Raw genomic sequence first — 55,862 nt, 5'->3', positions numbered from 1 at the left:
TTCTGCCTCGGCGCGGTCGGGATTGTGTGCCGGCCGGTGTGGCGCGGTGGCGGCCGGTCGGTGGGGGCCGGATCGCCGTGCCGGCCCGCAGGGAGGCCCGGCGCGGTCGGGTTCGAGCGGCGGCCGGCCTGGTCAGGCGGGATTCCGGGGCGCGACCGGGTCGGAGCCGGCGAGCTCGGCGGGGTCGAGGTCGTCCAGGGGCTGCCAGCGGAACACGCCCGCACCCTGGGCGTAGGCGAGGTGCCCGCCGAGTGCGCCGCCCACGCTCGTCGCGGCCAGGCCCAGCGCGCCGAGGAGCCGTCCGCTGCCGCCCCGGCGGCGGGCCAGGTAGGAAGCGCCGAAGAGGGCGGCCGTCGCCACGTTGGCCGCGGCGTGCACCAGGCCGACGCGGCGTTGCCGCACGTCGAGGCCCGCGTAGTCCGCCAAGCCGAGCGCCATGGCCGCCGGGGCGGTCAGGAGGCCGGTGGCGACCAGGCGGCGGGCCGGGTCGCGGCCGTCCGGGAGCAGGTCGAACACCGCCGAGCACACCCACGCGCCGATGGGCAGCGTCACGGCGAGCGGGTGCAGCGGATGCCCCAGCGCGTGCCCCCGCAACTGCCGGCCGACGCCACCCTCGGCCACCTTGCCCACCACCCGCTGGAGCCCGGCGGCGGGGCCGTCGAGGGCCTCGGCTCCCTCGGCCTTCCGCAGGACACGGTGGGCCAAGGCGGGCTTCGTACGGGGGTGACCATCGCGCATCGGATCCATAGCGCCCGGCTACCCCGCCGCACGCCGGTCAACCGTCGCCCGCCGCGCCCCGAGCCCGCGGGACCGCCAACCGTGCCGATCCCGTACGGGCCCCGCTACCTCGCCGCCTGTCACCCGCGCGCTGACTTCGCGGGTCCCACCTACCCCGCCGCACCCTGTCAACCGTCGCTCTCCACACCCCGACCCCGCGGGATAACCGACCCCCACCCGGGGTACCCACCACCAGTGCCCATCCCTGCCGGAATCGCTGCCTTCGTCCCCGGTACGGCCGTTGCCGCCGGGGCGGCCGTCATGTTCGCCGTCGGGTCCGTTCTGCAGCACGAGGCCGCCTCCAGCAGCTCCAGCCCGGACGGTCTCGAACTGCGCCGCCTCGTCACCCGTCCGAAGTGGATGGTCGGGCAGGGTGCCACCGTGGTGGGGACCCTCCTGCAGGTCGTCGCCCTGGCGCTCGCTCCGGTGGCCATCGTGCAGCCCGTGCTGGCCGGTGGGCTCGTCGTCGCCCTCGGGATCCGGTCCGTCCGTGATCGGTGCCTGCCCTCGCGGCTGGACGGGATCGGGGCCGTCTGCACGTGTGGTGGCCTCGCCGTCTTCCTCGTGGCCGCGCGGCCCGCCGCCGGGACCGGGGACCGCCTTCCGCCTTGGCTTCCCGTCGTCGTGGCCGTGCTCGTGGCCGTCGGGCTCGTCGCCGTGGCCAGCCGGTCCGGGCGGGGGCCGTGGGGTGCGCTCGCCTGCGGGGCGGCGGCCGGGGTGGCCGCCGGTGTCGCGGCCGTGCTGATCTCCGCGGCGATCAAGACCTTCGGGGAACGCGGTCCCCTCGCCACCCTGGGCGGCAGCGCGCTGTGGGCCGCCCTCGTCGTGGCCGTGATCGCGCAGCTCGGCAGCCAGCAGGCCTACGCCCGGGGTGCGCTGTCGTGGTCCATGCCCGCGCTCGTGCTGCTCGACCCGCTCGCCGCCGTTCCCGCCGCCCGGCTGCTCACCGGGGAACGGCTCGAACCGGGTCACGCTTTCGTGTGGGTTCCGGCCGCCGCGGTGGCCGTGGTGGGCGTGGTCCTGCTGGCCCGCACCGGCGAAGGCTGCCGGCGGCCGCTGCGTGTTTCGACGCGGTCCCAGCGGGAAGCCCGGGGGACACCGGACTAAGGAGCCCGATGACCGAACCGAACCAGAGCTACGACCCGCCCCAGGACACCGGCGAGCCCGACTCCGTCGAGACCGACCCGGCCGCGCTCAACAGCGCCGAGGACCTCGACGAAGACCGGATCAAGGCCGACCCGCTGGAGGCGGGCATGGACCCGCCGGAGAACTGGTCGGGCGTCACGAAGTACGGGATGACGCCCTGGGAGCAAGCACACCCGCGCGGGCTGGGCGACCGGATCGACGAGGAGCGCCCCGACCCCGCGAACGAAGTGCCCGACCCGGCCGCGACCGACTGACCGAACCGCACGACGGAGGTACCGCGAATGTCCGAACCGGACACTGCCCGCTCCGAGCAGCAGCAGGGGCTCGAGCTCGACCAGGACCCCGACGGCCTCGACTCCCGCCGGTGGGCACGCGAAGACCCGGACACCGGCGAGGCCGCCCCGGCGCCCATCCAGCTGGCCCCGGTCGAGGGGGACGGCCCGCCGGTCGACACCGAACCCGACGAGGTCGGCGTGGACGCCGGCCCCGCCGTGGCCGCGGGCCCCGAGCAGGACGCCCTGCACGTCGAGCAGGAGTGAGGGACAGCCGCCGAACGGGGGTGCCCCACCGGATTCGATGCTGATAAGCCTCTTCGCGTGACCATGGACACGATCGACCTGCACAGCATCAACCCGTGGGAGGTGTCCTTCCTGCGCGAGGAGGTGGGCGCCTACTTCGCCCACGGCGTCGAGCTCGCTCCCGGGGCCACCGTCCTCGACGTCGGCGCCAACATCGGGGTCTTCTCCGCGGCGGTGTACGAGCGGCTGGACGGGGACGTGCGGATCTATGCGTTCGAGCCCCTCCCGCCGCTGCACGCGATCCTGGAACGCAACGGCCGCGACTTCTTCGGCGGCCACCTGAAAGCGCTGCCCTACGGCCTGGCGGCCGGCGAGGACGAGCTCGACTTCAGCTACTTCCCGGCGGCGACCATCTTCTCGTCGTCGTGGCGGGACGCGGCGAACGTCGAGGCCGAGCGGCGGCGGGTCACCGCCGGCGTCGTCGAGATGATCCGCCGCGGCGGCCTGGGCGCCGGTCTGCGCCGCGTGCCGGCGCCCCTGCTGCGCGGGATCGTCGGGCGCAAGCTGCGGGTGATGCGGCAGCTCGAAACCCACCGCGTCCGCGTCCGGCCGCTCTCGGCGGTGCTCGACGAGCAGGGCATCGACCACGTCGACCTGCTCAAGGTCGACGTCGAAGGCGCCGAACTCGACGTCCTGCGCGGGCTCGAAGACCGGCACTGGCCGCTGGTCCGGCAGGCCGTCGTCGAGGTCGAAGGCTGGGCGCGCAACCGCGAGACGGTCCGCGACGTCCTCACCGCGCGCGGCTTCACGGTCGAGGCCGTGCAGGACCCCGTGCAGGCGGCCGCCGACATCGGCATGGTGTTCGCCGGCCGTCAGCCGCGGTATTCCAGCCAGTCGAGGTTGATCGCGCCGGTGTCACCCGGGCCGTAGGACAGGGTCACCACCGGGTCCCGGCCGGTCAGCGGCACGTCGGCGAACGTCGTCGTGCCCCAGGCGTCCCAGCTGTCGGAGACCTTCGGGAAACCGGCCTGCCGCACCGGCTGCCCGTCCACCGACAGCGTCATGGTGCGGGTGTCGCTGTTGGCGTTGGCGTACCGGACGGTGATCGAGCCGCGCGCCGGCGCCGTCGTGGTGCGGTGCACGGTGAAGGACGTCGACGCGCCCTGCGCCCAGAGGCCGTCGAGGAACGCGCGGCCCGAGTAGCCGGTGTGGTTCACGTTCGTCTTCACGCCGCCGGAGTTGCGCGCGTCCTCGGCTTCGAGGTGCGCCGGGTCGGGGCAGCCGGTGAGGGCCGCGGTGCCCGAGGTGTCGGCGCAGCGGTCCTGCGCGTCGGGCACGCCGTCGCCGTCCCGGTCGCCGGCGGGCGCGCCGGTGAGGGTGATGTCGACGGTGTGGTCGCCGGTCAGCGTGGCCGGCAGGTCCGCGCGGGCGGCCCGGCCGTCGACCGTGACCGAGCGGATCGTGGCGCCGGCGCCGTGCAGCGCAATCGTGAGGTTCGCCGCGCGGTAGCGCACGTTCCGCAGCGTGACGTCACCCCAGCCGGCCGGCAGGTTCGGGGCGAACGACAGCCCGCGGTCGGTGAAGGTCAGCCCGAACAGCCCGGTGTGGACCATGTCGAGGAACGCCGTCGCCGACCAGGTCTGGTCCGGCTCCGAGCCCCAGTGGAACTTGACGGTGTCGCCCAGCCGCTGCCAGCCGCCGTCGACGACGCCGGTGCTCCCGTTGTGGATTTCCCAGAACCCGCTGTTGTTCCCGGCCAGCTTGGCCAGCCGGGCGGTTTCGGCGGCGTAGGAGTTCGTCTCGCCCTGCCCGGCGAGGGCCTTCGCCCACAGGCCCTGGACGAGCGGCCAGACGATCGCGTTGTGCCGGCCCGGCTGCGCGTCGCTGTAGCGCGCCCAGTTCGGAAAGGTGTCCGGCATGCCCCAGGCCAGTTCCCGGGCGTGTCCGACGATCGACCGGGCCTGCGCCGGGTTCGCGACGCCGAAGATCAGCGCGAACGCCAGCCCGGTGCCCTCCTGGAACGCGCCGCGCCGGCCGTCGGCGAGGAGCTGGTAGTCGTACAGCCCGGTGGCCGGGTTCCAGAAGCGGTCGTTGATCGCCGTCCGCAGCGCGGCGGCCTTGGCCCGGTAGGCGGCGGTTTCCGCGCCCGGCCGGCCCAGCTTCTCGGCCATGCTCGCGGCGTTGACGTAGGCGGCGTAGTAGAGCTCGTTCGTGCTCAGGTACATCCCGGTCGCGACGCCCGGCCACGGCATGCTGCCGGTGCTGACCGACTCGGTCGCGTCGGCGGGCGGTGCGGGGTAGCCGGCGATCCCGTCGTTGAAGAACGACGCGCCGGTGAACAGCCCGTACGTCGCGTTGAAGCCGGCCGTGGTGGCGTGTTCGCGGATGGCCAGCGTGCCGGCGGCCGTCCGGTAGGCGTTCTCCAGGAAGGCCCGGTCGCCGGTGACCAGGTAGTGGTGCCAGGCGGCGGTCACCCAGACGACCTGGTCCCACTGCTGGTCGTCCTGCTGCACGCGCAGGGCGCCGGCCGGGTCCTTGTCGACGACCGCCCACAGCGTGTTCTTCGCCAACGCCGGATCGAGCAGGCTGGCGGCGTTCCAGCTGTTGATCGAGGCGTCGCGGGTCCAGGGCTGCGCGTACCCGCCGCCCGCGCGGACGATCCCGGTGGCCGGGTCGAGCAGGCCGGCCCGGTCGTACTTGGCGTCGTAGCCGATGGTGTTGATGCGCAACAGGTTCCGCAATGCCGTGTCGTAAGCCGTGCCGAACAGCGCCTGGCTGTCCGGGTTGGCGAACTCGAGCGAGGGCGGCGGTGCGGCGCTCGCGGTGGCCGGGGCGGCGCCGGCGAGCGCGGCGCCCGCCGTCACCAGGACCAGGAGTGCGTGACCGATTCGCTGCGGGAGGCCGTTCTGCATGCGCGTACCCCTTTCGGCGGCGCCATTGCATCACGGAACGCCGGTTCCGCCCCGGAACCGGCGGAATCCTGTCCGTTTCTGTCCGCCGTCACCCCTCGCTCACGGGCTGTGAGCTTGATCGCCGGGATCCGCCAACCGGGTGGCCACGCCGGGCCGCGCCCTGCATACTGCAGGAATGGCGCGAAGGAACCCCGAGTGAGCCCGCGCGAAGGGTCGCGCCCGAAGTTCGGCCGGATCGACCCGTTCTGCCTGATGGCGGTGTTCCCGGTGCTGCTCGTGGCGGGAATCCTCGGTGCGCTGGTCAACGTGGCGCTCGGAATCGGCTTCGCCCTGTTCGCGGGCCTGATCCTGCTCTTCGACTCCTGGGCCAACCGGCCCGGCCCGGTGCCGCCGCCGGAACGCCAGGCGCGGCCGGCGAGCCCGCCACCACGGGCGCCGTCCCGGGCGCCGGCCCAGGCCCGCCGCCCGACAGGGGACCGAGGACCGGCCCGCGCGCCCGCCCGAGCCCCGGCCCGCCGGGCCGGGCCGCCCCCACCGGCGCGCTGACCTACCCCCGGAGCGTCCTGCTGAGGGGCGCCGGGCGGGAAGCCGTGTTCGGCGAGCGGTGCCACGGCGGGAACCTCGAAGCCGAGAACCCGGTTGTGGGACCGCGATCTCCGGGGGCCGCCGTGCCGCCCACGGCGCCGCCCCGCGGTACGCGGTGGCGAACACTGAGGCGGACCGGGTGGCGTCGCCGTCCGCGGAACCGGACCCCGGCTGCGCGGGGTCCGGCTCGGCCGTCAGCCGCCGACGTGGATTCCCGGGCGGCGGGTGGGGTCCTTCTCGCTGCTGCGGATGATCTCCCGGACCACCGGTGCGGTGTCGCCGCGGCCGAGGAGCAGGTAGCGGAACAGGTGCCCGAGCGGGTTGCCCTCGGCCCACTCGAAGTGGCACTGGGGGCGGACGCCCGTCACGTCGCGCAGGGCCAGCAGGATCGCGGCGATCGCGTTGGGGGCGGCCGGGCTCGCCGTGCGGAGGACCCGGTGACCGTCGATGTCGACGCCGTGAACCTTGAGCACGTTGCTGAACTCCGACGGGTCCACGACGTCGATTTCGAGGAACAGGACGTCGGCCGCGCCGGGAACCGGGTTCATCGCGCGCTGCTCGGCTTCCTTGGCGGAGTACTCGGCGTCGTCGCCGCCCTGGCGCCGGTTGGCGATGATGTGCAGGGCGCCGTCGTGGGCCAGTGATTCCGCGACGAACCGGCGCGCCTCTTCGTCGAATTCGATGTGGTCGGCCCGCAGCTCGGTCGTCCGGGTGACCCGGGAAACCAGCGAGACGACGATGATCCCGAGGATGAACAGCACCGAGATGGCGATCCCGTCCGGCTTCTCGATGACGTTCTCGACGAGGGCGTAGAGCAGGACGAGGGTGAGGACGACGAACCCGGTGGCGGCCCCGCGGTGGCGGTGGCGGACGGCCGAGATGCTGACCGCGACCGCGCCCGAGACCATCATCGCCAGGATGCCGGTGGCGTAGGCGCCGGCCTGGGCGTTGACGTCGGCGCCGAACGCGATGGTGATCAGGATGCTGATCACCGTGTAGACGATCACCACCGGCCGCACGGCGCGGCCCCACTCCGGGGCCATGCCGTAGGAGGGCAGGTACCGCGGGACGATGTTGATCAGCCCGGCCATCGCCGACGCGCCGGCGAACCACAGGATGAGCACGCTGCTGACGTCGTAGACGGTCCCGAAGATTTCGCCGAGTTCGCGGTGGGCCAGGTAGGCCATGGCCCGGCCGTTGGCCTCGCCGCCGTCCTTGAACGCGTCGGCGGGGATCAGCACCGTGGTGACGAAGCTGGTGGCGATCAGGAACACCGACATGATGAGGGCGGCGGCGGTCAGCAGCTTGCGCGTGTTGCGGATCCGGGATTCGAGCTTCTCCTCGGCGTTCTTCCCGCTCGCCGCGACCAGCGGCATCATGCTGACGCCGGTTTCGAACCCGGAGAGCCCCAGCACCAGCATGGGGAACGCGATGACGGCGGGCCCGATGATGCCGGTGAACCCGCCGCCGCCCGCGGTCAGCGCGCCGGTCCAGTGCGAGAGGGCGGCCGAGTCGCCCACCAGGTCGATCACGCCGGTGACCGTGACCACGGCGTTGAGCAGCAGGAAGACGGCGACGAGCGGGATGGCGACGCCGACGGCCTCGCTGAAGCCGAGCAGGAAGACGCCGCCGAGGATCAACAGCAGGACGACGGTGATGAGCACCGCGTGGCCGTGCAGGAAGCCCGGCAGGTACGGGTTTTCGAGCATGTGCACGGTGGCGTCCGCCGAGGAGAGCGTGATGGTGATGATCCACGACGTGGCGACGAACCCGAGCAGCGTGAGCACGAACAGCTTGCCCCGCCAGAACGGCAGCAGGGTCTCCAGCATCGCCACCGAACCCTGCCCGTGCGGGCTTTCGCGGGCGACCCGGCGGTACATCGGGAGCATCCCGAACAGCGTCAGGGCGACGATCAGCAGCGTCGCGAGCGGCGACAGCGCCCCGGCGGCGAGCGCGGCGATCCCGGGCAGGTAGGAGAGGGTGGAGAAGTAGTCGACGCCGGTCAGGCACATGACCTTCCACCATGCCTGCGGCGTGCCGTGGTCTTCACCGCCGGCCCGCCCGACGGGTGCCACCCGGTGCTCCAGCAGCCACCGCGCGACCCCGGAGGAGGGTGGCTGCGGCGGAACGGGACTGTCGACCCGCTCCGGAATGGTCAAATCGGGTGATGCACCCATTTCGCCTTCTCGTCCCCTCATGCCTGGGAAAACACCGGCCACCAGAATGCCCGACCCGGCCGGGACGCCGCACGGGAGGTTGTGTCCGGTCCTCTTCGGACGGTAACGCCGGCTCAGCGGGGGAGGGGACCGGCGCGCCGGGACGGGGCTGGCGCGGCACGGCACGGCACGGCACGGCGGAGCCATGCGACCCGCGGCGCACGCGAGCCGACTCTCCAGGTCCGCGAACCGACCGCCGGGGTCCGCGAACCGACCGCCGGGGTCCGCGAACCGACCGCCGGGGTCCGCGAGCCGACCCTTCAAGTACGCGAGCCGACCCTCCAGGCGCGCGCCCCGACCCTCCCAGCCCCCGATCCCCGCCGTTTCGCCACCACACCGGCCGGGTAACCGAGGCGGCATGCCCGGACGCGAAGACTTGCCCAGCACCCTCCTGCGGTCGCCGCGCAAGGCGCAAGACACCTGGGTGGCCGCGCACGACTCCGCGCTGCAGACCTACGGCCCCGGCCGGCGGGCGCAGCAGACCGCCTATGCCGCGTTGAAGCACACCTTCGAGAAGGTCGGCGACCACTGGGAGCCCAAACCCGAGCGCGGGCCCTCCGACGAGCAGGCCGCCGGTGGAGCCGGGCAGCCGGAGCGGCCGACCCACGGTGGCGTGAACGCGACCGCGAGCCGGCAGCACCTCTACGAACGCGCCAAGCAGCTCGGCGTGCCCGGGCGGTCGCGGATGTCCAAGGACGAACTCGTCACCGCCCTGGAAAAGGAGAACCGCCGGCGCACCGACCAGGCCCGCCGCCGCTCCGGGTGACGGTTCCCGTGTGGACGGTCAGAACTCGTCGGCGTCGGTGAGTTCGTGCTCGAACGCGTCCGCGCGGGCGACGACCGCCTTCAGCGGGCGCTCGAACTCCTCCTGGATGCTGAGGTCCTCCAGCGGCACCGTGTGCTTGAGCAGCGCGACCCCGTCGACCACCGCTGCGCCGCCGACCGCCGAGGCGCCGGCGAGCTCGAGGAGCCGCCGCAGGTCGACCCGGTCGGCCCAGCCGACCGGGGAGGAGATCTCGATCCACGAACCGCCGTCGAGTTCGGCGAGGTGGTGCACCGTCGCCTGCTGGGTGCGGTTGCGCGGGCCCTCCAGCCGGAACCGCAGCCAGCCCTCCGACTCCTCGAGGACCTCGTACCGCGTCCGGACAAAGTTGATCACGTCGATCCAGGTGGTCACCCGTTGCGCCTCCCGCCTTCGGCCTGCCTGCGCGGTCGAGCATCTCACGTCCGCGCCCGCGGCGGACCGGTGGTCGCCGGGGTGGATCCGTGCCACGATGGACCTCGTGCGGGGCCGTCGAGCAGCACGGCGGAGTTCGCCGGTCGTGACCGGCGGTGGGCGCCGGTGACCACCGGCCATCCGGCGCGGGTGCCGGTCGTCGCCCTGGTCGCCTCGGCCGGGGGCCTGGACGCCCTCGCGCGCGTGCTCGGCCCCCTTCCCGCCGACCTCCCGGCGGCGGTGCTCGTCGCCCAGCACCTGGAGCCGGACCGCGCGAGCCACCTGACCGGCATCCTGGCCGGCCGGACGGCGTTGCGGGTCGCCGAAGCCGCCGACGGCGACGAACTCCGCCCGGGCCTGGTGCTGGTCGTCCCGGCCGGCCGGCACCTGCTGCTGACCCTGGAACAGCGGATCGTGCTGGTGGACGCCGGTGCCCTGCCGCCCGCGCGGCCGTCGGCGGACCTGCTGCTGGCCACCCTGGCCGTCACTTGCGGACCCCGCGCGCTGGCGGTCGTGCTGACCGGCAAGGGCACCGACGCGCAGGCCGGGATCCGCGCCGTCGCCCGGTGCGGCGGCACCGTGTTCGCCCAGGACCAGCCGACGTCCGCGCACTTCGGGATGCCCGATGCCGCCATCGGCACCGGTCTGGTCGACGCCGTGCTGCCCCTGTCGGGGATCGCCGCGGCCGTCCTCGACCACGTCGGCGGGGGCCGAGGGGGTTTATCTCACTACGATGGGGGCTACCCGTCGTAGTGAACGGCCTCTATTACCGTGAGGAAGAATGAGGAGGTGGGCGCTGTGTCGCCCTTCCGGCGTGACCTCGTGGTCGTCGGTGCCTCGGCCGGTGGCGTCGAAGCGCTGCGCGCGGTGGTGTCCGCCCTCCCGTCGGACTTCCCGGGGGCCCTGGTCGTCACGATGCACCTCTCGGCCGGGTCGCCGAGCGCGCTGGCCCTGATCCTCGACCGCGCCGGCCCGTTGCCCGCGCGGTCCGCGCGGCACGGCGCGCCGATCGAGCCGGGCACCGTCTACGTGGCGCCGCCCGACCGGCACCTCCTCACCGACGACGGCGTCCTGGTCCTGAGCCAGGGGCCGACCGAGAACGGGCACCGGCCGGCGATCAACGCGACCTTCCGCTCGGCCGCGGTGACGGGCGGCCCGAACGTCATCGGGGTGGTGCTTTCCGGGGTGCTCGACGACGGCGCCGCCGGGCTGCGGGCGATTGTGGACCGGGGCGGCCTGGCCGTTGTCCAGGACCCCGGCGACGCCCTGTACAGCGGGATGCCGATGAACGCGCTGTCGCTCGTGGAGACCGAGCACGTGGTGCGGGCCGGCGAGATCGGCGCGCTGCTCGACAAGCTCGTCCGGATGCCGGTGGAGCCGGTCGAGGTGCCGCCGGCGTCGGACATCCTGTTGCTGGAGGACCGGATCGCGCGGGACGGGGTGCGGGCCGGCGCGTTCCCGCCCGCCGAGCAGAACGGCTCGGGTTACACCTGCCCGGACTGCCAGGGCGGCCTCACCGAGGTCGACCCCATGGGCCGGTACCGCTGCCGGATCGGGCACGCCTGGTCGGCGCAGGCGCTGCTCGCCGCCCACGACGACGAATTCCGGTTCGCGCTGCAGAAGGCGCTGCGTGCGCTCGACGAGAAGGCGGGGCTGGCCCGGAAGCTGGCCGCGCAGCTCTCCGCCCGGCGCCCCGGCGGTCTGGCGGAACGCTACGCGGCGTCCGCCAAGGAAGCCGCCGAAGCCGCGGACACGCTGCGCAGGTTCCTGCTCGAAGCGAGTGAACCGGCCGAAGAGCAGACGACGGCACCATGAGCCCTGCCTCCGTCCAGCTGTCCGTCGACCGCCACGAACAAGCGACCGTCGTCCGGGGCACCGGCGAGCTGAACCTCACCTCGTACTCGACGTTGCGCGACGGCCTGCTCAAGATCGCGACGGACGCGCCGGACGGCCTGGTGGCCGACATCAGCGAGCTGGTCATCGCCGACTCGGCCCTGGTCAGCGTGTTCTCGCTGGTCGCCATGCGGATCGGGGACTGGCCGGCCATCCCGTTCGCGATCGTGGCCGCCGGGGCCGGGCAGCGGGGGCTGCTGAGCCGCCTGGTGGTCGACCGCTACGTCCCGGTCCGCCCCGACCTGGTGGCAGCGACCGCCGCGCTGGACCACCCGGTGCGCCGCCGGTGCGAACGCACCTTCCCCCGCGTCGAGGGCACCTCGTCGCACATCCGCGCGTTCGTCACCGACAAGCTGATCGAGTGGGACGTGCCCGAGCTCGCCGGGGACGCCCGCCTGATCGCCACCGAGCTGGCCGAGAACGCGCTGCGGCACACCGGTTCCGAACCGAAGGTGCGGCTCGACCTGCGCCGCGGGGTGTGCACGGTCGCCGTGGCCGACCAGGACGCACGGCCGGCGATGCTGCTCGAACGGCTTTCCCCGTTCGAGCCCGGCATGGGGCTGAAGCTGGTCGCGCAGATCGCCCGGACGTGGGGCTGCAGCCGGTCGTGGGCGGGGGGAAAGGTCGTCTGGGCGGTGCTTCTTTCCCGTCCCAGCCCTTCCGGTGACCGTCCGGCCGGGTAGCGTGTCGGATCGTGACCGACCCCAAGGAGCCGAACGGCGAGTTCGAGTCCGTGCTGACCTACCTCAAGGAATCACGGGGCTTCGACTTCACCGGGTACAAGCGGAGCAGCCTCATGCGCCGGGTCCGTCGCCGGATGAGCCAGGTCGAGATCGACAGCTACGCGGACTACATCGACCAGCTGCAGGTCAACGCCGACGAGTTCGTCGCGCTCTTCAACACCATCCTGATCAACGTGACCGGGTTCTTCCGCGACCCGGACGCCTGGCAGCACCTGCGCGCCCAGGTGCTGCCCGCCCTGCTGGCCGAGCGCAGCCCCGAAGAGCCGATCCGCGTGTGGAGCGCCGGCTGCGCGGCCGGGCAGGAGGCCTACAGCCTGGCGATGCTCTTCGCCGACGCACTGGGGATCGAATCGTTCCGGCAGCGGGTGAAGATCTACGCCACCGACGTCGACGACGAGGCGCTGGCGCAGGCCCGGCACGCGGCCTACACCCCGGCGGAGGTCGAAGGGCTGTCCGAGGCGCAGCTGGAGCAGTACTTCGAGCTGCAGGGCAGCCGGTACTGCTTCCGCAAGGACCTGCGCCGGTCGGTCATCTTCGGGCGCAACGACCTCGTGCAGGACGCGCCGATCTCGCGGATCGACCTGCTGGTCTGCCGCAACACGCTGATGTACTTCAACGCCGAGACGCAGACCAAGATCCTCGAGCGGTTCCACTTCGCCCTCGCGCCCCGCGGGGTGCTGTTCCTCGGCAAGGCCGAGATGCTGCTTTCGCACGCCCGGATCTTCGAGCCGCTCGACCTCAAGCGGCGGGTCTTCCGCAAGGCGGTCAACTCCCCGGTCAGCTTCACCCACTTCGTCTCGCACGGCTTCCCGCAGCGGCGCACCCAGGACATCTCGGGGCTCGAGGAACTGCGTGAGCACGCGTTTTCGGCGAGCCCGGTCGCCCAGATCGTCTTCACCGAGGGCGAGACGACGGCGCTGATCAACTCGCAGGCGGAAGTCGCGTTCGGACTGTCCGACCGCGACATCGGGCGCCCGCTGCGGGACCTGGACGTCTCCTACCGCCCGGTGGCCCTGCGCGCGTACGTCGAGCAGGCCCGCCTGGAGCGCCGGTCGCTGCGGATCAAGGACGTGGAGTGGCGCCGGGCCGGCGAGACCGTGTGGTACGAGGTGCACGTCAACCCCTTGGTGAACAAGGACAAGACGCTGCTCGGCGTGTCGGTGGTGTTCCACGACGTGAGCTGGGCGCGCCAGCTGCTGACCGAGCTGGAGCACACGAACCGGCAGCTGGAGTCGGCCTACGAGGAACTGCAGTCGACCAACGAGGAACTCGAGACCACGAACGAGGAACTCCAGTCCACAGTGGAGGAACTGGAGACCACCAACGAGGAACTCCAGTCCACCAACGAGGAACTGGAGACGATGAACGAGGAGCTGCAGTCCACCAACGACGAGCTGCAGACGATCAACGACGCGCTCCGCGAGCGCAGCCTCGACCTCGACGAGGTGAACGAGTTCCTGGAGTCGGTCCTCACCTCGATCCGGGCGGGCATCGTCGTGATCGACTCCGAGATGCGGATCAAGGCGTGGAACCGCGGTGCCGAGGACCTCTGGGGCGTGCGGCGCGAGGAGGCCGAGGGCACCCACCTGCTGAACCTCGACATCGGCCTGCCGGTGGCGGAAGTCCGCCCCGTGGTCCGCGAAGCGCTTTCGGACCCGACGTACTACGGCGAGCTGATGCTGGACGCGATCAACCGCCGCGGCCGCTCGGCGCTGGTCAGGTTGCTGTGCAGCCCGCTGCGCGCCCCGGGCGGCGACAGCCACGGCGCGCTGCTGATGATGGAAGAGACGAAGCCCGAAGCTCCCGAGTGAGCCGCGGGCTCCGCGAAGACGGCGAGGGCTCCGGCAGCGGTCCGTGACCCGCCGCCGGAGCTCCCGGCGCTACTTGGTGAGCGCGGCGATCCGCCCGAGGACCTCTTCCTCGCCCAGCGCCTGCGTGATCGCGTGCAGGTCGGGGCTGCGCGTCGAGCCGGTCAGGGCGATGCGGATGATCTGGGACGCCTCGCGGATGGAGCCGGGGAAGCCTTCGGGGTTCTTCTTGAACTCCTTGGCGTTGCGGGCGAACCCGTGCTTGGCCGCGACCGCGCGGATCTGGTCGAACCACTCCTGGCCGTCGTCGAGCTGGCGGTAGTCCGCGGTGAAGTCGCGGGCCACGGCCCGGACGACCGCCGGGTCGACGCCGAGGGCCGCGATGCGCTCGTCGTCGGGGCCGGTGACCGCCGCGTGGAGCTGAGGGAAGAAGAACCCGTAGACCGCGCGGAACTCGCTCCACTTCTTGAGGTCCTTGCGCGGGTTCTCGGCCCCTTCGCGCTCGACGGCCAGCGCCCGCAGCGCGAGGTCCGGCTCGTCGTCCAGGACCCGGCGCAGCTCGGGGTCGAACCGCTCGGCCCAGACCCGGACCGCGTCGAGGATGGCGGGACCCGAGAGGGTGGCGATGTGGTCGGCGGCGATGTCGTCGAGCTTGACCAGGTCCACCAGCGGGCCGGCGACACCGCACTCGTCGAGGTTGATCGGCTCGGTCAGCGCCTGCTCCAGCGGCATCTCCGCGAGCCGGCCGTTGACGAGACCGCGCAGGTAGTACAGGACGGCTTCGGCGGGGTAGCCGGCCTCGATGAAGAAGTCGACGGACGCTTCCGGGTCCTTGCGCTTGGACAGCTTGCGCTTGCTGCCGCCCTCCTGCTTCATCAGCGGCGCGATGTGCGCGTAGGTGATCGGCTCGAAGCCGAGCGCGTCGAACAGCTGCTGGTGCACCGGCACCGACGAGATCCACTCGTCGCCGCGGATGACCAGGTTCACCCGCATGAGGTGGTCGTCGACGGCGTGCGCGAAGTGGTACGTCGGCAGCCGCGGGCTCTGGTCGGAGCTCTTGAGGATGACGACGTCGTTGCGGTTGGCCTCGGCCTCCAGCGGCCCGCGGATGGCGTCGGTGAACCGGGCGCGCGCGCCGGTGTCGTCCGGGGCGCGGAAGCGCACCACGTACGGGGCGCCGGCGTCGAGCTTGGCCTGGACGTCGGCGGGTTCGGCGTCGCGCCAGATCGCCCAGCTGCCGTAGTAGCCGGTGGGCAGCTTGGTGGCCTGCTGCCGCTGGGTGATCGCGGCCAGCTCCTCCTTGGTGGCGAAGTCGAGGTACGCCTTGCCCTGGCGGAGGAGGTCGCGGACGTAGGTCAGGTAGATCCGCTCGCGGGCCGACTGCTGGTACGGGCCGTAGTCACCGCCGCGGTGGAGGTCTTCGTCGGCGGCGAGGTGGAAGTAGGAGAAGCCGCGCTCGAACTGCTCGAGGGCGCCTTCGACCTCGCGGGACTGGTCGGTGTCCTCGACGCGGACGAGGTAGCGGCCGCCGGAGCGCCGGGCGACGTCCTGGTCGATCAGGCCGACGTAGATGCCGCCGAGGTGCACGAACCCGGTCGGGGACGGGCCCAGGCGCGTGACCAGCGCGCCCTCGGGCAGCGGCCGGGCGGGGTACTGCTGCTCCCAGTGCCCGGGTTCGGGCAGGTCGGCAGGGAAGAGGGCGTCGATGACCGCTCGGTCCAGCATTGGGTGTTCTCCCCGCGTCGTGGTGCACTTGCCTCGGCGAAAGTGGTCGTTTTCGCCGACGAAGAGCCTAGCCGTGCGCCCCGCCGGGCCGCCCGGGCAGGTGGTGCTCGGCGCGCGGCGGTGCTAGTTTCCGGGGAATGCGCGTTCGTTTTCCCTTCGCCAGAACGCTTTCCGTCCTCACCGCCCTCCTGGTGTTCCCGCTGACCGGGACGGCCCCGGCCACCGCGTCGCCGGGCCGCGAGTGCGCGACACCGTCGATCGACCGGCTGCAGCAGTGGCTGGCCAGCGGCGAAGGGACCACGGTCCCGGCCACCGGGAGCCTGCTCGTCCCCGAAGGACGCCGGTACGCGGCGCGGGTGACGTTCCTGAACGCCGAGTGGCACGTGGCCGTCGTCTGGCTGGGGAACCGGTTCGAGGCGCAGGCCGACCTGTCCCGGTCGGCAGGCTTCCTGCTGACCTACCGCGCGACCGACGACCTCTACGTCCAGCTGCGCCCGGCGTCGCACTGGAGTGGTGGCGACAAGTGGCTGACCCTGGTGCCGTCGACGGGCGGGCGGCTGGTGACGAAGTTCTTCGGCTTCTCGCCGCGCAAGTGGACGTCGCTGCCGGAGCTGGGGACGCCGCCGTACTCGTTCGCCTCGGCGCTGAAGGAGGCGCGGGGGCTGGTGTTCGTCGGCAAGACGCCGAACGAGCTGGAGTTCCGCGGCCTGCGCATCGACGGCTACCGGCCGCCGTGCCTCTGACCGCCGTCTTCGAGGCCGAGCTCTGGGAGTGGGACGCCCGGCGCACCGACAGCTGGACCTTCGTCAGCCTGCCCGCCGAGGCGTCGGACGACATCCGCGAGCGCAGCGCCGGCCCCCGGCGCGGCTTCGGGGCGGTACGCGTCCGGGTGACCGTCGGGGCCACCCGCTGGCAGACGTCGATCTTCCCGGACAGCGCGCGCAGCGCTTACGTGCTGCCCGTCAAGCGGGCCGTCCGCGAGGCCGAGGGGATCGACGTGGGGGACGTCTGCACCGTCAGCCTGGAACTCGTCGACGGCTGAGGGGCCCGATCCGGCGAAACGCGATCGGCGGCGGACGCGATCTGCCATGATGCGGACACAGGCCCCGAACCGCACGCAGGGAGACACGATGTCCGCCCAGATGGACGAGCTGATCGCCCAGTTCCAGAACTTCCAGAGCAAGGTGCGCCAAGCCGAGGCCCGCTTTGCCGGTGTCGGTGACATGCAGGAGCGGATCGCCCGGCTGGAGACCACCGTCACCTCGCCCGACGGGACCGTGACCGTGACCGCCGGGGCCGGCGGCGCCGTCACCGACCTGCGGCTGACCGCCGGGGCCACGCGCGTCGAAGCCGGGCAGCTGGCCGCCACCATCATGAACACCATCCGCCGGGCGGCCGCCGGGGCCGCGCAGCAGCAGGCCGGGATCGTGGACGAGACCTTCGGCGGCGCGTTCGGCGTGGACGTCTCGGCGCAGGTGCGGGCAGCCCAGGCCGAGGCGTTCGGAACCGCGGCGGCCGAGCCTGCGTCGGACCTCCAGCCGCGGCAGCCGTCGCGGCCCGCCCGCCGGCCCGCCGCCGAAGACGACGACGACTTCGGCCAAGGCCCCATCCTCCGCCGATCCTGAGGGAACCCGCGATGCCAGACGGAATTCAGACGAACATCGGCGCGATCTCCGCGTACGCCAGGCAGCTGCCGTTTTACGAGCAGGAGGCGGACAAGTTCGGCGCCAAGATCGACGCCGCCGACGTGACGAACGAAGCCTGGGGGCTCGTCGGCCTGTTCGCCAAGCAGGGCTACACCGACCGCCTGACCGAGCTGCGCTCGCTGCTCACCGACCTCAAGGACGGCGTGGACGGCTTCACCACCAAGCTCACCAGGGCCGCGGAGATGTACCAGGGCACCGAAGACGCCGGCAAGGTCACCTTCGGCCGGTACGAGGCGGAAATCGACGCGATCGGGCAAGGCGAATGACCGAACCTAAGAAGAGCATCGCCGACGCGCTGGACGTCTCGGCCTACGACGAGAGCACGGGCGCCAACCTCGACCGCGCCGCCGGGTACGTGCCGGTGGCCGGCACCGCCTACAAGGCGGGCAAGAAGATCGGCGAGCACGCCCGGCAGGCCGCGGAGGCCGACAACCCGGGTGAGCTGGCGTCCGCGGGGGCGGCGCTGGTGGGTGACGGCGCGGCGTTCGTCGGCGCGGCCGCCGGCGACATGGTCACCTTCGCCATGGACCCGATCGGCTGGCTGGTCAGCCACGGCCTCAACATGCTGCTCGAACTGGTCCAGCCGCTGCAGGACGCGCTGCACCAGGTCACCGGCGACGGCCCGGCCATCGGCCACGCCTCCGAGAACTTCGTGACGATCGCGCAGGGTTTCGTCGCGCTCGCCGACGACTTCGAGCGCACCGGCGACACCGCGCTGGCCGAGTGGGTGGATGACGCCGGCAACGCGGCGAAGGAAGCCCTCGGCGACTTCTCGTCGGGGATCCGCGGCATCGGCTCGGCCGCCGGGTCGGTCGCCGAGGTGCTGCAGATGTGGTCGATGGTCATGGTGGTCATCGAAGAGGTGATCAAGGGGATCATCACCGAGCTGGTGTCGTGGCTGATCACGCTGTGGCTGCCGGCGCTGGCCGCGTCGGTGATCAGCTTCGGCGGCTCGGTCGCGGCCGCGATGACCGCGTCCATCGCCAAGGCGGCCAGCGTGCTGCAGAAGGTGACCCGCTACCTCGGCAAGTTCGGCAAGCTGCTCGACTCCTTCATGGAGTTCCTGGTCAAGTACTCCGGGAAGCTGGAGACGTTCACCCGGAAGCTGCGGATCGGCGTGATGCCGGGCGAGACGAAGTTCGGCTTCGGCGCGGCGGCCCAGGGCTGGCAGCCGAGCAACCGGGCGCTCACGACGATGTTCGGCACCTCGGCCGGCGTCAAGCCGTTCCTCGCCGGCGCGGGCGTGAAGGCCGGCATCGGGGCGGGGAAGGGTGCCTTCGCCGAAGGTAAGGAAGCCGTCACACCCGAGGGGGACGAACCGTGGTTCGACAAGAGCGAGATCGGCGGGGACCGGAGCCCGGAGGACACCCGCAGGGACCTGGACATCTGAGCGGGTTCGCCGAGCAGTGGTCGCACGAGGCCCAGGTGCGGCCCGGGTTCCGGGAGCGCGTCGAGGCGCTGATGCGCGACCGGTGGCGCGAGCCGGTCATCGTGCTGCGCCTCGGTGACACCGACGTGGGGTACGAGGTGCCCGGCCGCCGCCGCGACGGCACGGTCGAGGGGGAGCAGCTCGTCCGGCAGTTCGTCGGCTCCACCCTGCGCGGGATCGGCACGGCGGTGTTCTCGGTGTTCGCCCTGGCGAACGGCGGCGCACCGGGACGGCCGTTCCAGCGCGAGATCCGGGTGTCCGGCCCGGCGAACGCGATGGTGCTCGACCTGGCCGACCGGCTCCGCTCGGTGAAGGGCCCGTGGCTGGTGTGCTCGCCGTCGTGCCTGGCGGTGGTGGACACCGGAACGACGTTCACCGACCCGGCGGACGCGCCGCCACCGGAGATCGTCTGGGAAGCGCGGCAGCCGCAGGCCCCGGCGCTGAACTTCCCGAAGCGCACGCTGACCTGGCCGGACGGGTCGAGCTTCCGCTTCCCGCTGCACGGCCGCCCGGAGGAGCAGCACCTGCGGAAGTACTTCGAGCCGCCGGCAACTGTGCACTGGAACGGCCGCTCGGTTGAGCGCCGGGGGTGACCCGAACCGCCGCGGCGGCTGCCCTAGCCGCAGTCCAGGCGGGCCCAGACGACCTTGCCGTCGTCGTGGTGGCTCACGCCCCACGTGACGGCGAGTTCGTCGACCAGCAGCAGGCCGCGGCCGCCGGCGTGACCGGGGACGCGCAGGCGGGGCTCTCCCGTGCCGACGTCGGTCACCGCCACCGTCACCTCGCACGGATCCTGCGTGATGTGAAGCCGCAGTTCGGCGGGGCCGGGCGCGTGGACGTAGGCGTTCTCGAGCAGCTCGCCGACGACGATCAGCGCGTCGACCCGATCCGGCTCGGCGAGAAACCCCAGCCGGCCCTCGGCCCAGCGGCGGGCGGCGGCCAGTCCCGACGGGCCGGCTCCGGCCAGGTCGAGCACGTCCCAACCCGGTTCGCGGGCCGCGCCCCAGTTCACTTGCACCGTGCGACCCCTCCTTCACGGTGCGGCTACCCGGAAAACCGGGCGTTAAGCGCGCGGCGAGGGTGTTACGGCAGACCGCAGCGCCAGAGGAACGCCTCGCGCAACGCCGTGACGAGCACTTCGTCGTCGATTTCGCTGGGCTCGTCGCCCATGGGCAGCCACCGCTCGTCGGCCCGGGTGCCGTCGAGGACGCGGGTCAGCGTGACGCCGGGGTAGGCGAGCGTTTCGGCTCCGCCGTCGACGCCGGTCACGGTGATGCGCCGGGCCTCCGCCCGGACGAGGACCTGCCGCTGGTCGTCCATGCCGTCTCCCCGGCGGGCACGGCGCGCTCCGAGGGGGAGGAGAGCGCGCCATGTCCGTGGTTGAAACGGTACGCCGCACCCGGGCGGGCGGCCCCGGATCCACTCGTACGCCGGAGCGGCGGAGCGTGACCGGACCGGAGTTGCTCTGCGCGAACTGCCGGTGGGCGAATTGCCCGGTACCTATCTTTTGTCCTGTGCGACGAAAGTGGGTATCGCCCGTCCCGGCCGCGGATCACCCTCGACCGCACCGGATCACCGGCGCCGGCCCCCGTGGCCGGCTCATCCCACCGTGGCCGGCGCGGCCACCCTCGCGCCGGCTTTGCCCGCGAAAGTGAGTTACCGGCATGCGCAGAACGTCCCCGGGACACCACCTCCTCGCCCGCTCCGCCACCACCCTGGTGGCCGCCGCCGCGGCCATCGCCTTCTTCACGCCCGTCACCGCAACCGCCACCACCATCGACGGCTATTCGGCCACCGTGCAGCGTGAAGCCGTCGCCTCGCTCGCCGCGGATGCCGGGATCAGCGAGTCCGCCGCCGTCGCCCTGCTGCGTACGCAGGCGGCCGGCGTCGAAACCCTGCACGCGGTCACCGCATCGCTCGGCGCCCGCGCCGCCGACGGTTACCTGGACGCCGCCGCCAAGCCGGTGGTCAACGTGCTCGACCAGGCCGCCGCCGGCCAGGCCGAGCGAGCCGGCGCGCAGGCGCGGCTGGTCAAGCACTCCACGGCGGCGCTGGCGAGCGCGCAGAACGCCCTGCAGGCGCTGCCCGCGGTGGCGCACACCTCGATCGGGCTGGACCCGAAGACCAACCAGGTCGTGCTGACCGTGGCCGACGCGGCCAAGGGCACCGAAGGCCTGCTGAAGGCGGCCGCGTCGCTGGGCGACCGGGTGCGCGTGGAGCGGGTCGCGGGCGAAATGCACACCGCGATCTACAACGGCGAGGCCATCACCGGCGGCGGCGTCCGCTGCTCGGTCGGCTTCAACACCAACCGCGGCGGCCAGAACTACATCGTCGACGCGGGGCACTGCACCCGCGCGGTGTCGCAGTGGAACGTCGGCCCGTCGCAGGGGGCGAGCTTCCCGAACAACGACTACGGCCTCATCCGCAACACGAGCGGCAGCGCGCCGGGCGCGGTGACCCTGTGGAACGGCTCCACCCAGCGGATCAGCTCCGCCGGCACCGCGACCGTCGGGCAGCGGATCAGCAAGAGCGGCAGCACCACGCACCTGACGTCGGGTTCGGTGCAGGCGACCAACGTGACGGTGAACTACGCCGAGGGCTCGGTGTACCAGCTGATCCAGACGAGCGCGCTGGTCAACCCCGGCGACTCGGGCGGCTGCCTGTTCGCCGGCAGCGTCGGCCTCGGCATCACGTCGGGCAAGGGCGGCAGCAGCTCGTACTACCAGCCGGTGGGCGAGGCGCTGAGCGCGTACGGCGTCACCCTGAACTGAACCGGGGCGCCGGCCGGGGGCTCACGCCCCCGGCCGGTGTCAGTCGCGCCGGTGGAAAACGAGCCGGTAGCCGGCCAGGATGATCAGGGCGCCGAGAATGGCCAGGCCCCAGGTCCGCAGGTCGAAGAACGTGCCGAGCTGGGTGTGGAACAGCGTCTTGCCCACCCAGCCGCCGACGAACGCGCCGGCGATGCCGAGCAGGATCGTGATGATGCAGCCGCCCGGGTCCTTGCCCGGCATGAGGGCCTTGGCGATCACCCCGGCGATGAGCCCGAGCACGATCCAGGCGATGATGCCCACGGCGGTGTCCTCTCGTCAGCTTCCCTTGACGGCACAGGATGGCAGCAGCCGGTCGGGGGAGCGCGCCGAGCCACGCCGACGTGATCCGGATCTCACCGGTTCGCGTCGGCGCGGCGGTGCGGCGGTGCGGATGAGCTCAGCCGCCGCCGTAGGTGGCCTGGGTGACCGCGAAGACGTTGCGGTTGCCCGCGCCTTCCTGCAGCGACCACAGCAGGTCGGCGCTGGTGTCGTCCTCCCAGTACGAGAGGCTTTCGCCGCTGCCCACCCAGGAGAACGTCTGCGCGGCGGCCGACGGCTTCCAGTAGTAGAGCTGCTTCGAGCCGGAGGAGTTGAACCACCAGCGGCCGTTGTGCGAGGCCACGCCGTTGAGCTTGTACCAGGGCAGCTGCAGCGCCTGGCTCGCCGTGGTCGTGGCGGCGAAGGTCCCGGAGGAGGCGAACGGGTAGCGGATCGCCCGCGGCGCGCGGTTCGGGTAGTCGGTGCAGCCGGACGAGCAGGTGTACTCGGTCATCACGATCGACTTGCTGACCCGGTCGAGCGAGATCGACGACCACGCGAGGTTCGTGCCCGACGTCGTCTTCGAGGAGATCGTGCCGACCTGCGGCAGGACGTAGGCGTAGTTGTGGGCGTAGTAGGTGCTGCCGCTCTGGTGGCCGATCTGGTCGGCGGTGCCGCCGCTGTTCGTCTTGAGGATCTTGCGCATGTCGAACACGCGCATGCCCTTCCCGGTGTCGGCGACGTAGAGGTAGTCGCCGTACCAGGACATGCCGCCGGCGTGGATCGGGATGTCCTTGAAGTCCGGCGCCGCCGCGGTCCCGGTCGGCTCGACCAGCAGGATCTTGCGGTAGGCGTTCGGGTAGTCGGCGTCCCAGTCGACCAGGGTGATCCGGCTGCGCTGCTGGCCGCCGTCGCAGCCGTCCTTGGTGTACCAGCTGACGGCGACGAGCTGGTGCCCGTCGTAGTTCCCGCCGTCGGCCGTCCCGACGGCGTCGCGGCTGGTGGTGATGCCCTGCGGGTAGTTGGTGCAGTCGGAGTTGTCCCCGCTGTCGAACCGGAACCCGGTCGAGAGCCCGGCGACGGAGAACGACGACGGCAGCGCGGTCCGGTCGTGGTTGGCGTTGTCCATCACGGTGTGCACGGCGGCGGTGCCCAGCGTCGACACCAGAGCGCTGTTCACCGCGTCGAACTGGCCGTAGTCGGCGGTCAGGGTGTACTGGCCGGCGGGCAGGGCCGCCGGCCCGGCCGCGGCGGCCGCCGGAGTGGCGAGCACGCCCACGGCCACGCCCGCGGCCACCGCGGCGTAGGTGAGTTGTCGGTGCAATGACATGGGAGCCATCGTGGGCCCCGGCCGTACAAGAGCCGTACAACCGGTCCACATCGGACACCCTCAGCCCGGCCGCCGGTCCAGGACCTTCAGCGACTGCTCGCACCACCGCAGGTTCTCGCGCTCGAACGACAGGCCGCGCATCAGCGTCAGGTACGGGCCGATCCGCTCCGCCTCCGCCAGGTAGTCGTCCTCGAACCGGCCGTCCAGCAGGCGCGCCCGGAGGCGCTCGTAGCTCGCGATCTTGGTCTCCGCGCGGGCCATCCGCTCGGCCAGGGCGCGGCGGACCGCCGGCTCGTCGCCCACGTCCACCGCCTGGACCTGGACGAGCAGCTCGTCGCGGATCACGCCCGGGCGGGGCGGCTGCGCCGTGAACTCGTGCAACGCCCGGCGCCCGGCGTCGGTCAGCGAAAAGAGGCGTTTGTCCGGGCGTCGCTCCTGGTGGACGATCCGGGCGTGGACCAGGCCGTCGCCCGCCATGCGGTCGAGTTCGCGGTAGAGCTGCTGCGGGGTCGCCGCCCAGAAGTTCGCCACCGAGGCGTCGAACCCCTTCGCCAGGTCGTAGCCCGACGCCTCGCCTTCGAGCAGCGCCGCCATCAGCGCGTGTCGCAGTGCCATGCTCAACTAGTTGAGTGCTTCGCGCTGGATCCGGTCGAACTGGGCCGCCATCGCCTCCGCCAGCGCCTGCGCCGCCGAGAGCGGGCGGACCATCACCGTGAACTCGTCGATCAGGCCGTCGTCGTCGAAGTGCAGGAAGTCGCAGCCTTCGACGCGGGTGTCGCCGATCCGGGCCTCGAAGACGAGCGCGTGGTCCCGGCCCTCGCCGCCGCTGAGCTCACGCACGTAACGGAAGTCCTCGAACACGCGCAGCACGCCGCGCAGGATCGCGGCCGTGATCGCCTTGCCCGGGTACGGCCGGAACGCCACCGGGCTCCGGAACACGACGTTCTCGGCCAGCGTCGCCGCCATGGCGTCGGGATCGCGGGCTTCGACGGCCTTGCGGAAGCTGCTCATGGGCACCTCAGGTAGTCAATTAATTGAGTATGACGCCGCCAGCGTACCTGCTCGCTTTCGGTGACCGCTCGACGACGCATACGTGAGGACAAGCAGGGCGGCGTCGAGCGGCGGGGCGGGACCCCGCCCGCCGCCGACCGGGAGCCCGACGCGCAGCGCACCGGCCGGGACACCTTCAACGACAACGACTCGATCTACCGGCCGAGCCTGCTGCTGAAGGTGACCCGGGCACGCGACGGCTACGTCGGCTGCATCGTGCTCAACGCCGACCCGGACCACGACGGCGCGTAGCGCGTCACGGCCGGGCGAGCCACTGCGCGAGCGTCGTCCCGGCCAGCCGCGCGCCCGGCCCCGGCAGGAGGTCCGCCGGCCCCGGCACGGCACCGAAGTACGGCGCCTGCGGGTCGGTGACCACCGGCCGCGGGTCGGCGCGCGCGGTCAGCACGGTGCGCACCCACTCGTCGAGCCCGAAGACCTCCGGGCCGGCGACCTCGCTGACACCGCCGGTGGGTTCGCCGGCAGCGGCCCGGCCGACGGCCGCGGACACCTCGGCCGCCGCCATCGGCTGCACACCCGCACCGGGCAGCCGCACCACCCCGTCGGTGGCCGAGCCGTCCGCGATCCCGCCGGCGAACTCGAAGAACTGCGTCGCGCGCACGATCGAATAGGGCAGCCCCGACCCGGCGATCAGCTGCTCCTGCGCGACCTTCGCCCGGAAGTACCCGACGCCGGGCTGCCGGTCCGTGCCCACCACCGACAGCGCGACGTAGTGCCCGACGCCTGCCTCCGCGGCGGCTTCGGTGAGGTTGGTGGTCGAGGTGCGGAAGAACGCCATGACGTCGTCGTCGGCGAACGACGGCGAGTTCGAGACGTCCACCACGACGTCCGCGCCCCGCGATGCCTCCTTCAGCCCTTCGCCGGTCAGGGTGTCCACTCCGGTGCTCGGCGCCGCGGGCACCGCTTCGTGGCCCTGCCCGGCCAGCCACGGCACCAGGTTCCGGCCGATCAGACCGGTCCCGCCGATGACGACGACCTTCATGCGCCTGTTCCCTCCGTCCGGCGCCGCCCGGTGGTCCCGGACGGCTGCACATCACGGGGACGAGCGTGCTCGCCGGTTCGTGACAGCGGAGGTCGCTTCGCCCGAAGGGAGGACTGCGTATAACGGCCTACACGCCGGCGCTGCGGGGCTCGTACTGGGCGCGCAACGCCTTCTTGTCCGGCTTGCCCAGCCCGGTCATCGGCAGCGACGCGGCCACGATCACCTGCTTGGGCACGTGCACCGGGCCCTTGCGCTCCCGGACCGCCGCCTGGATCTCGGCCGTGAGCCGCTCGAGGTCGCCGTCCGCGTCCGGCCGCAGGACCACCACCGCCGTCACCGCTTCGCCCCACTTGTCGTCCGGCGTGCCGATCACGCCCACCTGGGCGACCGCCGGGTGCTCGGCCACGACGTCCTCCACCTCGCGCGGGAAGACGTTGAACCCGCCGGTGACGATCATGTCCTTCACCCGGTCGACGATGAACCAGAAGCCGTTCTCGTCCTCGCGGGCGACGTCGCCGGTGTGCAGCCAGCCGTCGCGGAACGTCTCGGCGGTGATCTCCGGCAGGTTCCAGTAGCCGCCGGCGAGCAGGGGACCGGCCACGCAGATCTCGCCCGGCTCGCCCGGGGCCACCGGGGTGCCGTCCGCGCCGAGCAGCGCGGTGCGCAGGAAGGCCGACGGGCGGCCGCAGGAGGCCAGGCGCGCGTCGTCGTGGTCGCCCTTGGCCAAGTAGCTGATCGCCATCGGGGCCTCGGACTGGCCGTAGTACTGGGCGAAGATCGGCCCGAACCGGTCGATCGCCTCGCGCAGCCGGACCGGGTTGATCGACGCGGCCCCGTAGTACACCGTCTGCAGCGACGACAGGTCCCGCGTGCGCGAGTCCGGGTGGTCCATCAGCGCGTAGAGCATGGTGGGCACGAGCATGGTCGCGGTGATCCGCTGCTCTTCGATGATCCGCAGGGTCTCGGCGGGGTCGAACTTCGGCACCACGACCAGCGAGCCGCCCTTGAGCAGCGTCGGTGCGAAGAACGCCGCACCGGCGTGCGAAAGCGGGGTGCAGATGAGGAACTTCGGCGCCTCCGGCCACTCCCATTCGGCCAGCTGGATCTGCGTCATCGTGGTCATCGCCTGCGCGGTGCCCATGACGCCCTTCGGCTTGCCGGTCGTCCCGCCGGTGTAGGTGATCGAGACGACCTGGTCCGGCGGCAGCACGGCGGGCTTCAGTTCCGTGGGCTCGAACGTCGCGGCCGTCGCGGTCAGGTCCTCGCCGACGTGGGCCAGCCCCTCCGGCACCGGCCCGATGGTGAGCACCTGGGTCAGCCCGGGCACCTTCTCGAGCAGGCCGAGCGCGCGGTCGACGAAGGCGGGCACGGGGTCGATGATCAGGGTGGTGATGCCGGCGTCGGCGAGGATGTAGGCGTGGTCGTCGAGCGACCCCAGCGGGTGCAGCGCCGTGCGCCGCGAGCCCTGCAGCTGGCCGGCGGCGATGATGAGCAGGACCTCCGGCCGGTTCAACGACAGCAGCGCGACCGGCGCGCCGGTGCCGGCGCCGAGGGCCTCGAACGCCTGCGCGTACTGGCTGACCTGCTCGGCGGTCCGGCCCCCGGTCATCGTGGTGTCGCCCAGCACCATGACCGGCTTGTCCCGGTGCCGCTTCAGGGCGGAAACCACCAGGTGGCCGAGGTGGTTGGGGTACCGCATCGCCTGCTCGTCCATCCCGGTCCTTCCGCGGCGTCAAACTAGAACATGTTACTGTTTTCGACACCATACGCGGATGGGTCCGGGTTTGTCAGCTTGCCGGCGGAGCGGAACGGGTTCCGGCGGGCCCGGCCGACGAACGGGCCCGCCGGAATCCTTTGTGGACGGTTGCGGGTCAGGGCACCGGGGCGGCCTGGACGCGGGCCACGGCCTCGTCGCGGTCCGGTTGCAGCAGGTAGCCCGCCCGCAGCGCCCGGTCCGCCGCCGCGGTGAACTTGGCGACGTAGGCGGCGTGGTCCGGGTACAGCTGCCGGAGTCGGGCCGGCGTCAGCGGCGTCGTCGTGCCCAGCAGCAGGCACGCGCCCGCCACGTTGCCGCCGCTGTTGTTGGGCGAATAGGACGCCACCGGGACGGCGAGGTCCGGCAGCCGGACGCCGCCGAGGGCGTTCTGGTCGCCGTCACGCAGGATGACGAGGTTGAGCAGCATCGCGATCGGCGTCGCGGTGGGCGGGGCCGCGCCGCCGCGCGCCCAGCGGTCCAGGTAGCGGAACGCGGCGTTCTCCGCGTAGCGGAACGTCATGCTGTTGACCGGTTTGTCGCAGGTCGTCGGGGCGCCGTCGTTGATGGACCGGTCCCGGGCGTTGGCCGCGTTGTACAGGTCGAGGCCGTACCGGTCGGCGTGCGCGGTGCCGGCCACCTCCCAGGTCCGCACCAGCGCGGTGTCCTGCCGGACCGAGGCCGAGGCGATGACGTCGGTCTCCGACTGCAGGACGAACACCGGGACGCCGAGGTCGGTGCGGATCCGCGCCGACAGCGGGCCGATGATTCCTTCGCCGATCGGAGCGGCCGGCGCCGCCCGGCCGTGGATGAGGATGCCGTCGTAGCTGCGGCGCACCGGCTGGACCGCGTTGGCGAAGGTGGTCAGCCGCAGCGCCGACTGCGAGTGCCCGGTGGCCAGTACGACCGACGGCGTCCGGCCGCCCAGCAACTGCGGATTCGCCCGGACCGCCTGGGCCGCCTGCGCGAAAACGTCGTAGGAAAGCGCATCCCCGCTGAGGCTCACCGCCCCGTAGCGGGCGGGGTCGAGGCTCTTGAGCTTGTCGGCCCCGGCTTTCTGGGTCGTCACCCCGACGTAGGCGTAGCCCTCGCGGATGAAGTGCTCGTAGGACTGCGAGAAGTCCACCGGGATGTCGACGCCGAAACTGACGTTGAGCCATTCGACCACGACCGTGCCGGTGAACCGCGCGGCGTCGCGCGGCCGCACCACGACCATCCGTGTGGTGTACGGGTTGCCGGTGCTGGCCACGCGGGTGGCCCAGCGGCCGTCGTCAGTCCACAGGCCGGCCTGGTCGAACGTGTCGGCCTGGCCGGACAGCAGGTACTCCTCCTCGACGTACCCGCGGGCGGCGAGGTCCAGGACGCCTTGGGCGCCGCTGACCGGCCAGCCCCGGCCGGCGTTCGCGGGCACCGCCGTCACCGTCGGCGCGGCGGCCGGTGCCGCCTGGGCGATCCCGGTGGTCACCAGGGACGGCAGGAGCACGGTCAGTAGCACGAGCAGGGCTCTGCGCATGGGGAAACCCTTCTGGTGGTGGCCGGTGCGGAGCGGCTCCAGGCTCTTCACCGTCCACATCGGACAGTAGGTGGTCACCGGTGTGGCCACCGCCTTCGTCTTCTACTCGCCGGTACGATCCTGGGCAACGCGGCACCCGCGAACCGCCCGGAACCCGCCGGGGAACGCTCAGGGAAGTGACAAGTCCGCGCGCCGGTTGCTCGGGACCGGAGAAATCCGGGAAAAGCCTTTCGGCGCCGCAACCTTGCGCAGGTGTCACTCGTTGCGCGACTATCTCCGGACGTTCTGCACGTGCATCCGCACGGTGAGAGGGGTGTGGTGACCGAAGTGGCGCCGGCGGCGGCCGGGACGACGGACGCCCCGAGCGATGCGGCTTTGATCGCGGCGGTCCGCGGTGGGGACATCGCGGCGTACGGCGAGCTCTACGACCGGCACCTCGTCGCCGCCCGCCGGGTGGCGGCCGCGATCGCGGCCGACCAGGCGGAGCGCGAGGACCTGATCGCCGAAGGATTCACCCGCGTACTACGGATTCTGCGCTCCGGCGAGGGGCCGGACGAGGATTTCCGCCCGTACCTGCTGACGACCATCCGGAACACGATGATCAGCTGGCGCCGGCGCGACTCGGCCGTCTCGCTGGTGGCCGAGGTGCCGGACGTGCTGCCGGGCGCCGGGAGCGACGAACCGGTGGGCAGCCGGCTGCACGCCACGGTGGCCGTGGACGCGTTCGCGAGCCTGCCCGAGCGGTGGCGGACGGTGCTGTGGCGGACCGAGATCGACGGCGACCCGCCCGCCCGGATCGCCGAGGACCTCGGGATGACACCGAACGGGGTCGCCGCGCTGGCCTACCGCGCCCGCGAGGGCCTGCGGCAGGCCTACCTGGACCAGCACGTTCCCGAGGCGCGGCGGCGCACCTGCAAGAACATCTCCGGTCAGCTGGCCAAGTTCGTGCGCGACGGGATCTCCGACCACAAGGCGCACCGGATCGCCGCCCACCTCGACCGGTGCGCGGACTGCCGGGAGCTGGCCGCCGGGCTCCGGCAGCTCAACTCGGAGCTGCCCGCCGCGGTGGCCCCGCTGATCCTGGGTGTCCCGATCGTCTCGCAGTGGTTGTCGGCCTCCGGGTCCCTCGCGTCCGCCGGCGCCGCGGCCGGAGCCACCGGCACCGGTGCGTCGGCCCTGTCGTGGGCCACGGCGGCGAAGGTGGCCGCCGCGGGCGCGGCGCTGGTCACGACGGTGACGATCGGCGCGAGCACCGCCGGCGACGCGCCGTCGCCGCCGGTGCCCGGTGACGGCACGACGAGCCAGCCCGGGCGGAGCGGACCGCAGGCCGGCTCGCGCGCCGGCGTCCCGCCCGGCGACGTCCAGCCGGGCCCGGACGGGCAGGTCACGCCGGTGCCCGGCGGCACGGGCGTGGTGACGACCGGTGAGCAGCAGCCGGCGGGGGAGTCGCCGGGATCCACGGCGTCCGGGGAACCGGGAGCGGCGGGCACCGGCAACAACGGCAACGGAAACGGCAACAACGGGAACGGCAACAACGGCAACGGCCTCGGGAACGATCCGGCCGCGAAGTCGTCCAAACGGGCCGCCAAGGAGTCGTCGAAGGCGGCGAAGGAATCGGCGAAAGAGTCGAAGAAGGCCGAAAAGACGAAGAACCCCGGAGAGTGACCCGGCGCCCGCGGCGCCGGGTCACCCCGCTCAGCAGGGCTGCAGCAGCCAGCAGAGCCGGTAGTTCGCCTGGTAGGTCGCCGACGTCGGCGGCGCGACGATGTTCTGCGTCCGCGCCCCGCCGTGCGCCCAGCTGGTGAAGGCGTACTTCGTGTTCAGCGGCGGCAGGTTCTGCGGGCTGTTCGCGCTGATCGAGTTGGTCGAGCCGGCGATCACCGTCCGGGAGAACGGGGTGCGCTGCTGGGTCCCGCCGACGGTGAGCATCGCCTGGCTGGGGTTCGAGGTGAAGTTCAGCGTCACCGTCTTCGGCTGCAGGTCGATCGTCCGGGAGCCGGTCCGGCCGGTCGAGTCCGTCGCCGTCAGCGTCAGCTGCAGGTACGACGGGTACTCGTGGTCCGGCGCGACGAACGATCCGGCGGCGACACCCGGGAAGTCCTGGACGTTGTGGGTGTGGCAGGTGCCGTTGGCCGCACAATGCCGGATGGCGAGCCGCCACGACAGCGCCGACGGCGGCAGGTCGCCGTCCTGGGGGTCGACCGCGCGGCCGGAGAAGGCCACCGTCTGCCCGACCGACCAGGTCAGCGCCGGGCTCGGGGTGTCGATGACCGGGACCGGGTCGAGCCCGGCCGGGGTGCCGACGGTGACCCGGACCGTCGTGACCGCCGACGCGCCGTGGGAGTCGGTCACCCGCAGCCCGGCGTCGACCGCCGCGGCGGTGGCGTAGGTCCAGGTGGGCCGCGGGGCCGTCGAGTCGTCGTAGGCGCCGTCCGCGTCCAGGTCCCACGCGTAGGTCAGGGTGTCTCCGGCGTCCGGGTCGGTGGAGCCGGTGCCGTCGAACTGGACGGTCAGCGGCGCCGGGCCGCTGGACGGCGTCGCCGTGGCCGCGGCGACCGGCGGCCGGTTCGTGCCGCCGGGGTAGCTCACCCGGCGCAGCTCGCCGCTGCCCAGCGCGACGTAGAAGAGGTCCCCGCCGGGGCCGGTGAGCACCTGCACGGGCGTGCTGACGCCGGTCACGAAGGGCACCAGGCGGCTCGCGCTGGGCTGGCCGCCCACCGTCTGCATCGCCCAGATGCAGCCGCGGGAGGAATCGGCGAAGAACAGCGCGCCGGCGTACTCGGCGGGGTAGTTGCTGCCGGCTTCGAAGGCGATCCCGCTGATCGAGGAGCCGCCGGTGGGACACGGGTCGGTCGCGACGACCTTGGCGTTGTGGTTGTAGGCGTAGTACGGCGCGGTCTGGCCGCCCGCGGTGTACAGCGACTCGCACCGGTCGAGGTTCGCGCCGTCGTACCCGGCCTGGCGGGCGTTGCCTTCGAAGCACGGCCAGCCGAAGTTCTCCGCGACGCCGTCGCCGGCGTCGGCGACCCGGTTGATCTCCTCCCAGGTGTTCCAGCCGACGTCACCGGCCCACAGTTCGCTCGTCCCGGGCCGGAACCCGAACCGGAACTGGTTGCGGGAGCCGTAGGCGATGACGCGGCGGGCGTTGGCGTCGGCGCTGCTCGCGAAGGGGTTGCCGGGCAGGCCGGCGCCGGTGTCGGGGTCGATGCGCAGGAGCGCGCCGTTGAGCAGCACCGGCTGGCCGGCGGCGCGTCGCGGCGACTGCGACCGCAGTGCCCCGCCTTCGGCGGCCGGCGGGGTCAGGTTCGTGCCGGCCGGCGACGGCGGGTCGGCGCAGGGGTTGCCGACCTGGCCGTAGTCGGCGAAGTTGAAGCTGGCGCCGTCACCGCCGCCGGCGTACAGGGCGCCGTCCGGCCCGAAGGCCAGCGCCCCGACCGAATGGCTGGGGAACTGCTGGCACCAGCCGGTGACCAGCGGTTTCTCGCTGGCCGCGGTGCCGGCCGGGCCCATCGTCAGCTGCGAGACGCGGCCGGTGACGACGCAGCCCTGGTCGGTCGCGCCCGGCGGCGTCGGGCAGGTGTCGCCCCACCGCGGCGCGGTCCCGCCCGGTTCGGCGTCGAGAGTGTAGGAGACGTAGACGTACGGCCGGGCGGGGAAGGCGGGGTCGACCGCCAGCCCGAGCAGGCCGCGGTCCCAGAAGTCCTGCGTCTGGGTGCGGAGGTCGGCGAACACGGTCGCCGTCGGGTCGGCGAGCGAGTCGAACACCTTGACCAGGCCGCTCTTCTCCGCGACGAACACCCGCCCGTCGGGGGCGAACGCGGCGGCGGTCGGCGAGCTGAGGCCGCCGATCGCGACCGTGTCGGTGAACCCGGCGGGCACGGCGGCGGCGGCGGGGGCCGCGGTGGCGACGGCCACGGCCAGGGCTGCGGCCAGGGGCACGATCACCCCCGCCGCCAGCGTACGTCTTGATCTTCGCGGAACCAGGAAACGACGAGAACCCATCACGAACTCCTCGTACGGCGGGGACCGGACTGGCGCGAGCGCCGTCCCGTATGGCGCGGGAAGTCCGAAAGTTGTTACACCACAGGCAAAAATGTGCACGAAACGCGTAATCCCGTTGAAGGGTGATAACTCACCGCCGATCGCGGTGCGCGGGACCGCTCGGTTCCAGTGGTAACTTATGCATGCTAACGATGATGCTAACGTGGGTAGTATCATCGTCAACAGAGCGGGGTTCACCATGATCGTCATCACCGGCGCCACCGGGCAGCTCGGTTCGCAGGTCGTCGCCCGGCTGCTCGAGCGGGTTCCGGCGGCCGGGATCGGCGTCAGCGTCCGGGACCCGGCCCGGGCGGCCGGGCTCGCCGCGCAGGGGGTCCGCGTGCGCCGCGGCGACTTCGCCGATCCGGCCTCCCTGGCCGGGGCGTTCGAGGGGGCGGCGCAGGTCCTCGTCGTCTCGACCGACGAGACCGGCGACGCGGCCGTGGCGCACCACGTCGCGGCGATCGAGGCCGCGCGTGACGCGGGGGTCAAGCGCGTGCTGTACACCAGCCACCAGGCCGCGGCCGCGGATTCGCTGTTCGCGCCGATGGCCGACCACGCCGCGACCGAGCGCCGGCTGGCGGAGGCGCCGTACGCCGCGCTGCGCAACGGCTTTTACGCGAGCACGGTGCCCTTGCTGCTGGGCGAGGCCCTGCGGACCGGGGAGCTGGTCGCGCCGGCCGACGGGCCGGTCGCGTGGACGGCGCACGCCGATCTGGCCGAAGCCGCGGCGATCGTCCTGGCCGGCGAGGGCCGGTTCGACGGGCCGACGCCGCCGCTTACCGCGCCGGTGGCCCTCGACCTCCGGGACGTCGCCGTTCTGCTCGGCGAGCTCGTCGGCCGGCCGATCCGGCGCGTCGTCGCCGAGGACGAGGACTGGGTGGCCACCCTGACCGGCCACGGCGTTCCGGCCGCCCGGGCCGAGCTGCTGCTCGGCATGTTCCGGGCCGCCCGCCGCGGCGAGTTCGCCGCCGCCGGGCCCGACCTGGAGGCGCTGCTGGGCCGGCCGGCGACGCCGCTGAAGGCCGTGCTGGCCGCCGCGCTCCCGGAAGGGTGATCACTATGCACTCCGGCTATACACGCGGTGTATAGTGGTCGGCATGTCGATCGGACTCACCCTGCTCGGGCTGCTGGAGAACGGCCCGCGGCACGGCTACGACCTGAAGCGGGCTTTCGACGACCGCTTCGGGCACGACCGCCGGGTGCACTACGGCCAGGTCTACTCGACGCTGGCCCGGCTGCTGAAGCAGGGTCTCGTCGAGGCCGACGGCGTCGAGGTGGACGGCGGCCCCGAGCGGAAGCGCTACGCGATCACCGACGCCGGGGTCGCCGACGTCGGCAGCTGGCTGGCGACCCCGGAAAAGCCGGACGCCTACCTGCAGAACACGCTGTACACCAAGGTCGTGCTCGCCCTGCTGTCCGGGCGGCCCGCCGCCGACGTCCTCGACGTCCAGCGGGCCGCCCACCTCGACGCGATGCGCGAGCTGACCCGCCGCAAGACCGGCGGCGACCTCGTCGACCAGCTGATCTGCGACCACGCGCTGTTCCACCTCGAGGCTGACCTCCGGTGGCTGGAACTGACCGCGGCCCGGCTCGGCCGGCTGGCGGAGGAGGTCGCGTGAGCGCCGGCGAGGTCCTGCTGGAGGCCGCCGGCGTGCGGAAGGCGTACAGGTCCACCGAGGCGCTCGCGGGCGCGGACCTGCGGGTGCGCGCGGGGGAGGTGGTGGCGTTGATGGGCCCGTCCGGGGCGGGCAAGTCGACGCTGCTGCACTGCCTGGCCGGGATCGTCCGGCCGGACTCCGGGACGGTCCGCTACCTGGGCGCGGACCTGGCCGCGATGACCGACCGGGCGCGCTCGGCGTTGCGCCGCACCGAGTTCGGGTTCGTCTTCCAGTTCGGCCGGCTGGTCCCGGAGCTCACCTGCCTGGAGAACGTGGCCTTGCCGCTGCGGCTGAACGGTGTCCGCGGCCGGGTCGCGGCGCAGCGGGCGCGGGAGGTGCTCGCCGAACTGGACCTGTCCGCGATCGAACGTAACCGGCCGGGCGAGGTGTCCGGCGGGCAGGGGCAGCGGGTGGCCGTCGCCCGGGCCCTGGTGACGGCGCCCCGCGTCGTGTTCGCCGACGAGCCGACCGGCGCGTTGGACTCGCTCAACGGCGAGCAAGTGATGCAGCTGCTGACGACGGCGCCCCGCGAGCGCGACGCGGCGGTGGTTCTGGTGACGCACGAAGCCCGCGTCGCGGCGTACTCGGACCGCGAAGTGGTCGTACGCGACGGCCGGACGAGGCAGCTCGAGGTGACCCGGTGAGCCGGCGCTGGCCGGGCGACCTGGCGCTGGGGCTGCGGCTCGCCCTCGGCGGCGGTGGCGCGCGGACCGCGTGGGCGCGGCTGGCCCTGACCGCGACCGGCGTCGGGCTCGGGGTCGTCGTCCTGCTCAGTGCGACGTCGCTGCCGCACATGCTGGCCGCGCGGGCCGATCGTTCGGCCGCGCGCACGCCCGTCGCCGAGGCCGTCGACGGCGTCGATCCGGTCCGCGCCGTCCAGCGGACCGACGAGTTCCGCGGCCGGGGCCTGCAGGGCTACCTCGTGCAGCCGACCGGGCCGCGGCGGCCCGCGGCCCCGGGCGTCGACCGGCTGCCGGGGCCCGGCGAGGCGGTGCTTTCCCCGGCGCTCGCGGCCCTCCTGCGGTCCCCGGAGGGGGAACTGCTGCGCCCGCGGTTTCCGCAGCGGGTGATCGGCACGATCGGCGACACCGGGCTGACCGGGCCGAACGAGCTGTACTTCTACGTCGGCACCGAGAGCTTCGCCAGGCCGTCACAGGCCCACCCGGTGAGCGGGTTCGGCGGCGCCCCGATCCGGCGCGGCCTCGATCCCCTGGAGGCGCTGCTGGTCGTGGTCGGGGCGACGACGTGCCTGGTCCCGGTGTTCGTCTTCGTCGTCGCGAGCACCCGGCTCGCCGCGGCCGCCCGCGACCGGCGGCTGGCCGCCGTGCGGCTGGTCGGCGCGGACCGCGGCCAGGTCAGCCGGATCGCCGCCGGCGAGGCGCTGCTCGGCGCGTTCGCCGGGCTCGCCGTCGGGGCGGGGCTGTTCCTGCTCGTGCGCGTGCTCGTCCCGCGGATCACCGTCTCCGCGTTCCGGGGCGGGATCTTCGCCGCCGACGTCGTCCCGGACTGGCGCCTCGGCGGCCCGGTCCTGGTGGCGCTGCCGCTGCTGGCCTGCGCGGCGGCCGTCTTCGCCCTGCGCAAGGTCGTCATCGAGCCACTGGGGGTCGTGCGGCGCGGGACGCGCGTCCGGCGGAAGCTGTGGTGGCGCCTGCTGCCCTTGGCCGCCGGCGGGGCGCTGCTCGCCGGCCGGCTGGGCGCGGAAGACGCCCGGGATCCCTTCGTCATCGCGGGCGTGGTGCTGGTCCTCGCGGCGGTTCCGGTGGTGCTGCCGTGGCTGGTGGAGCGCGTCGCGGGTCTGCTCGGCGGCGGCTCGCCGGCCTGGTTGCTGGCCGTGCGCCGGCTCCAGCTCGACAGCGCGACGGCCGCGCGCCTGGTCAGCGGCATCGCCGTGGTGCTGGCCGGATCCATTGCCCTGCAGGGCGTCTACGCCCGCACCGAGAGCGACCGGCCCCCGTCGGGAGATGTCCGCGTGCTGGCGACCGCCTTCGCCCCGAGCGTGGCCGGCGCCCGGGAATTCGCCACGGCCCTGCGTGCGCTGCCCGGGCTGGCCGGCGTGCCGGTGGAGACCCACGGCCTGCTGCAGAACGCGGCGGGGGAGGAGTTTTCCCTCGCCGTGCGGACGTGCGCCGAACTCGCGATCGCGGGCTGCCGCGACGGAGACGTCTACGCGACGGACCGCATCGCACCCGGGGACCGGCTCTGGTCCGACGGCGCCGACCGCACAAAGCCTCCACATTGGACAGTACCGGCGGCGGGATACCACGTGACGGCGCAGGAAGGAGCGCCCCTGCTGGTCACGCCGGCCGCACTGGCCACGGCGACGGGTGTCGCACTGAGCGCGAACGCGACGATCCCCGCCGCCGGGCCGGAGGTCGTCGAGCGGGTGCGGAACCTCGTGGGCTGGAACGGCATAGTGAGCTCGCTGGACACGGAACGGGACGGCACCTCGGCGCTGATCACGCGGGTGCTGTCGGTGGGTTCGGTTTTGGTGCTGCTGTTCGCGGCGGGCAGCCTGCTGATCGCCGCGTGGGAGCAGCTGCGGGAGCGGCGAAGCATCTTCGCCGCCCTGATGGCGAACGGCGTCGGACGCGGAGTGCTAGCCCGCTCCCTGCTGTGGCAGCTGGCGATCCCGGTGGCGGTAGCGGCGGCGGTCGCGGTGCTCGCCGGCCTGGCCCTCGACTGGCTGCTGCTCACGCTGGTGGCGCACCGCCCGATGGTGTTCGACCCGGCGACGATCGTCGTCCTTGTGGCAACAGCGGCCGCGGCGGTCCTGCTGGTGACCGCGGTGACGCTGCCGGCCCTGTGGCGCACCGCGAGCCTGGAGCACCTACGGGAGGAGTAGGGGGTGGCTGACCCGTAGGGTTGGTGACGCGGCCGGCGGGTGGGCCAGGGAGCTCGACCCGATCTTGGGTCGCCGTAGCGGTAGGGGGCTGCGGTGGTGGCGTTCCCGTGCTGCAGAACGGTGGCGCGGTCGGTGAAATCACCCGGGCCGTCGTGCTGGTGGCGGCGGACCGGCCGGCCGGAGACCCGGCCGGAACCCACCGCTCGAGTCGGGTGGGCGTCCGGTGTGGGCGGTTCCGGGGCCGCGAGAAGCGGCCGATGATGCCGGCGGTGTGTCTTCGGCGCGGTAGCGGTCGGCCCAGCGTTTCGCGGTGGCGACCGCAACTGGTAACCGCTCGGCGGCTCGCCGCAGTGACCATCGGTCAGCCACGGCTCACCGAGCCAGCGGATCTCAGACAATGGGGCGTTACGGTGGGAAACGAGGGCCTGCAGGTAGCCGGTGCAGATGTCGAAATCCACACCGGATCCGGAGGCCTCCGTGGTCAGTACAGCTAGTGTACTTGGCCATCAGGTTGGTGGCAGTCGGCTGATGGGTGGGTGACCGCCGAGTGCGCTGTGGCGGCGTTGAGTGTTGTAGTGCTCGATCCAGGGTGCAAGGGCTACTGTTCGGTGTTGCTGGTGAAGGCTTGGCGGTAGGCCCACTCGGTTTTCAGGGTGCGGTTGAGGCGTTCGACTTTGCCGTTGTGCCACGGGCAGTGGGGTTTGATGAACGTCTGCCGGATGCTGTGTTCGGCGCAGATCTCACGCAGTGACCAGCGGTAAGTCCAGGGCGTTGTCGGTCATCAACCGTTCGATCCGGGTGATGCCGTGGCCGGCGAAGTAGGTCATCGCCCGGGTGAGGAAGGCAGCGCAGGTGGGTCCTTTCTCGTCCGGGAGGATTCGGAGCAGGCCAGGCGGGAGTGGTCATCGACCAGGGAGTGGACGTAGTCGTAGCCGATCTTGTGGCTGCGGTCGCGGGTGGCTTCCCGCTGGGCCCGGCCGTGGGCTCGCCAGCCGCCGCCGTCGGGGATGCGGCCGATCTTCTTGACGTCCATGTGGACCAGCTCGCCCGGCCGGTCGCGTTCGTAGCGGACGGCCGTGGTTTTGCTGGACCGGATGACCTGCCCGGTGATCGGGTCCTCCCGCGGCGAGCCGCGGGATCTGGTGGCGGGCCAGCACCCGTGACACCGTGCGTGTCGGGACACCGGGTTCGTGGCCCAGCCAGTCCGGGCCGCGGCGTTCACGCTGCCGCAACGTCACGATCCGCGCTTCGAGCTCGCTGCTGGTCCGCCGGGGCGAGGTGTGCGGGCGCGAGGATCGGTCACGCAGCCCGGGTTCGCCCTCGCCGGCGTAGCGGTCCAGCCAGGTCTTCACGCATGTGCGGGACGCCCCCATCGCGGACGCGATGTGTGTTTGTGGCCATCCGGCCTGGTGGCGTTGGACAATCAGCAGCCTGCCCAGGAAGGTGGTCCGGGCATTACGGTGAGACACGAGAGCCTCCGGTTGGCGTGGGTCCTAGACAAGCCACACCTCAACCGGAGGCTCTCCCCACGTCAACCAACACCTTCCCGCCACCAACGTCCTGGCCAAGTACAGCTAGGGCCTGGCTGATCGCCGGTAGGCCCGGTTACCCGGTCAGCGTCCAGCCGCATCGAGCCGGGCGGTACACGAGGTGTACAACGCCGGTGTACGGGATTTGGATCCCCGGCTGGCGTACTGCTGCCCATGCGAATCCGGAAAGTACTCCTCCTCGCGCTGGCCGTGGCGGCCGGCGCACTGGCGCTGCCCGGGGCGGCGAGCGCCGCCTACAGCGACCCGCTGACCACGACGACCAAGCAGAACCTGGTCTGGCACGCCACCCCGGCCGCCGCGCTGAGCGCGCTGGACAACGCGCTGCCGAACGTCAGCCTGAACACCGTCGTCAACGACACCAGCTACGACATGACCGGGTGCACCGGCGCGGAAAAGGCCGCGCTGCCCAAGGCACCCGTGGCCACCAAGTCGATGTGCTGGGACGCCGACCGCGCCGGGACGACGACGTGGAGCCCGCAGGGCATCACGACCTCCGGGGACGCCGACGACGACGGCAAGTGGGGCGACGACAAGATCATCCTGTCCGGCTGGCACGGCACCGACGCGCTCGGCCGCTACAACGACGCGCGGATCCAAGCGATCAACTACGACAACCCGGCTTCGCCGTCGTACCGGATGTTCTACCTCGCCGTGCCGGACAGCACCGGCAGCAGTTTCTCCGCCGCGCAGGCGCACATGGGCGGGATGGCCTGGTACGGCGACAAGATCTACGTGACGGCCGAGGGCAGCACGTCGACCGCCATCCGCGTGTTCAGCACCAAGCACATCCTGCAGATGACCGACACGACCAGCAACGCGATCGGCAAGACGTCGGGCGGGTATGCCGCCTACACCTACAAGTACGCGATGATGCAGATCGGCTACTACACCTACGCGGGCGGCACCTGCAGCATGTCCTCCGACACCGGCGTGCCGTGCTTCTCGTCGATGTCGCTGGACCGCAGCACGTCCCCGGCGTCGATCGTGACGACGGAGTACTTCTCCGACCAGAGCCTCCACGGCCGCCTCTACCGCTTCCCGACGGGCGCGGACTACCTGCTGACCGGCGCTGCGTCGGAGGCGTTCCGCAGCTCCGTGGGCAACATGCAGGGCGTGCTGTCCAACAACGGCAAGTGGTACGTCGCCCACAGCTCGGCCACGATCAACGGCCAGCTCTGGACCCAGACGACGGCGAAGAGCAGCTCGGCCACCTGCGGCACCGGCACGACGGCCTGCTGGGCGGTCCACCCGGAGGCGCTGACCTACGACTGGTCGACCGGCCTGGTGTGGTCCCAGTCGGAGTGGTCGACGGCCGACTGCACGGCGAAGGACCAGACCTGCGGCCGTTCGGTGTTCGCGGTGCCGCTGTCCTCGCTGGCTTCGTGACGGCGTTCAGCTGATCGGCGCCGCCGGCTCGGGTTCCCGGGCCGGCGGCACCGTCGTCCCGGTGCCGCGGCGGCGGTGCCACAGTTCGCGGCCCCGCCGCAACACGATCGGCGCGACCATGACGCACAGCGAGAGTGCCGTGACGTCGAGCAGGTACGCCGCCAGCCACATGTGCTTGGCGATCTCGAAGTACCCGTCGCCGACCACCGCCATCGCCGCGATGCCGAGCGCGCTCGTCACGGCCACGCCGGCGACGATCCCGTAGCGGGTCGTCGCGTGGCGGCGCCGCACCAGCGCCACCACCGCGGCGGCCAAACCGAGGACGACGAGCAGGGCGGGCAGCCACGGGATGCCCATCCCGTCGAGCCACTGCTGGAACGTCGTCGCGTCGCCGCCCATGTCGCCGCTCACCGGGGCCGAGCCGTCCGGGGGCCGGCTGACCGGGGTCCACGGCTGGTCCGGCAGGTACGGCAGGCTCCGCCCGAGCGTCGCCTGCAGGCCGATGCCGATCGCGTGTACCAGCACGCCCGGGTGCTCCAGCAGCACGTCCCACGCCTTGTGCTTGACGGTGCTGGGGTCTTCGAGCAGCACGTCCGAGCCGGCGAGCGCCTCGGGGCCTTCCGGGTAGTACGCGTGCCCGGCGCTGTCCTGCGCGGACTCGGGCAGGCCGAGCCGCGGCGCCGAGCCGGGTACCTCGGCGAGGGTGAAGGTGTAGACGACGTTGACCGCGTTGACGTCGGCGTAGTTGCGCTCCTGCCACCCGAGGTTCGCCCGGATCGGCGCGATGACTTCCAGCACGAGCAGCACGGCGATCGCCGGCCCGACGAGCCGGCCCGCCCACCACCGCCCGCCGCCGGGGCGGGCCGCGGTGACCGCGCAGACGAGCGCGGCCAGCACGAACAGGGGCAGGAAGCCGATCTTCGCCAGCCCGCCGACGACCCCGCCGGCGGCGACGAGGACGAGCGCCGCCAGCCGCGCGAAGCCGTCACCGGCCTTCGTCGCGGCGATCACGGAGAGCCCGAGCATCAGGGTGTAGGCGCCGAACAACCCGGCCGGTTCGGCGAAGGTCGAGATGAACAGCCGCGCGAAAGCCGGTTCGAGCAGCGGCAGCAGCGGCGGGAGCAGGAACAGCAGCCGCCGCGTGCCGCGCGCCTGCACCGCCCACGCGGCGAGCAGGGTGACCAGGAAGACCAGCAGCACGTACAGCCAGCCGAGCTTGAGCAGGCTGAACGCGCCGTCCCCATTGGCCACGGACCCGAACAGCACGGCGGCACTGGAGGGCTGCGGATCCGGGCACGGCGTACCCCGCCCGAAGTCCAGCACGACCCCGCCGAGCCAGCTCGCCTTGTGCGTCGGCGTCGCGGGCGTGAGCCCGGGCCCGCAGAACAGCCGGTAACCATCCCCGTTGTCCCCGGCCCCGGTCGGTGTTCCGCCCAGCAGACCGAGGACGAGAGCCAGCCCGAGCGCGGCCACCGCCGCGGTCGCCGTGGCGATCCCCACCCTCTTCATGCCGGTCAGCGTATGTGGTCGGTTCGCCGGGTGGTTCCGGAACACCCGATTCCGGGGCCCGGGGACGTGTGCTCAGGCGCCGGGGTGGCCGGAGCGAGGGTGCGCGCGAGCCGGTTGCGGTCCGTGCGGGAGCAGGAGTTTCCGGGGCGGAGCTCAGGCGCCGGGGTGGCCGCAGGCGTAGACGTTGGCCGACGCCAGCGTCACGCACGCCGGGCACGTGTTCACCGGCCGGTCCCGGCGGCCGTAGTACGGGTGGCGGGCGCCGCACAGCGCCGTGATCACGTCGCCCGGGCCTGGGTCCGGGTTGCAGCGGGGACAGTAGGCGTGCGCTGCGCGTTCCACCTCGGCGCTCATGTCACCCGGGTACCCCCGGCCGCGGCTTGCCAACCCGCCGCCACGCCCGCACGGACCTTCCCCCGCCGAAGCACCAGATCGCGATCACCGGGTCGCAGATCGCGCAGCCGAACGACGAGCCGTGCGCGAACGGGAGGATCGGCTGGCCCTTCAGGTGGTGCACCACGTCCCAGCCGGTGTGCAGCAGCCAGCCGATGCCGATGAACGTCCACGAGTCGAGCCCGCGGAACGCCACGTACGTCAGCACCGCGCAGAACACCAGCTCCCATGGCCCGAGCGCGCCGCCCGAGAGGTACGCGGCCCCCGCGCCGCCGACCATCACCGCGTTGAACCGCCGCCGGTGCGGTTCCGGGATCAGGGAGTTCAGCAGGACGTAGAGGAGGCCGATGAGGATCGGCGCCACGATCTCGATCACGAGGTCAGACGCTAGGAACTCCCCGTGCGGGCGGCCAGTGGCTGTCCGGCCACGCTCCACCGGGTTCCCGCCAAGTTACGTCAATCGATTGATTTAAGACCGGAGTATGCTGGCGCCATGACCACCACGGAGCACATGCCGCGTCCGGCGGATGCCGCGCCTGCCGCTGGAGCGGGGCTGGGCCGGCTCCGGTGACCGCGTCCGTAAGGTGGGTGGATGAACGTCAAGGCGGATCGCGCGAGTGCCACGCGGGAGAGCATCCTCGTCACGGCGGAGCGGTTGTTCGCCGAGGACGGGGTGCATGCGGTGTCCAACCGGCACATCAGCGAGGCGGCCGGGCAGGGCAACAACGCCGCGGTCAACTACCACTTCGGCACCAAAGTGGACCTGGTGCGGGCGATCGCCCGCAAGCACTTCGGCCGCATCGAGCGGCTGCGCGAGGAACTCGTCGAGAGCATCGACGCCGACGCCGGCCTGCGTGACTGGGTGGCCTGCCTGGTCCGCCCGTCGACGAGCTACCTGCACGAGCTGGGCGCCCCGACCTGGTTCGCCCGGTTCAGCGCCCAGGTGATGACCGACCCGGCGCTGCGCGCGATCCTTGCGGAGGAGTCGCTGGCGTCCCCGGTCCTGGCCCGCACGGTCGAGGGCCTCGACCGCTGCCTGGACGGCCTTCCCCCGGACGTCCGCGCCGAGCGCGGCGACATGGCCCGCCAGCTGATGATCCACATGACGGCCGAGCGCGAGCGTGCCCTGGCGGAGGGCACACCGACCCCACGCGCGAGCTGGAACGACGCGGGCACGGGCCTGATCGACGCCATCACCGGCCTGTTCCTGGCTCCGGTGACCCCCGCTTCCTGACCCAGCCGCTCGGTTCGCGTACCTGGACGGTCGGGTTCGTCCGGGCGGATCAATCTCGCCGCGCGAGTTCGTCGTCGCGCACGAACGGCGGCGGCTCGAATCCTCCTAACGTCACCTCGATCGGCGGTGATGAGGAGGCGGCGGGTGCGGACACTCTTGCGGGGCGGGCGGGTCATCGATCCGGGGAGCGGGTTCGACGGCGTTGCCGACGTGCTCCTGTCCGAGGCCCGGGTCGAAGCCGTCGGCGCCGGGCTGGAACGGCCCGATGCCACCGAGGTCGACGTCAGCGGGCTCGTCGTCGGGCCCGGGTTCGTCGACTTGCACAGTCACGTGCACTCCGTCGCCGGGCAGCGGCTGCAGGCGATGGACGGCGTCACCACCGCGCTCGACCTCGAAGCCGGCCTGATGCCCGTCGAGCGGGCCTACGCCGAGGCCGCCGCGGCCGGGCGGCCGCTGCACTACGGCTTCTCCGCCTCCTGGGGCGCCGCCCGGGCGCAGGTGCTCGCCGGGATCGAGCCGGACGCGAACATCGACAGCGGCCTGGCCGTGCTCGGGAATCCCGCCTGGCAGCGGTCGTCGTCGCCGCGGGAGCTGGCCGCCTGGCTTTCCCTGCTGGACACCGAACTCGCGGCCGGCGCCCTGGGCATCGGCGTCCTCATGGGGTACGCGCCGCAGACCGCGCCCGCGGAGTTCCTCGCCGTCGCCCACCTCGCCGCGATGGCCGGCGTGCCGGCCTACACCCACGTCCGCGAGCTGGTCGAGGTCGATCCCGCGATCCCGGTCGACGGCTCGGCGGAGATCGCCGCCGCGGCGGGGGAGACGGGCGCCGCGATGCACCACTGCCACGTCAACAGCACCTCCGGCCACCACGTCGACCGCGTCCTCGCCACCCTCGACGACGCCCGGCGCGCCGGCTCCCGCGTCACCGTCGAGGCCTACCCCTACGGCGCGGGCAGCACCGCGGTCGGCGCCGCCTTCATCGAGCCGGACCGCCTGCGGATGAAAGGACTCCGCCCGTCGAGCGTGGTCATCCTCGAAACAGGGGAGCGTGTCCGCGACGAAGCCCGCCTGCGCCAGTTGCGCCGCGACGACCCGGGCGCGCCCTGCCTCCTGGAGTTCCTCGACGAAGGGAACCCCCGCGAACGCGCCCTGCTGCACCAGGCGCTCGCGTTCCCCGACGCGATCGTCGCCAGCGACGCGATGCCCGTCCACTGGCCGGACGGCCGCACCGAAAGCACCGAATGGCCGCTGCCGGCCGGCGGCACGACGCATCCGCGCACCGCGGGCACCTTCGCCAAGACCCTGCGGCTGATGGTCCGCGAAACGGCGGCGTGGAGCTGGCTCGAAGCGTTCCGGCGCTGTTCGTACCTGCCCTCGCGGCTGCTCGACGACGTCGCGCCCGCCGCCCGCGGCAAGGGCCACCTGGGCGCCGGGGCCGACGCCGACCTCGTCGTCCTGGACCCGGACCGGATCACCGACACCGCCACCTACGCCGAACCCACCCGGCCTTCGCTGGGCGTCCGGCACCTGTACGTCGGCGGGGTTCGGTTGGTCGCGGACGGACGGCTCGACGAGAAAGCGCTGCCCGGCAAGGCGCTGCGGGGTGAGCGCCGGTGAGCGACCTCATCGCCGGCCTCCTCGCCGGCCTCATTGCCGACATCGAAACGCTCGTCCGCTGCGAATCGCCGTCGTCGGACCACGAAGCCGTCGCACGCAGCGCCGAGGTCGTCGCCGGGATCGGCCGCCGGCTGCTCGGTGCCGAACCCGAGCGCCTGGTCACCGACGGCTGCACGCACCTGCGGTGGCGGTTCGGCGACGGCCCGCCGCGGGTCCTGCTGCTCGGCCACCACGACACCGTGTGGCCGCTGGGTTCGCTGCGGACGCACCCGTTTTCCGTCGAGGACGGCATCCTGCGCGGCCCCGGCTGTTTCGACATGAAGGCCGGCGTGGTGATGGCCCTGCACGCGGTCGCGGCGCTGCCGGACCGCGCCGGCGTGGCCATCCTCGTCACCGGCGACGAGGAGATCGGGTCGCCGCTGTCCCGGTCGCTCATCGAAGACGAGGCCCGCGGCTGCGACGCGGTGTTCGTGCTCGAAGCCTCGGCCGGCGGCGGTGCGCTGAAGACCCGCCGCAAAGGCGTTTCCCGGTACTGGATCGAGGTCGAAGGGCGTGCCGCGCACGCCGGTCTCGAACCGGAAAAGGGCGTCAACGCCGGGATCGAGGTCGCGCACCAGATCCTCGCGGTGGCCGCGCTCGCCGACCCGGACCGCGGCACGACCGTCGTCCCCACCGCGCTGAGCGCCGGCACCACGACCAACACCGTGCCGGCCGCGGCGACCGTCGCGGTCGACGCGCGGGTCTGGGACGCGGCCGAGCAGGACCGCGTCGACCGGGCCGTGCGGAGCCTGGCGCCGGTGCTGCCGGGCGCGCGGATCCGGATCGGCGGCGGCATCAACCGGCCGCCGCTGCAGGCGGCCGCGTCGGCGGAATTGTTCGCGCTCGCGGGCGAACTGGCCGGCGGGCTGGGCCTGGGGCCGCTGACCCAGGCCGCGGTCGGCGGTGCCTCGGACGGCAATTTCACCGCGGGACTGGGCATTCCCACGCTCGACGGCCTCGGCGCGGTGGGTGGCGGCGCGCACGCCGACGACGAACACGTCGTCGTCGGCGAGCTGCCGCGGCGCACCGCGTTGCTCGCCGCGCTCACCGAAACCGTTCTGCGGCAGGGGACTTCGTCCGCGCGGACGAACACCCCGGGGGAATCCCGTGCGGGACAACGGTGACCCGGGCCGGCTGTCCGGAAAGGATGGTGGGGTGACAGAAGTCGTGACGAACACAGCCCCGCCGCTGCGGGACGAGGCGGCCGCCGCGGCGGCCGGCGCCGCCAGGGCCTCGGGGGTCCACGTCCGGACCCTGACCGAGGTCGCCGAGCTGGCCGCCGTGTCCCGCCTCTTCGAGTCGATCTGGCAACGCGCCCCGCGGAACCCGCTGGTGACGGGCGAACTGCTGCGGGCCATGGTCTCGGCGGGCAACTACGTGGCCGGGGCGTTCGACGGGCCCGAGCTGCTCGGCGCCTGCTTCGGGTTCTTCGGCGAACCGGCGAAGGGAGGACTGCACAGCCACATCGCCGGCGTCGCGACGCCCGGGCACGGCCGCGGCATCGGCTTCGCGCTCAAGCTGCACCAGCGCGCGTGGGCGCTGGAGCAGGGCGTCGCGACGATCTCCTGGACGTTCGACCCCCTGGTGCGCCGCAACGCCCACTTCAACCTGACCAAGCTCGCCGCCCGCCCGGAGCGCTACCTGCCGGACTTCTACGGCCCGATGACCGACGGCCTGAACGGCGCGGGCGACACCGACCGCCTGATGGTCGCCTGGGACCTGGCGAGCCCGCCCGTCCGGACGGCCGCCGCCGGCCGGCCGGGCCGGGTGGACGTGGCGGCGCTGCGTGCCCGCGGCGCCGCGGTCGCACTGGCGGCGGATCCCGGCGGCGCGCCGGTGACCGGTCCCGCGGACGCGCCGGTGGTGCTGGTCGCCGTGCCGCCGGACGTCGAGGCGCTCCGGCGCACCGACCCCGGGCAGAGCCGGGCGTGGCGGGTCGCCGTGCGGGAGGTGCTGGGCGGCCTGCTCGCCGAGGGCGCCTCGGTCACCGGATTCGACCGGGCCGGCTGGTACGTGATCGCCAGGGAGTCCTCGTCGTGAAACTCACCGGTGTCGAAGTCCTCCGCGTGCGGATGCCCCTGGTCGCCCCGTTCCGGACGTCGTTCGGCACGCAGGCCGACCGCGACCTGCTGCTCCTGCGGGCGGTGACGTCCGAGGGCGAAGGCTGGGGCGAGTGCGGGGCGATGGCCGGCCCGCTCTACTCCTCGGAGTACATCGACGGCGTCGAGCACGTGCTGCAGGCCTTCCTCGTCCCGGCGCTGCTGGCCGCCGGGGACCTGACGGCGCACCGCGTGGCGCCGCTGCTGGCGAAGTTCAAGGGCCACCGGATGGCCAAGGCCGCGCTGGAGATGGCCGTGCTCGACGCCGAGCTGCGCGCGCACGGCCTCTCCTTCGGCACGGCGCTGGGGTCCACAAAGGACTCCGTGCCGTGCGGGGTGTCGGTCGGGATCATGGATTCGGTCCCGCAGCTGCTGGACGTGGTCGGCGGCTACCTCGACGCCGGCTACCTGCGGATCAAGCTGAAGATCGAACCCGGCTGGGACGTCGAGCCGGTCCGCGCGGTCCGCGAGCGCTTCGGCGACGAGATCCTGCTGCAGGTCGACGCGAACACGGCGTACACGTTGTCGGACGTCCCGCAGCTGCAACGGCTGGACCCGTTCGGGCTGCTGCTGATCGAGCAGCCCCTGGAAGAGGAGGACGTGCTCGGCCACGCCGAGCTGGCCCGGCACCTCCGCACGCCGATCTGCCTGGACGAGACCGTCGTGTCCGCGCGGTCGGCGGCCGACGCGATCAAGCTCGGCGCCTGCCGGATCGTCAACATCAAGCCGAGCCGGGTCGGCGGCTACCTGGAGGCGCGGCGGGTGCACGACGTCTGCGCCGCGCACGGCATCCCGGTCTGGTGCGGCGGGATGCTCGAAACCGGCCTGGGCCGCGCCGCCAACGTCGCGCTGGCGTCGCTGCCCGGGTTCACCCTGCCCGGCGACACCTCGGCGTCGGACCGGTTCTACCGCACCGACATCACCGAACCGTTCGTGCTCGAGGCCGGGCGGCTGCCGGTGCCGGCCGGGCCCGGGCTCGGCGTCACCCCGATCCCCGAGCGGCTGGCCGAGGTCACCACCGCGAAGTCCTGGCTCGCCTAGCGCATTGAGAGGCTCCCCATGTCGAAACTCCCCGAACTCTCCGCCTGGCTGCACACCCGGCTCCCCGCCCTGCTGGCCGAGTACCACGTGCCCGGTGCGGCCGTCGCGGTGTACGCCGGTGGCGAGGTCATCGACCACGCCGCCGGGGTGCTCAACCGGGGCACCGGCGTCGAAGCGGACGCCGACTCCCTGTTCCAGATCGGCTCGATCACCAAGGTCTGGACGACCACCCTGGCCATGCAGCTGGTCGACGACGGCGTCCTCGATCTCGACCAGCCGGTCCGGAAGTACCTGCCGGAGTTCGTGCTCGGCGACGCCGCCGCCGCCGCGCGGATCACCGTCCGGCAGCTGATGTGCCACACCGCCGGCTTCGAAGGCGACATCTTCACCGACACCGGCCGCGGCGCCGACTGCATCGAGAAGTACGTGGCCACCTTGGGCGACGTCCCGCAGCTGTTCCCGCCCGGCGAGATGTTCTCCTACAACAACGCCGCGTTCTGCGTGCTCGGCCGGGTCGTGGAAGTCCTGCGCGGCAAGACCTACGACGAATGCCTGCAGGACCACCTGTTCACCCCGCTCGGCCTGACGCACGCGGCGCCGAGCCCGTACGAGGCGATCCGGTTCCGCGCCGCGCTCGGGCACCTGACGGCCGAGCCCGGCACCGACCCGGAACCCACGGGTACCTGGGCGCTGACGCCGTCCAACGCCCCGGCCGGCTCGATGCTCGCGATGCGCCCGCGGGACCTGGTCGCGTTCGCCGCGATGCACCTGCGGGACGGCGAAGGGCCCGACGGCACGCGCGTCCTGAGCGCCGAGAGCGCCCGCGCCATGCGGGAACGCCTGGTGGAACTGCCCGACCTCGGCCTCTTCGGCGACGCGTGGGGCCTGGGCTGGTCCCTGTTCGACGCGCCCGGCGGGCCGGTGGTCGGCCACGACGGCGGCACGATCGGCCAGTCCGCGTTCCTCCGGCTGGCTCCGGAGCACGACGTCGCGGTGGCCCTGCTGACCAACGGCGGCGACACGATCGCCGTCTACACCGAGGTCGTCGGGCACCTCCTGCGCGAGCTGACCGGGATCGAGCTGCGGGTGCCGCCGGTGCCCGACCCGGCCGCGCCGCGCTTCGACGCCTCGCGGTACGTCGGCGAGTACTCGTCGTCGGTGGCGGACATCGTGGTCAGCCAGGACGACGACGGCCGCGTCTGGGTCGAGCGCGTCCCGAAGGGGATCTTCGCCGAGCTGGCCAAGCCGGAGAAGACGGAGCTGGTCGCGCTGAACGGCGACACGCTCATCCTGGCCGAGCCGATGCAGGGCATGTACATCCCGCACGCCTTCGTCGGGGACGACGGCACCGGCCGCGCGCTGTACCTGCACACCGGCCGCGCCGACCGGCGGGTGACGGCGTGAGCACCGTCGAAGCGGAGATCGCCGCCGTCTTCGCCGAGGCGGGCGCGCGGGGCTTCCTGCACGCGCGGGAGATCGGCGGCGGGCCGGAGGTGGCCGTCGGCGCGGACGACCCGGTGGTGCTGGCGTCGGTGTTCAAGATCCCGGTCGCCGTCGCCTACGCGCGGGAGGTGGCCGCGGGCCGGCTGGACGAGACGGCCCGGACCCGCGTCGGGCCGCGCTACCGCATCGGCGGCATCGGCACCGCGGGCTGCGCCGACGACGTCGAGATGAGCTGGCGCGACCTCGCGCTGTTCATGCTGACGATGAGCGACAACGCGGCCACCGACGTCGTCTACCACCGGGTCGGGGCGGAGGCGGTCGACCGCGTGCTGACCGACCTCGGCCTGCGCCGCACCCGGCTGATCGGCTGCTGCGAGGACCTGTTCGCCTCGGTGCTCGCGGACCTCGGCGCGGCCGAAGGCGCCGACCTCGACGCCGTGTTCGCGGGCGCGACGCCCGAGCAGACGCGGAAGCTCGCGGTGCTGGACCCCGAGCGCACCACGTCGTCCACCCCGCGCGAGATCACCGAGCTGCTCGACGCGGTGTGGACCGGCCGCGCCGGCGACCCGGCGGCGTGCGAACGGGTGCGCTCGATGATGGCGCGGCAGATCTGGCCGCACCGCCTCTCGGCCGGATTCCCTTCCGACGTCGCGATCGCGGCCAAGACCGGCACCCTGCCGGCGGTCCGCAACGAAGCCGGCGTCGTGTCGTTCCCGAACGGCCGCCGCTTCGCCGTCGCGGTCTTCACCCGCGCGGACTCCCTGGCCGAGCGCCAGCCCGCCGTCGATGCGGCGATCGGCCGGGCCGGCCGGCTCGCCGTGGACCACCTCCGGAAGGAAACCCCATGACCCACACACGGACGGCGGTGGTCCTGCTCGGCGCGCTCGCCCTCGCGGCGACGGCCTGCGGGGGACCGGGTGACGCCGGCGCGACCGGTGGCACCCTCGCCGACGGCAAGACCTTCACCCTCGGGATCGCCTCCGACCCGGGCAACCTCGACCCGCACATGTCGGTGCTCTCGGTCACCGGCCAGGTCGACCGGTTCCTCTACGACCCGCTGCTCGACCTCGCCCCCGACGGCAAGCCGCTGCCCTCGCTCGCCGAAAAGTGGGACGCCACGACGACCACGGCGTCCTTCACCCTGCGGCCCGGCATCACCTGCGCCGACGGCGCCCCGCTGACCGCCGCCGACGTCGCCGCGAACATCGCGTTCGTCGGCGATCCGGCGAACAAGTCGCCGTACTCCGGGCTGACGATCACGCCGGGCACCAAGGCCACCGCCGACGAAGCCACCCGGACGGTCACCGTCACCAGCGGTGCGCCCGACGCGTTCCTGCTCCGCAACGTCGGCAGCCTGCCGATCGTCTGCGGCAAGGGCCTGGCCGACCGGAAGCTGCTGGCCACGGGCGGCAGCGGCACCGGCATGTTCGCCGTCACCGAGGTGGTGCCGAACGACCACTACACGTTCACCCGCCGCAAGGACTACACCTGGGGCCCGGGGGACTGGCAGGCGCAGCAGCCCGGCCTGCCGGACAAGGTCGTCGCCCGGGTCATCCCGAACACCTCGACGGCGACCAACCTGCTGCTGTCCGGCGAGCTGAACGCCGGCCAGATCAACGGACCGGACGGCCAGCGCCTCGAAGGGCGGAAGCTCTTCCACGCCGACTTCCTCGCCCCGCTCGGGGAGATCTTCTACAACCAGGCCGCCGGCCGCCCCGGCCAGGACGAGGCCGTGCGGCGCGCGCTCACCCAGGCCCTCGACCTGGCCCAGCTCGGCAAGGTGCTGACCAACGGCACCGGCAAGCCGTCGCAGAGCCTGGTCACCGCCGACCCGAAGGCGTGCTCCGGCGACACCGTCACCGGCCACCTGCCGAACCACGACCCGGCCGCCGCCGCGTCCGCCCTGGACGCGGCCGGCTGGAAGGCGGGCGCCGACGGCGTGCGCGTCAAGGGCGGCAAGCGTCTCGCGCTCACCGTGCTCTACGGCACCCAGCTCGGCCCGACGATGGCGCCGACCGCGGAACTGGCCCAGCAGACGTGGAAGTCCCTCGGCGCCGACGTCACGCTCAAGGCCGTCGACAGCCCCGGGCTGTCCCAGGTGCTGTTCGGCACCGGCGAGTGGGAGGTCTCCCTCGGACCGCTCGGGCTGACCCTGCCCAGCCAGCTGGTGCCGTTCGTGTCCGGCCCGGCCGCGCCGGACGGGACCAACTTCGGCCACATCGCCAACCCCGAGTACGACCGGGGCGTGAAGCAGGCGGCCGCGATGGCCGGTGCGGCCAGCTGCCCGGCCTGGGAGGCCGCCGAGACCGCGTTGGTCAAGCGCGTCGACGTGGTGCCCTACATCGACTCCGTCGTGCCGATCTACGCGAACGGGACGCGGTTCGACGTCAGCCAGGGCAGCGTCACGCCGTCGTCGATCCGGATGTACGCGCGATGACGACGGCGGCGGTGGCGGCGCCCGCGCGGCCGCGCGGCGGAGGATGGCCGGCGTTCGCCGCGCGGCGGCTGACCCGGTTCGCCGTCTCGCTGTGGGCGCTGGTCACCGCGGCCTTCCTGATGATCCACCTGGTCCCGGGCGATCCCGTGCGGGCCGCGCTCGGGATGACGGCGCCGGCCGAGCTGGTGCGGGCGAAACGGCTGGAGCTCGGCCTCGATGACCCGCTGTGGGTGCAGTACGGGCGCTACCTGCGTGGCCTGGTCACCGGCGACTTCGGCACGTCGATGGGCAGCGGCCAGCCGGTGACACAGGTGATCGGCGACCGGCTGCCGGCCACCCTGGGGCTGGCGATCCTGGCCTTCGCGGTGGTGCTGGTCGTCGCGATCCCGGTCGGCGTGGTCTTCGCGGTGCGGACCCGCGGCGGCCGCCGCCGGGGCACCGAGCTGGCCTTCACCTCGGTGAGCGTCTTCCTCGCGGCCGTCCCGGAGTTCCTGGTCGCGGTGGCGCTGGTGGCCTTGCTCGCGGTCGGCCTCGGCTGGTTCCCCGTAGCCGGCGGCGACGACGCGAGCGCGTACGTGCTGCCGGTCGCGGCCCTCGCGGCCGGGCCGTCGGCCGTGCTCGCACGGATGCTGCGGGTGGAGCTGCTTTCCGTGCTGGGCGCCGACTTCGTCCGCACCGCGCGGGCGAAGCGGCTGCCCGCGCGGCTGGTCTACGTCCGGCATGCGCTGCCGAACGCGCTGACCGCGACGCTGACCCTGGGCGGCCTGATGCTGACCGGGATGGTCGCGGGCACGGTGCTGGTGGAGAACGTGTTCGCCTGGCCCGGCCTCGGCTCGACGATCGTGCAGTCGATCCTCCAGAAGGACTACCCGCTGGTCCAGGGGATCGTGCTGGTCTACGGCGTCGGCGTGCTGCTGGTGAACCTGCTGGTCGACGTCGTGCTCGGGCTGCTCGACCCGCGCTCGGCCATTCGGGAGGCGTGAGATGGCTCGACGCGGGACGTGGACGGCGGCCCTGCGCACGCCGGTGGGCGCGTGTTCGGCGGTGCTGCTGGCCCTGGTCGTCGTCCTGTCGGTGCTGGCGCCGCTGCTGTGGGGTGACGGCGCGGCCGCGATCGACACCGACGCGATCGGCCAAGGCCCGTCCGGGGCGCACCCGTTCGGCACCGACTCCCTCGGCCGCGACCTGCTGCTGCGCACCCTGGTCGCGACCCGGCTCTCGGTCGGGCTGGCCGTGCTCGCCACCGCGATCGGCGCCGGCACCGGTGTCGTCCTCGGGACGCTGCCGGCCGTGCTGCCGCGCCGGGCGGCCCGGCTGCTGATCGCGGTCGTCGACATCGCCGTCGCCTTCCCCGGGCTGCTGCTGGCCCTGTTCCTGGCGGTCATCTTCGGCGTCGGCACGCACGGCGCGGTGCTGGCCATCGGCTTCGCGACGGCGCCGGCGTTCGCCCGGCTCGTGCAGACGCTCTCGGCGTCGGTGAGCGGGCGCGACTTCGTGGCCGCGGCCCGGATCGCCGGCGTCGGCCGGATCCGGCTGCTGGTCCGGCACGTGCTGCCGAACATCGGCGAGCCGCTCGTCGTCAACGCCACCATCGGCGCGGGTTCGGCGCTGCTGGCCTTCGCCGGGTTGTCGTTCCTGGGGATCGGCGTGCAGGCGCCGGACTACGACTGGGGACGGCTGCTGCGCGAAGGGCTGGACGGCATCTACGTCAACCCCGCGGCCGCGCTCGCGCCCGCCGCGGCGGTGGTGCTCGCCGGGCTGGCGTTCAACCTGGTCGGCGAGACGGTCGCCGCGGTGGTCGGGGTCCGCACGCGGCTGACCCGGCGCGCCGCGCCGCCCGCCCCGGCGGAACGGCCGGCCCTTCCGGAGCCGCCCGCGGACGCCGTGCTCGTGGTGGACAACCTGCGGGTGGCGTTCCCCGGTCCGAACGGCTGGACGGTTCCGGTGCGCGGAGTCAGCTTCAGCGTCCGCGCCGGCGAAGCGATCGGCGTGGTCGGCGAATCCGGCTCCGGCAAGAGCCTGACCGCGCTGGCCGTGTCCCGGCTGGTCGAGGCCCCCGGCGTGGTCACCGCCGACCGGCTCGAGTTCGCCGGGAAACCCCTGGCGACCGCGTCGGACCGGGAGCTCGGCACGGCGCTGGCCATGGTGTTCCAGGACCCGATGACGTCGTTCAACCCCGCCCGCCGCGTCGGCGGGCAGCTGGCCGAGGTGTCGGAGCGGCACCACGGCCTGTCGCGGCGGCAGGCGTTCGCCCGCGCGGTGGACCGGCTGGCCGCGGTCCGCGTCCCGGCCGCCGAACGGCGAGCCCGGCAGTACCCGCACGAGTTCTCCGGCGGGATGCGGCAGCGGGCGATGATCGGCATGGGCCTGATGGGCCGCCCGAAGCTGATCGTCGCCGACGAGCCGACGACCGCGCTCGACGTCACCGTGCAGCGGCAGGTGCTGCGCCTGCTGGCCCGCACGCGGGAAACCGAGGGCGCGGCGATCCTGCTGATCAGCCACGACATCGCCGTCGTTTCCCAGACGTGCGAACGGATGCTGGTGATGTACGCCGGCCGGGTCGTCGAAGACCTGCCGACCGGCGCGCCGGCGCAGCACCCGTACACGCGGGCGCTGCTGGCGGCCACGGTCGACCTCGACACCGACCGCGACCGGCCCCTGGAGGTGATCCCCGGCCGCCCGCCGGAGCCCGACCAGGTGCCCGGCGGGTGCGCGTTCGCCGCCCGGTGCCCGCTGGCCTCCGACCGCTGCCGCACCGAGGACCCGGTGCTCGAGCCGGCGGGGAAGGGGCACCGGGTCGCCTGCTGGCACCCGCAGGTCACCGTCCTTTCCGGACAGTCGCACGAGGAGGGGGCCGCATGAGTGAGCCCGCGGACGAATCATCCAACACTGCGCCTGCCGCTCAGGCGGCGCCGAGCGTCAGCGAGGCGCGCGCATGAGCGCCTTGGAGTTCGACGGCGTGAGCGTCCGCTACGGCCGGCTGACCGCGGTCGACGGCGTCAGCCTGACCGTCCCGTCCGGGCAGGTCGTCGGCCTGGTCGGCGAGTCCGGCTCCGGCAAGTCGACGCTCGCGCGGGCGGCGGCCGGGCTCGCGCCGGTCAGCGCCGGGCGGGTGCTGCTCGACGGCACCGACGTGCGCCGGCTGCCGCGGCGGCGCCCGCTGCAGATGGTGTTCCAGGACCCGTATTCGTCGCTGGACCCCCGGATGGCGGTCGGCGAGTCGATCGCCGAGGCGATGCCGCCGGGGACCTCCCGCGTCGAGCGGCGGGCCGAAGTCGCCCGGCTGCTCGAACTGGTGAATTTGGACCCGGACCGCGCCACGGCGCTGCCCGGCCGGCTCTCCGGCGGGCAACGGCAGCGCGTCGCGCTCGCCCGGGCCCTCGCGGGCCGGCCGAAGGTACTGATCGCCGACGAGATCACCTCGGCGCTCGACGTCTCGGTGCAGGGCGCCGTGCTCAACCTGGTCCGGGACGTGCAGCGGCGGCTTGCGCTGTCGATGCTGTTCATCTCGCACAACCTCGCCGTGGTGCGGTACGTCAGCGACGTCGTCGCGGTGATGTACCTGGGCCGGATCGTCGAGGCCGGGCCGGCCGAGCAGGTCCTCACCGACCCGAAGCACCCCTACACGCGGGACCTGCTGGCCGCCGCGCCCTCGGCCCGCCGGAACCTGCTCGACGACACCGGCGACGACGCGCTCGCCGACACCGAACCCGCCGACCCGCACCACCCGCCGTCCGGCTGCCGCTACCACCCGCGCTGCCCGATCGGGCCGCTCGTGCACCCGGACCGCACCGCCTGCGTCACCGCCGACCCGGCCGGCGCGGCCGCGGACCGGCCCCACTCCGCGGCGTGCCACTACGCCGCGAGCCATCCCACGAGGAGATCCGCATGACCCGACGTCCCGGCATCGACGACCTGTACGCCTTCGAGTTTCCCGAGCAGCCCGCGCTCTCGCCCGACGGCACGCGGATCGCCTACGTGCTGCGCACCGCCGACCGCGGCCAGGACGAGGACACCCGGTCCCTTTGGCAGGTCGCCACCGGGAGCGGGCCGGCCCGCCGGCTGACCCGCGGCCGGGCGGACCTGGCGCCGGCGTGGTCGCCGGACGGCACGCGGCTGGCCTTCCTGCGCGCCCAGGACGGGCCGCCGCAGCTGTGGCTGCTGCCCGCCGACGGCGGCGAG

The 55,862-nt window shown here is 73.0% G+C and carries 55 protein-coding genes and 1 pseudogene (1 of these 56 cut by a window edge); 36 read left to right on the top strand and 20 right to left on the bottom strand.

What is annotated here, in order from left to right; all coding sequences use genetic code 11:
• Positions 1-132: 132 nt before the first annotated feature.
• The gene (locus tag C2L59_RS38415; protein WP_103354497.1) at positions 133-747 is read right to left on the bottom strand and encodes a DUF2231 domain-containing protein; all 615 of its coding nucleotides are present in this window, start codon (positions 745-747) and stop codon (positions 133-135) included.
• A gap of 225 nt (positions 748-972) precedes the next feature.
• On the opposite strand from C2L59_RS38415, the gene C2L59_RS38410 reads away from it, so the two are divergent.
• The 4 genes from C2L59_RS38410 (at position 973) to C2L59_RS38400 (ending at position 3,371) form a co-directional block, all read left to right on the top strand.
• Complete coding sequence (locus C2L59_RS38410) at positions 973-1,884, top strand: DMT family transporter (protein ID WP_233223920.1); 912 nt, start codon at positions 973-975, stop codon at positions 1,882-1,884.
• Positions 1,885-1,892: 8 nt separating this feature from the next.
• On the top strand, positions 1,893-2,177 hold the full coding sequence (locus C2L59_RS49545) for a hypothetical protein (RefSeq protein ID WP_370444817.1): 285 nt from the start codon (positions 1,893-1,895) through the stop codon (positions 2,175-2,177).
• A gap of 27 nt (positions 2,178-2,204) precedes the next feature.
• Positions 2,205-2,462, top strand: a complete 258-nt coding sequence (locus C2L59_RS49540) for a hypothetical protein (protein WP_233223919.1) — start codon at positions 2,205-2,207, stop codon at positions 2,460-2,462.
• A 63-nt stretch (positions 2,463-2,525) separates the two neighbouring features.
• On the top strand, positions 2,526-3,371 hold the full coding sequence (locus C2L59_RS38400; protein WP_233223926.1) for an FkbM family methyltransferase: 846 nt from the start codon (positions 2,526-2,528) through the stop codon (positions 3,369-3,371).
• Here the strand turns inward: C2L59_RS38400 and C2L59_RS38395 are convergent.
• Positions 3,314-5,353 carry a glycosyl hydrolase family 65 protein gene (locus C2L59_RS38395; RefSeq protein WP_103354495.1) on the bottom strand — a complete coding sequence of 680 codons (2,040 nt, stop codon included), beginning with the start codon at positions 5,351-5,353 and terminating at the stop codon, positions 3,314-3,316. The two genes, C2L59_RS38400 and C2L59_RS38395, sit on opposite strands and share 58 nt — an antisense overlap.
• Before the next feature lie 195 nt (positions 5,354-5,548).
• Between C2L59_RS38395 and C2L59_RS38390 the strand changes: the two genes are divergently transcribed.
• Positions 5,549-5,899, top strand: a complete 351-nt coding sequence (locus C2L59_RS38390; RefSeq protein WP_103354494.1) for a hypothetical protein — start codon at positions 5,549-5,551, stop codon at positions 5,897-5,899.
• Between the two features lie 233 nt (positions 5,900-6,132).
• Here the strand turns inward: C2L59_RS38390 and C2L59_RS38385 are convergent, their stop codons facing one another.
• A complete protein-coding gene (locus tag C2L59_RS38385) occupies positions 6,133-8,115 on the bottom strand; it encodes an APC family permease (RefSeq protein WP_103354493.1) in 1,983 nt (660 codons plus the stop codon).
• A gap of 397 nt (positions 8,116-8,512) precedes the next feature.
• Between C2L59_RS38385 and C2L59_RS38380 the strand changes: the two genes are divergently transcribed.
• Positions 8,513-8,920: a ChaB family protein gene (locus C2L59_RS38380; protein ID WP_103354492.1), complete on the top strand. Its 408-nt coding sequence runs from the start codon at positions 8,513-8,515 to the stop codon at positions 8,918-8,920.
• An 18-nt stretch (positions 8,921-8,938) separates the two neighbouring features.
• On the opposite strand, the gene C2L59_RS38375 is transcribed toward C2L59_RS38380, so the two are convergent.
• Positions 8,939-9,331 (bottom strand): hypothetical protein, encoded by a 393-nt coding sequence (locus tag C2L59_RS38375; protein WP_004562201.1) that lies wholly within the window; start codon positions 9,329-9,331, stop codon positions 8,939-8,941.
• Positions 9,332-9,496: 165 nt separating this feature from the next.
• Between C2L59_RS38375 and C2L59_RS38370 the strand changes: the two genes are divergently transcribed.
• The 4 genes from C2L59_RS38370 to C2L59_RS38355 are packed head-to-tail and all read left to right on the top strand — an operon-like array spanning position 9,497 to position 13,817.
• Positions 9,497-10,123, top strand: a complete 627-nt coding sequence (locus C2L59_RS38370) for a chemotaxis protein CheB (RefSeq protein WP_103354491.1) — start codon at positions 9,497-9,499, stop codon at positions 10,121-10,123.
• A gap of 36 nt (positions 10,124-10,159) precedes the next feature.
• On the top strand, positions 10,160-11,185 hold the full coding sequence (locus C2L59_RS38365) for a chemotaxis protein CheB (RefSeq protein WP_103354490.1): 1,026 nt from the start codon (positions 10,160-10,162) through the stop codon (positions 11,183-11,185).
• The gene (locus C2L59_RS38360; RefSeq protein ID WP_103354489.1) at positions 11,182-11,946 is read left to right on the top strand and encodes an ATP-binding protein; all 765 of its coding nucleotides are present in this window, start codon (positions 11,182-11,184) and stop codon (positions 11,944-11,946) included. The genes C2L59_RS38365 and C2L59_RS38360 overlap by 4 nt, the downstream gene beginning before the upstream one ends.
• A gap of 11 nt (positions 11,947-11,957) precedes the next feature.
• The gene (locus tag C2L59_RS38355; protein ID WP_103354488.1) at positions 11,958-13,817 is read left to right on the top strand and encodes a CheR family methyltransferase; all 1,860 of its coding nucleotides are present in this window, start codon (positions 11,958-11,960) and stop codon (positions 13,815-13,817) included.
• A 69-nt stretch (positions 13,818-13,886) separates the two neighbouring features.
• Here the strand turns inward: C2L59_RS38355 and C2L59_RS38350 are convergent, their stop codons facing one another.
• On the bottom strand, positions 13,887-15,539 hold the full coding sequence (locus C2L59_RS38350; protein WP_103354487.1) for a glutamate--tRNA ligase: 1,653 nt from the start codon (positions 15,537-15,539) through the stop codon (positions 13,887-13,889).
• A 137-nt stretch (positions 15,540-15,676) separates the two neighbouring features.
• On the opposite strand from C2L59_RS38350, the gene C2L59_RS38345 reads away from it, so the two are divergent.
• The 6 genes from C2L59_RS38345 (at position 15,677) to C2L59_RS38320 (ending at position 19,267) form a co-directional block, all read left to right on the top strand.
• Positions 15,677-16,282, top strand: coding sequence for a hypothetical protein (locus C2L59_RS38345; protein WP_103354486.1), 606 nt, complete (start codon positions 15,677-15,679; stop codon positions 16,280-16,282).
• Positions 16,279-16,581, top strand: coding sequence for a DUF1905 domain-containing protein (locus tag C2L59_RS38340; protein ID WP_103354575.1), 303 nt, complete (start codon positions 16,279-16,281; stop codon positions 16,579-16,581). The genes C2L59_RS38345 and C2L59_RS38340 overlap by 4 nt, the downstream gene beginning before the upstream one ends.
• Positions 16,582-16,669: 88 nt before the next feature.
• Positions 16,670-17,164 carry a YbaB/EbfC family nucleoid-associated protein gene (locus tag C2L59_RS38335; RefSeq protein ID WP_103354485.1) on the top strand — a complete coding sequence of 165 codons (495 nt, stop codon included), beginning with the start codon at positions 16,670-16,672 and terminating at the stop codon, positions 17,162-17,164.
• An 11-nt stretch (positions 17,165-17,175) separates the two neighbouring features.
• A complete protein-coding gene (locus tag C2L59_RS38330) occupies positions 17,176-17,511 on the top strand; it encodes a hypothetical protein (RefSeq protein ID WP_103354484.1) in 336 nt (111 codons plus the stop codon).
• Positions 17,508-18,635: a hypothetical protein gene (locus C2L59_RS38325; protein ID WP_103354483.1), complete on the top strand. Its 1,128-nt coding sequence runs from the start codon at positions 17,508-17,510 to the stop codon at positions 18,633-18,635. Before C2L59_RS38330 ends, C2L59_RS38325 begins: the two co-directional genes overlap by 4 nt.
• The gene (locus tag C2L59_RS38320; protein WP_103354574.1) at positions 18,632-19,267 is read left to right on the top strand and encodes a hypothetical protein; all 636 of its coding nucleotides are present in this window, start codon (positions 18,632-18,634) and stop codon (positions 19,265-19,267) included. Before C2L59_RS38325 ends, C2L59_RS38320 begins: the two co-directional genes overlap by 4 nt.
• A 23-nt stretch (positions 19,268-19,290) precedes the next feature.
• Here the strand turns inward: C2L59_RS38320 and C2L59_RS38315 are convergent, their stop codons facing one another.
• Entirely contained in the window at positions 19,291-19,692 is a 402-nt protein-coding gene (locus tag C2L59_RS38315) for an ATP-binding protein (protein WP_103354482.1), read from the bottom strand.
• A gap of 65 nt (positions 19,693-19,757) precedes the next feature.
• Positions 19,758-19,994 carry a hypothetical protein gene (locus C2L59_RS38310; protein ID WP_103354481.1) on the bottom strand — a complete coding sequence of 79 codons (237 nt, stop codon included), beginning with the start codon at positions 19,992-19,994 and terminating at the stop codon, positions 19,758-19,760.
• Between the two features lie 344 nt (positions 19,995-20,338).
• On the opposite strand from C2L59_RS38310, the gene C2L59_RS38305 reads away from it, so the two are divergent.
• A complete protein-coding gene (locus C2L59_RS38305) occupies positions 20,339-21,445 on the top strand; it encodes a S1 family peptidase (protein WP_103354480.1) in 1,107 nt (368 codons plus the stop codon).
• Positions 21,446-21,484: 39 nt separating this feature from the next.
• On the opposite strand, the gene C2L59_RS38300 is transcribed toward C2L59_RS38305, so the two are convergent.
• The 4 genes from C2L59_RS38300 to C2L59_RS38285 all read right to left on the bottom strand — a co-directional run bounded on the left by C2L59_RS38300 (position 21,485) and on the right by C2L59_RS38285 (position 24,083).
• A complete protein-coding gene (locus C2L59_RS38300) occupies positions 21,485-21,745 on the bottom strand; it encodes a GlsB/YeaQ/YmgE family stress response membrane protein (RefSeq protein ID WP_103354479.1) in 261 nt (86 codons plus the stop codon).
• A gap of 136 nt (positions 21,746-21,881) precedes the next feature.
• Positions 21,882-23,072, bottom strand: coding sequence for a hypothetical protein (locus tag C2L59_RS38295; RefSeq protein WP_103354478.1), 1,191 nt, complete (start codon positions 23,070-23,072; stop codon positions 21,882-21,884).
• A gap of 60 nt (positions 23,073-23,132) precedes the next feature.
• On the bottom strand, positions 23,133-23,687 hold the full coding sequence (locus C2L59_RS38290) for a PadR family transcriptional regulator (protein WP_199199487.1): 555 nt from the start codon (positions 23,685-23,687) through the stop codon (positions 23,133-23,135).
• A 6-nt stretch (positions 23,688-23,693) separates the two neighbouring features.
• Complete coding sequence (locus tag C2L59_RS38285; RefSeq protein ID WP_103354477.1) at positions 23,694-24,083, bottom strand: nuclear transport factor 2 family protein; 390 nt, start codon at positions 24,081-24,083, stop codon at positions 23,694-23,696.
• Between the two features lie 60 nt (positions 24,084-24,143).
• Here C2L59_RS38285 and C2L59_RS49535 point away from each other — a divergent pair, with 60 nt between their 5' ends.
• Complete coding sequence (locus C2L59_RS49535) at positions 24,144-24,374, top strand: hypothetical protein (RefSeq protein ID WP_233223918.1); 231 nt, start codon at positions 24,144-24,146, stop codon at positions 24,372-24,374.
• A 4-nt stretch (positions 24,375-24,378) separates the two neighbouring features.
• Here C2L59_RS49535 and C2L59_RS38275 read toward each other — a convergent pair whose 3' ends face one another.
• The 3 genes from C2L59_RS38275 to C2L59_RS38265 all read right to left on the bottom strand — a co-directional run bounded on the left by C2L59_RS38275 (position 24,379) and on the right by C2L59_RS38265 (position 28,466).
• Positions 24,379-25,122 carry an SDR family oxidoreductase gene (locus tag C2L59_RS38275; protein WP_103354476.1) on the bottom strand — a complete coding sequence of 248 codons (744 nt, stop codon included), beginning with the start codon at positions 25,120-25,122 and terminating at the stop codon, positions 24,379-24,381.
• Between the two features lie 127 nt (positions 25,123-25,249).
• Positions 25,250-26,836, bottom strand: coding sequence for a fatty-acid--CoA ligase FadD8 (gene fadD8, locus C2L59_RS38270; RefSeq protein WP_103354475.1), 1,587 nt, complete (start codon positions 26,834-26,836; stop codon positions 25,250-25,252).
• 157 nt (positions 26,837-26,993) lie between these two features.
• Positions 26,994-28,466 (bottom strand): alpha/beta hydrolase domain-containing protein, encoded by a 1,473-nt coding sequence (locus C2L59_RS38265; protein ID WP_233223917.1) that lies wholly within the window; start codon positions 28,464-28,466, stop codon positions 26,994-26,996.
• A gap of 240 nt (positions 28,467-28,706) precedes the next feature.
• Between C2L59_RS38265 and C2L59_RS38260 the strand changes: the two genes are divergently transcribed.
• Positions 28,707-30,053, top strand: coding sequence for a sigma-70 family RNA polymerase sigma factor (locus C2L59_RS38260; RefSeq protein WP_233223916.1), 1,347 nt, complete (start codon positions 28,707-28,709; stop codon positions 30,051-30,053).
• A 30-nt stretch (positions 30,054-30,083) separates the two neighbouring features.
• Here the strand turns inward: C2L59_RS38260 and C2L59_RS38255 are convergent, their stop codons facing one another.
• Positions 30,084-32,333 (bottom strand): PQQ-dependent sugar dehydrogenase, encoded by a 2,250-nt coding sequence (locus tag C2L59_RS38255; protein WP_103354473.1) that lies wholly within the window; start codon positions 32,331-32,333, stop codon positions 30,084-30,086.
• 259 nt (positions 32,334-32,592) lie between these two features.
• Between C2L59_RS38255 and C2L59_RS38250 the strand changes: the two genes are divergently transcribed.
• The 4 genes from C2L59_RS38250 to C2L59_RS38235 are packed head-to-tail and all read left to right on the top strand — an operon-like array spanning position 32,593 to position 36,932.
• Positions 32,593-33,486: an NAD(P)H-binding protein gene (locus C2L59_RS38250; RefSeq protein WP_370444816.1), complete on the top strand. Its 894-nt coding sequence runs from the start codon at positions 32,593-32,595 to the stop codon at positions 33,484-33,486.
• A gap of 43 nt (positions 33,487-33,529) precedes the next feature.
• The gene (locus C2L59_RS38245) at positions 33,530-34,051 is read left to right on the top strand and encodes a PadR family transcriptional regulator (protein WP_103354571.1); all 522 of its coding nucleotides are present in this window, start codon (positions 33,530-33,532) and stop codon (positions 34,049-34,051) included.
• Entirely contained in the window at positions 34,048-34,734 is a 687-nt protein-coding gene (locus C2L59_RS38240; protein WP_103354471.1) for an ABC transporter ATP-binding protein, read from the top strand. The genes C2L59_RS38245 and C2L59_RS38240 overlap by 4 nt, the downstream gene beginning before the upstream one ends.
• A complete protein-coding gene (locus tag C2L59_RS38235; RefSeq protein WP_103354470.1) occupies positions 34,731-36,932 on the top strand; it encodes an FtsX-like permease family protein in 2,202 nt (733 codons plus the stop codon). Before C2L59_RS38240 ends, C2L59_RS38235 begins: the two co-directional genes overlap by 4 nt.
• A 138-nt stretch (positions 36,933-37,070) precedes the next feature.
• On the opposite strand, the gene C2L59_RS49530 is transcribed toward C2L59_RS38235, so the two are convergent.
• On the bottom strand, positions 37,071-37,301 hold the full coding sequence (locus C2L59_RS49530) for a leucine zipper domain-containing protein (RefSeq protein WP_370444815.1): 231 nt from the start codon (positions 37,299-37,301) through the stop codon (positions 37,071-37,073).
• Between the two features lie 137 nt (positions 37,302-37,438).
• Positions 37,439-38,401 (bottom strand): annotated as a pseudogene (locus tag C2L59_RS38230) (IS481 family transposase).
• A gap of 234 nt (positions 38,402-38,635) precedes the next feature.
• Here C2L59_RS38230 and C2L59_RS38225 point away from each other — a divergent pair.
• On the top strand, positions 38,636-39,868 hold the full coding sequence (locus C2L59_RS38225) for a hypothetical protein (protein WP_103354469.1): 1,233 nt from the start codon (positions 38,636-38,638) through the stop codon (positions 39,866-39,868).
• A gap of 6 nt (positions 39,869-39,874) precedes the next feature.
• Here the strand turns inward: C2L59_RS38225 and C2L59_RS38220 are convergent, their stop codons facing one another.
• The 3 genes from C2L59_RS38220 to C2L59_RS38210 all read right to left on the bottom strand — a co-directional run bounded on the left by C2L59_RS38220 (position 39,875) and on the right by C2L59_RS38210 (position 42,146).
• On the bottom strand, positions 39,875-41,377 hold the full coding sequence (locus C2L59_RS38220) for a hypothetical protein (RefSeq protein WP_199199485.1): 1,503 nt from the start codon (positions 41,375-41,377) through the stop codon (positions 39,875-39,877).
• 153 nt (positions 41,378-41,530) lie between these two features.
• Entirely contained in the window at positions 41,531-41,731 is a 201-nt protein-coding gene (locus C2L59_RS38215) for a hypothetical protein (RefSeq protein ID WP_103354468.1), read from the bottom strand.
• Between the two features lies 1 nt (position 41,732).
• Positions 41,733-42,146 carry a DUF6010 family protein gene (locus tag C2L59_RS38210; RefSeq protein WP_103354467.1) on the bottom strand — a complete coding sequence of 138 codons (414 nt, stop codon included), beginning with the start codon at positions 42,144-42,146 and terminating at the stop codon, positions 41,733-41,735.
• 216 nt (positions 42,147-42,362) lie between these two features.
• Here C2L59_RS38210 and C2L59_RS38205 point away from each other — a divergent pair, with 216 nt between their 5' ends.
• The 12 genes from C2L59_RS38205 to C2L59_RS38150 form a co-directional block, all read left to right on the top strand.
• Positions 42,363-43,004, top strand: a complete 642-nt coding sequence (locus tag C2L59_RS38205; RefSeq protein ID WP_103354466.1) for a TetR/AcrR family transcriptional regulator — start codon at positions 42,363-42,365, stop codon at positions 43,002-43,004.
• Positions 43,005-43,148: 144 nt separating this feature from the next.
• A complete protein-coding gene (locus C2L59_RS38200) occupies positions 43,149-44,621 on the top strand; it encodes an amidohydrolase family protein (RefSeq protein WP_233223915.1) in 1,473 nt (490 codons plus the stop codon).
• Complete coding sequence (locus C2L59_RS38195; RefSeq protein ID WP_233223914.1) at positions 44,618-45,784, top strand: M20 family metallopeptidase; 1,167 nt, start codon at positions 44,618-44,620, stop codon at positions 45,782-45,784. The genes C2L59_RS38200 and C2L59_RS38195 overlap by 4 nt, the downstream gene beginning before the upstream one ends.
• Before the next feature lie 31 nt (positions 45,785-45,815).
• Positions 45,816-46,700 carry a GNAT family N-acetyltransferase gene (locus C2L59_RS38190; RefSeq protein WP_103354464.1) on the top strand — a complete coding sequence of 295 codons (885 nt, stop codon included), beginning with the start codon at positions 45,816-45,818 and terminating at the stop codon, positions 46,698-46,700.
• Positions 46,697-47,800 (top strand): o-succinylbenzoate synthase, encoded by a 1,104-nt coding sequence (gene menC, locus C2L59_RS38185; RefSeq protein ID WP_103354463.1) that lies wholly within the window; start codon positions 46,697-46,699, stop codon positions 47,798-47,800. Before C2L59_RS38190 ends, menC begins: the two co-directional genes overlap by 4 nt.
• Positions 47,801-47,818: 18 nt before the next feature.
• Entirely contained in the window at positions 47,819-49,204 is a 1,386-nt protein-coding gene (locus tag C2L59_RS38180; RefSeq protein WP_103354462.1) for a serine hydrolase, read from the top strand.
• Positions 49,201-50,091 carry a serine hydrolase gene (locus C2L59_RS38175; protein ID WP_199199483.1) on the top strand — a complete coding sequence of 297 codons (891 nt, stop codon included), beginning with the start codon at positions 49,201-49,203 and terminating at the stop codon, positions 50,089-50,091. Before C2L59_RS38180 ends, C2L59_RS38175 begins: the two co-directional genes overlap by 4 nt.
• Positions 50,088-51,680 (top strand): ABC transporter substrate-binding protein, encoded by a 1,593-nt coding sequence (locus tag C2L59_RS38170; protein ID WP_103354461.1) that lies wholly within the window; start codon positions 50,088-50,090, stop codon positions 51,678-51,680. The genes C2L59_RS38175 and C2L59_RS38170 overlap by 4 nt, the downstream gene beginning before the upstream one ends.
• Complete coding sequence (locus C2L59_RS38165) at positions 51,677-52,663, top strand: ABC transporter permease (protein WP_103354460.1); 987 nt, start codon at positions 51,677-51,679, stop codon at positions 52,661-52,663. The genes C2L59_RS38170 and C2L59_RS38165 overlap by 4 nt, the downstream gene beginning before the upstream one ends.
• Before the next feature lies 1 nt (position 52,664).
• Positions 52,665-54,542, top strand: a complete 1,878-nt coding sequence (locus tag C2L59_RS38160) for a dipeptide/oligopeptide/nickel ABC transporter permease/ATP-binding protein (protein ID WP_103354459.1) — start codon at positions 52,665-52,667, stop codon at positions 54,540-54,542.
• A 73-nt stretch (positions 54,543-54,615) separates the two neighbouring features.
• Positions 54,616-55,572 carry an ABC transporter ATP-binding protein gene (locus tag C2L59_RS38155; protein ID WP_103354458.1) on the top strand — a complete coding sequence of 319 codons (957 nt, stop codon included), beginning with the start codon at positions 54,616-54,618 and terminating at the stop codon, positions 55,570-55,572.
• Positions 55,569-55,862: the beginning of a serine hydrolase gene (locus tag C2L59_RS38150; protein WP_103354457.1), read on the top strand. Its footprint extends 3,024 nt past the window's final position; the window shows 294 of its 3,318 coding nt (coding positions 1-294); it begins with the start codon at positions 55,569-55,571; its stop codon lies off the right edge, out of view. Before C2L59_RS38155 ends, C2L59_RS38150 begins: the two co-directional genes overlap by 4 nt.

Source organism: Amycolatopsis sp. CA-128772 (genome assembly GCF_002904295.1).
Taxonomy (GTDB): Bacteria; Actinomycetota; Actinomycetes; order Mycobacteriales; family Pseudonocardiaceae; genus Amycolatopsis.
The sequence above is the reverse complement of the archived record's forward strand: the minus strand, read 5'-3'. Positions and strand labels throughout refer to the sequence as shown.

Excerpts from the sequence above, each read along its gene's own strand:
- C2L59_RS38415 (WP_103354497.1), bottom strand. The coding sequence starts at position 747 with ATGGATCCGATGCGCGATGGTCACCCCCGTACGAAGCCCGCCTTGGCC.
- C2L59_RS49545 (WP_370444817.1), top strand. The coding sequence starts at position 1,893 with ATGACCGAACCGAACCAGAGCTACGACCCGCCCCAGGACACCGGCGAG.
- C2L59_RS49540 (WP_233223919.1), top strand. The coding sequence starts at position 2,205 with ATGTCCGAACCGGACACTGCCCGCTCCGAGCAGCAGCAGGGGCTCGAG.
- C2L59_RS38400 (WP_233223926.1), top strand. The coding sequence starts at position 2,526 with ATGGACACGATCGACCTGCACAGCATCAACCCGTGGGAGGTGTCCTTC.
- C2L59_RS38395 (WP_103354495.1), bottom strand. The coding sequence starts at position 5,353 with ATGCAGAACGGCCTCCCGCAGCGAATCGGTCACGCACTCCTGGTCCTG.
- C2L59_RS38385 (WP_103354493.1), bottom strand. The coding sequence starts at position 8,115 with ATGGGTGCATCACCCGATTTGACCATTCCGGAGCGGGTCGACAGTCCC.
- C2L59_RS38380 (WP_103354492.1), top strand. The coding sequence starts at position 8,513 with ATGCCCGGACGCGAAGACTTGCCCAGCACCCTCCTGCGGTCGCCGCGC.
- C2L59_RS38360 (WP_103354489.1), top strand. The coding sequence starts at position 11,182 with ATGAGCCCTGCCTCCGTCCAGCTGTCCGTCGACCGCCACGAACAAGCG.
- C2L59_RS38350 (WP_103354487.1), bottom strand. The coding sequence starts at position 15,539 with ATGCTGGACCGAGCGGTCATCGACGCCCTCTTCCCTGCCGACCTGCCC.
- C2L59_RS38345 (WP_103354486.1), top strand. The coding sequence starts at position 15,677 with ATGCGCGTTCGTTTTCCCTTCGCCAGAACGCTTTCCGTCCTCACCGCC.
- C2L59_RS38335 (WP_103354485.1), top strand. The coding sequence starts at position 16,670 with ATGTCCGCCCAGATGGACGAGCTGATCGCCCAGTTCCAGAACTTCCAG.
- C2L59_RS38330 (WP_103354484.1), top strand. The coding sequence starts at position 17,176 with ATGCCAGACGGAATTCAGACGAACATCGGCGCGATCTCCGCGTACGCC.
- C2L59_RS38325 (WP_103354483.1), top strand. The coding sequence starts at position 17,508 with ATGACCGAACCTAAGAAGAGCATCGCCGACGCGCTGGACGTCTCGGCC.
- C2L59_RS38310 (WP_103354481.1), bottom strand. The coding sequence starts at position 19,994 with ATGGACGACCAGCGGCAGGTCCTCGTCCGGGCGGAGGCCCGGCGCATC.
- C2L59_RS38305 (WP_103354480.1), top strand. The coding sequence starts at position 20,339 with ATGCGCAGAACGTCCCCGGGACACCACCTCCTCGCCCGCTCCGCCACC.
- C2L59_RS38295 (WP_103354478.1), bottom strand. The coding sequence starts at position 23,072 with ATGTCATTGCACCGACAACTCACCTACGCCGCGGTGGCCGCGGGCGTG.
- C2L59_RS38290 (WP_199199487.1), bottom strand. The coding sequence starts at position 23,687 with ATGGCACTGCGACACGCGCTGATGGCGGCGCTGCTCGAAGGCGAGGCG.
- C2L59_RS38285 (WP_103354477.1), bottom strand. The coding sequence starts at position 24,083 with ATGAGCAGCTTCCGCAAGGCCGTCGAAGCCCGCGATCCCGACGCCATG.
- C2L59_RS38275 (WP_103354476.1), bottom strand. The coding sequence starts at position 25,122 with ATGAAGGTCGTCGTCATCGGCGGGACCGGTCTGATCGGCCGGAACCTG.
- fadD8 (WP_103354475.1), bottom strand. The coding sequence starts at position 26,836 with ATGGACGAGCAGGCGATGCGGTACCCCAACCACCTCGGCCACCTGGTG.
- C2L59_RS38245 (WP_103354571.1), top strand. The coding sequence starts at position 33,530 with ATGTCGATCGGACTCACCCTGCTCGGGCTGCTGGAGAACGGCCCGCGG.
- C2L59_RS38225 (WP_103354469.1), top strand. The coding sequence starts at position 38,636 with ATGCGAATCCGGAAAGTACTCCTCCTCGCGCTGGCCGTGGCGGCCGGC.
- C2L59_RS38220 (WP_199199485.1), bottom strand. The coding sequence starts at position 41,377 with ATGAAGAGGGTGGGGATCGCCACGGCGACCGCGGCGGTGGCCGCGCTC.
- C2L59_RS38215 (WP_103354468.1), bottom strand. The coding sequence starts at position 41,731 with ATGAGCGCCGAGGTGGAACGCGCAGCGCACGCCTACTGTCCCCGCTGC.
- C2L59_RS38205 (WP_103354466.1), top strand. The coding sequence starts at position 42,363 with ATGAACGTCAAGGCGGATCGCGCGAGTGCCACGCGGGAGAGCATCCTC.
- C2L59_RS38180 (WP_103354462.1), top strand. The coding sequence starts at position 47,819 with ATGTCGAAACTCCCCGAACTCTCCGCCTGGCTGCACACCCGGCTCCCC.
- C2L59_RS38170 (WP_103354461.1), top strand. The coding sequence starts at position 50,088 with ATGACCCACACACGGACGGCGGTGGTCCTGCTCGGCGCGCTCGCCCTC.
- C2L59_RS38165 (WP_103354460.1), top strand. The coding sequence starts at position 51,677 with ATGACGACGGCGGCGGTGGCGGCGCCCGCGCGGCCGCGCGGCGGAGGA.
- C2L59_RS38160 (WP_103354459.1), top strand. The coding sequence starts at position 52,665 with ATGGCTCGACGCGGGACGTGGACGGCGGCCCTGCGCACGCCGGTGGGC.
- C2L59_RS38155 (WP_103354458.1), top strand. The coding sequence starts at position 54,616 with ATGAGCGCCTTGGAGTTCGACGGCGTGAGCGTCCGCTACGGCCGGCTG.